Annotated in this window: 57 protein-coding genes, 1 tRNA gene and 1 pseudogene (2 of these 59 only partly in view); 45 read left to right on the forward strand and 14 right to left on the reverse strand. The window is 64.5% G+C overall.

The window, feature by feature from the left end; all coding sequences use genetic code 11:
- The 5 genes and pseudogenes from MJO54_RS09910 to MJO54_RS09930 form a co-directional block, all read left to right on the forward strand.
- On the forward strand, window positions 1-178 hold the final stretch of the coding sequence (locus MJO54_RS09910; protein ID WP_008256180.1) for a TetR/AcrR family transcriptional regulator. 347 nt of this gene lie to the left of the window's left edge; 178 of the gene's 525 nt are visible here — the last part of the coding sequence; its start codon lies beyond the left edge, outside the window; it ends in the stop codon at window positions 176-178.
- A 53-nt stretch (window positions 179-231) separates the two neighbouring features.
- Window positions 232-669, forward strand: coding sequence for a PaaI family thioesterase (locus MJO54_RS09915; protein WP_046286743.1), 438 nt, complete (start codon window positions 232-234; stop codon window positions 667-669).
- Window positions 669-1,580 (forward strand): alpha/beta fold hydrolase, encoded by a 912-nt coding sequence (locus MJO54_RS09920; RefSeq protein WP_046286740.1) that lies wholly within the window; start codon window positions 669-671, stop codon window positions 1,578-1,580. The genes MJO54_RS09915 and MJO54_RS09920 overlap by 1 nt, the downstream gene beginning before the upstream one ends.
- A 92-nt stretch (window positions 1,581-1,672) precedes the next feature.
- Window positions 1,673-2,251 (forward strand): TetR/AcrR family transcriptional regulator, encoded by a 579-nt coding sequence (locus MJO54_RS09925; protein WP_174682934.1) that lies wholly within the window; start codon window positions 1,673-1,675, stop codon window positions 2,249-2,251.
- 147 nt (window positions 2,252-2,398) lie between these two features.
- A pseudogene (locus MJO54_RS09930) lies at window positions 2,399-2,823 on the forward strand (IS1380 family transposase); the annotation flags it as partial.
- 68 nt (window positions 2,824-2,891) lie between these two features.
- On the opposite strand, the gene MJO54_RS09935 reads toward MJO54_RS09930, so the two are convergent.
- Complete coding sequence (locus MJO54_RS09935; protein ID WP_059087303.1) at window positions 2,892-3,857, reverse strand: helix-turn-helix transcriptional regulator; 966 nt, start codon at window positions 3,855-3,857, stop codon at window positions 2,892-2,894.
- Window positions 3,858-4,019: 162 nt separating this feature from the next.
- Here MJO54_RS09935 and MJO54_RS09940 point away from each other — a divergent pair, with 162 nt between their 5' ends.
- The 7 genes from MJO54_RS09940 to MJO54_RS09970 all read left to right on the forward strand — a co-directional run bounded on the left by MJO54_RS09940 (window position 4,020) and on the right by MJO54_RS09970 (window position 11,819).
- Entirely contained in the window at window positions 4,020-4,340 is a 321-nt protein-coding gene (locus MJO54_RS09940) for a 2Fe-2S iron-sulfur cluster-binding protein (RefSeq protein WP_012394830.1), read from the forward strand.
- A 71-nt stretch (window positions 4,341-4,411) separates the two neighbouring features.
- Window positions 4,412-5,752 (forward strand): cytochrome P450, encoded by a 1,341-nt coding sequence (locus MJO54_RS09945; protein ID WP_046285458.1) that lies wholly within the window; start codon window positions 4,412-4,414, stop codon window positions 5,750-5,752.
- On the forward strand, window positions 5,749-6,951 hold the full coding sequence (locus MJO54_RS09950) for an NAD(P)/FAD-dependent oxidoreductase (protein ID WP_046285459.1): 1,203 nt from the start codon (window positions 5,749-5,751) through the stop codon (window positions 6,949-6,951). Before MJO54_RS09945 ends, MJO54_RS09950 begins: the two co-directional genes overlap by 4 nt.
- 261 nt (window positions 6,952-7,212) lie before the next feature.
- Complete coding sequence (locus tag MJO54_RS09955; RefSeq protein ID WP_016889191.1) at window positions 7,213-7,623, forward strand: SCP2 sterol-binding domain-containing protein; 411 nt, start codon at window positions 7,213-7,215, stop codon at window positions 7,621-7,623.
- A 48-nt stretch (window positions 7,624-7,671) separates the two neighbouring features.
- A complete protein-coding gene (locus MJO54_RS09960) occupies window positions 7,672-9,288 on the forward strand; it encodes a fatty acid--CoA ligase (protein ID WP_081288818.1) in 1,617 nt (538 codons plus the stop codon).
- A 46-nt stretch (window positions 9,289-9,334) separates the two neighbouring features.
- Entirely contained in the window at window positions 9,335-10,441 is a 1,107-nt protein-coding gene (locus tag MJO54_RS09965) for an NDMA-dependent alcohol dehydrogenase (RefSeq protein ID WP_046188899.1), read from the forward strand.
- A 277-nt stretch (window positions 10,442-10,718) separates the two neighbouring features.
- A complete protein-coding gene (locus MJO54_RS09970; RefSeq protein ID WP_046285460.1) occupies window positions 10,719-11,819 on the forward strand; it encodes a BtrH N-terminal domain-containing protein in 1,101 nt (366 codons plus the stop codon).
- A 335-nt stretch (window positions 11,820-12,154) separates the two neighbouring features.
- On the opposite strand, the gene MJO54_RS23760 is transcribed toward MJO54_RS09970, so the two are convergent.
- Window positions 12,155-12,436: a hypothetical protein gene (locus MJO54_RS23760; protein ID WP_163648679.1), complete on the reverse strand. Its 282-nt coding sequence runs from the start codon at window positions 12,434-12,436 to the stop codon at window positions 12,155-12,157.
- On the opposite strand from MJO54_RS23760, the gene MJO54_RS09975 reads away from it, so the two are divergent.
- A complete protein-coding gene (locus tag MJO54_RS09975) occupies window positions 12,404-12,781 on the forward strand; it encodes a PaaI family thioesterase (protein WP_073916453.1) in 378 nt (125 codons plus the stop codon). The genes MJO54_RS23760 and MJO54_RS09975 overlap by 33 nt on opposite strands.
- A 165-nt stretch (window positions 12,782-12,946) precedes the next feature.
- On the opposite strand, the gene MJO54_RS09980 is transcribed toward MJO54_RS09975, so the two are convergent.
- Complete coding sequence (locus MJO54_RS09980; protein WP_046285463.1) at window positions 12,947-13,633, reverse strand: TetR/AcrR family transcriptional regulator; 687 nt, start codon at window positions 13,631-13,633, stop codon at window positions 12,947-12,949.
- A gap of 73 nt (window positions 13,634-13,706) precedes the next feature.
- On the opposite strand from MJO54_RS09980, the gene MJO54_RS09985 reads away from it, so the two are divergent.
- Window positions 13,707-14,576: a metal-dependent hydrolase gene (locus MJO54_RS09985; RefSeq protein WP_046285464.1), complete on the forward strand. Its 870-nt coding sequence runs from the start codon at window positions 13,707-13,709 to the stop codon at window positions 14,574-14,576.
- A gap of 166 nt (window positions 14,577-14,742) precedes the next feature.
- Here the strand turns inward: MJO54_RS09985 and MJO54_RS09990 are convergent, their stop codons facing one another.
- On the reverse strand, window positions 14,743-15,375 hold the full coding sequence (locus MJO54_RS09990; RefSeq protein WP_095562669.1) for a TetR/AcrR family transcriptional regulator: 633 nt from the start codon (window positions 15,373-15,375) through the stop codon (window positions 14,743-14,745).
- Between the two features lie 128 nt (window positions 15,376-15,503).
- Here MJO54_RS09990 and MJO54_RS09995 point away from each other — a divergent pair, with 128 nt between their 5' ends.
- The 10 genes from MJO54_RS09995 (at window position 15,504) to MJO54_RS10040 (ending at window position 27,966) form a co-directional block, all read left to right on the forward strand.
- On the forward strand, window positions 15,504-16,370 hold the full coding sequence (locus tag MJO54_RS09995) for an SDR family NAD(P)-dependent oxidoreductase (RefSeq protein WP_046285465.1): 867 nt from the start codon (window positions 15,504-15,506) through the stop codon (window positions 16,368-16,370).
- Window position 16,371: 1 nt separating this feature from the next.
- On the forward strand, window positions 16,372-17,295 hold the full coding sequence (locus tag MJO54_RS10000) for a hypothetical protein (RefSeq protein ID WP_046285466.1): 924 nt from the start codon (window positions 16,372-16,374) through the stop codon (window positions 17,293-17,295).
- Entirely contained in the window at window positions 17,292-18,791 is a 1,500-nt protein-coding gene (locus MJO54_RS10005) for a flavin-containing monooxygenase (RefSeq protein WP_046285467.1), read from the forward strand. Before MJO54_RS10000 ends, MJO54_RS10005 begins: the two co-directional genes overlap by 4 nt.
- Before the next feature lie 47 nt (window positions 18,792-18,838).
- Window positions 18,839-20,356 (forward strand): flavin-containing monooxygenase, encoded by a 1,518-nt coding sequence (locus MJO54_RS10010; RefSeq protein ID WP_046285468.1) that lies wholly within the window; start codon window positions 18,839-18,841, stop codon window positions 20,354-20,356.
- The gene (locus MJO54_RS10015; protein WP_046285469.1) at window positions 20,353-21,318 is read left to right on the forward strand and encodes an alpha/beta hydrolase; all 966 of its coding nucleotides are present in this window, start codon (window positions 20,353-20,355) and stop codon (window positions 21,316-21,318) included. Before MJO54_RS10010 ends, MJO54_RS10015 begins: the two co-directional genes overlap by 4 nt.
- A 61-nt stretch (window positions 21,319-21,379) precedes the next feature.
- Window positions 21,380-22,915: a flavin-containing monooxygenase gene (locus MJO54_RS10020; RefSeq protein WP_046285470.1), complete on the forward strand. Its 1,536-nt coding sequence runs from the start codon at window positions 21,380-21,382 to the stop codon at window positions 22,913-22,915.
- A 115-nt stretch (window positions 22,916-23,030) separates the two neighbouring features.
- Window positions 23,031-24,488 (forward strand): cytochrome P450, encoded by a 1,458-nt coding sequence (locus MJO54_RS10025; protein ID WP_047037865.1) that lies wholly within the window; start codon window positions 23,031-23,033, stop codon window positions 24,486-24,488.
- Window positions 24,485-25,138, forward strand: a complete 654-nt coding sequence (locus MJO54_RS10030) for a transglutaminase-like domain-containing protein (RefSeq protein ID WP_012394811.1) — start codon at window positions 24,485-24,487, stop codon at window positions 25,136-25,138. Before MJO54_RS10025 ends, MJO54_RS10030 begins: the two co-directional genes overlap by 4 nt.
- Window positions 25,139-25,152: 14 nt before the next feature.
- Window positions 25,153-26,778, forward strand: a complete 1,626-nt coding sequence (locus tag MJO54_RS10035; RefSeq protein ID WP_046286959.1) for a fatty acid--CoA ligase — start codon at window positions 25,153-25,155, stop codon at window positions 26,776-26,778.
- Window positions 26,779-26,844: 66 nt separating this feature from the next.
- The gene (locus MJO54_RS10040; protein WP_016889182.1) at window positions 26,845-27,966 is read left to right on the forward strand and encodes an acyl-CoA dehydrogenase family protein; all 1,122 of its coding nucleotides are present in this window, start codon (window positions 26,845-26,847) and stop codon (window positions 27,964-27,966) included.
- 135 nt (window positions 27,967-28,101) lie between these two features.
- Here MJO54_RS10040 and MJO54_RS10045 read toward each other — a convergent pair whose 3' ends face one another.
- Complete coding sequence (locus MJO54_RS10045; protein WP_081288816.1) at window positions 28,102-28,581, reverse strand: transposase; 480 nt, start codon at window positions 28,579-28,581, stop codon at window positions 28,102-28,104.
- 356 nt (window positions 28,582-28,937) lie between these two features.
- On the opposite strand from MJO54_RS10045, the gene MJO54_RS10050 reads away from it, so the two are divergent.
- Window positions 28,938-29,474 (forward strand): HD domain-containing protein, encoded by a 537-nt coding sequence (locus MJO54_RS10050; RefSeq protein WP_012394808.1) that lies wholly within the window; start codon window positions 28,938-28,940, stop codon window positions 29,472-29,474.
- A 10-nt stretch (window positions 29,475-29,484) separates the two neighbouring features.
- Here MJO54_RS10050 and MJO54_RS10055 read toward each other — a convergent pair whose 3' ends face one another.
- Both MJO54_RS10055 and MJO54_RS10060 read right to left on the reverse strand, forming a co-directional pair.
- The gene (locus tag MJO54_RS10055; protein WP_012394807.1) at window positions 29,485-29,952 is read right to left on the reverse strand and encodes an NUDIX hydrolase; all 468 of its coding nucleotides are present in this window, start codon (window positions 29,950-29,952) and stop codon (window positions 29,485-29,487) included.
- A 5-nt stretch (window positions 29,953-29,957) separates the two neighbouring features.
- Window positions 29,958-30,776: a hypothetical protein gene (locus tag MJO54_RS10060; RefSeq protein ID WP_012394806.1), complete on the reverse strand. Its 819-nt coding sequence runs from the start codon at window positions 30,774-30,776 to the stop codon at window positions 29,958-29,960.
- 240 nt (window positions 30,777-31,016) lie between these two features.
- Here MJO54_RS10060 and MJO54_RS10065 point away from each other — a divergent pair, with 240 nt between their 5' ends.
- From MJO54_RS10065 to MJO54_RS10080, 4 genes are all read left to right on the forward strand, one after another.
- Entirely contained in the window at window positions 31,017-31,361 is a 345-nt protein-coding gene (locus MJO54_RS10065) for an SCO3933 family regulatory protein (RefSeq protein WP_011893911.1), read from the forward strand.
- Between the two features lie 89 nt (window positions 31,362-31,450).
- Window positions 31,451-32,884 carry an FtsK/SpoIIIE domain-containing protein gene (locus tag MJO54_RS10070; RefSeq protein WP_046284113.1) on the forward strand — a complete coding sequence of 478 codons (1,434 nt, stop codon included), beginning with the start codon at window positions 31,451-31,453 and terminating at the stop codon, window positions 32,882-32,884.
- Complete coding sequence (locus MJO54_RS10075; RefSeq protein ID WP_095562670.1) at window positions 32,881-34,410, forward strand: replication initiator; 1,530 nt, start codon at window positions 32,881-32,883, stop codon at window positions 34,408-34,410. Before MJO54_RS10070 ends, MJO54_RS10075 begins: the two co-directional genes overlap by 4 nt.
- 186 nt (window positions 34,411-34,596) lie before the next feature.
- Window positions 34,597-36,243, forward strand: coding sequence for a recombinase family protein (locus MJO54_RS10080; protein ID WP_012394803.1), 1,647 nt, complete (start codon window positions 34,597-34,599; stop codon window positions 36,241-36,243).
- Here MJO54_RS10080 and MJO54_RS10085 read toward each other — a convergent pair.
- Window positions 36,225-36,310, reverse strand: a tRNA-Leu gene (locus MJO54_RS10085). The two genes, MJO54_RS10080 and MJO54_RS10085, sit on opposite strands and share 19 nt — an antisense overlap.
- A gap of 108 nt (window positions 36,311-36,418) precedes the next feature.
- On the opposite strand from MJO54_RS10085, the gene MJO54_RS10090 reads away from it, so the two are divergent.
- Both MJO54_RS10090 and MJO54_RS10095 read left to right on the forward strand, forming a co-directional pair.
- Window positions 36,419-37,765 (forward strand): M20/M25/M40 family metallo-hydrolase, encoded by a 1,347-nt coding sequence (locus MJO54_RS10090; RefSeq protein ID WP_046284111.1) that lies wholly within the window; start codon window positions 36,419-36,421, stop codon window positions 37,763-37,765.
- A 38-nt stretch (window positions 37,766-37,803) separates the two neighbouring features.
- Complete coding sequence (locus MJO54_RS10095; RefSeq protein ID WP_046284110.1) at window positions 37,804-38,334, forward strand: YbhB/YbcL family Raf kinase inhibitor-like protein; 531 nt, start codon at window positions 37,804-37,806, stop codon at window positions 38,332-38,334.
- Window positions 38,335-38,418: 84 nt separating this feature from the next.
- Here MJO54_RS10095 and MJO54_RS10100 read toward each other — a convergent pair whose 3' ends face one another.
- The 3 genes from MJO54_RS10100 to MJO54_RS10110 are packed head-to-tail and all read right to left on the reverse strand — an operon-like array spanning window position 38,419 to window position 40,794.
- Window positions 38,419-39,486, reverse strand: coding sequence for a quinone-dependent dihydroorotate dehydrogenase (locus tag MJO54_RS10100; protein ID WP_105295809.1), 1,068 nt, complete (start codon window positions 39,484-39,486; stop codon window positions 38,419-38,421).
- Window positions 39,487-39,490: 4 nt separating this feature from the next.
- Complete coding sequence (locus MJO54_RS10105; protein ID WP_046284108.1) at window positions 39,491-39,757, reverse strand: DUF5703 family protein; 267 nt, start codon at window positions 39,755-39,757, stop codon at window positions 39,491-39,493.
- On the reverse strand, window positions 39,754-40,794 hold the full coding sequence (locus MJO54_RS10110) for a YncE family protein (RefSeq protein WP_109469916.1): 1,041 nt from the start codon (window positions 40,792-40,794) through the stop codon (window positions 39,754-39,756). Before MJO54_RS10110 ends, MJO54_RS10105 begins: the two co-directional genes overlap by 4 nt.
- A 124-nt stretch (window positions 40,795-40,918) precedes the next feature.
- Here MJO54_RS10110 and MJO54_RS10115 point away from each other — a divergent pair, with 124 nt between their 5' ends.
- From MJO54_RS10115 to MJO54_RS10150, 8 genes are all read left to right on the forward strand, one after another.
- Window positions 40,919-41,212 carry a hypothetical protein gene (locus MJO54_RS10115; protein WP_024440462.1) on the forward strand — a complete coding sequence of 98 codons (294 nt, stop codon included), beginning with the start codon at window positions 40,919-40,921 and terminating at the stop codon, window positions 41,210-41,212.
- Between the two features lie 60 nt (window positions 41,213-41,272).
- A complete protein-coding gene (locus MJO54_RS10120) occupies window positions 41,273-42,127 on the forward strand; it encodes an undecaprenyl-diphosphate phosphatase (RefSeq protein WP_065152610.1) in 855 nt (284 codons plus the stop codon).
- Window positions 42,124-42,810, forward strand: a complete 687-nt coding sequence (locus MJO54_RS10125; RefSeq protein ID WP_105295358.1) for a histidine phosphatase family protein — start codon at window positions 42,124-42,126, stop codon at window positions 42,808-42,810. Before MJO54_RS10120 ends, MJO54_RS10125 begins: the two co-directional genes overlap by 4 nt.
- A 61-nt stretch (window positions 42,811-42,871) precedes the next feature.
- Entirely contained in the window at window positions 42,872-43,465 is a 594-nt protein-coding gene (locus tag MJO54_RS10130) for an Rv2134c family protein (protein WP_047321343.1), read from the forward strand.
- Entirely contained in the window at window positions 43,449-44,276 is an 828-nt protein-coding gene (locus MJO54_RS10135; protein ID WP_105295359.1) for an Rv2133c family protein, read from the forward strand. The genes MJO54_RS10130 and MJO54_RS10135 overlap by 17 nt, the downstream gene beginning before the upstream one ends.
- Before the next feature lie 24 nt (window positions 44,277-44,300).
- Window positions 44,301-45,086 (forward strand): 3'(2'),5'-bisphosphate nucleotidase CysQ, encoded by a 786-nt coding sequence (locus MJO54_RS10140; RefSeq protein ID WP_105295369.1) that lies wholly within the window; start codon window positions 44,301-44,303, stop codon window positions 45,084-45,086.
- A gap of 24 nt (window positions 45,087-45,110) precedes the next feature.
- On the forward strand, window positions 45,111-46,346 hold the full coding sequence (mshC, locus tag MJO54_RS10145; RefSeq protein WP_105295370.1) for a cysteine--1-D-myo-inosityl 2-amino-2-deoxy-alpha-D-glucopyranoside ligase: 1,236 nt from the start codon (window positions 45,111-45,113) through the stop codon (window positions 46,344-46,346).
- A gap of 29 nt (window positions 46,347-46,375) precedes the next feature.
- Complete coding sequence (locus MJO54_RS10150) at window positions 46,376-47,254, forward strand: SDR family oxidoreductase (protein ID WP_105295360.1); 879 nt, start codon at window positions 46,376-46,378, stop codon at window positions 47,252-47,254.
- A gap of 19 nt (window positions 47,255-47,273) precedes the next feature.
- On the opposite strand, the gene MJO54_RS10155 is transcribed toward MJO54_RS10150, so the two are convergent.
- Entirely contained in the window at window positions 47,274-48,140 is an 867-nt protein-coding gene (locus tag MJO54_RS10155; RefSeq protein WP_046284102.1) for a PAC2 family protein, read from the reverse strand.
- Between the two features lie 202 nt (window positions 48,141-48,342).
- On the opposite strand from MJO54_RS10155, the gene metH reads away from it, so the two are divergent.
- From metH to MJO54_RS10180, 5 genes are all read left to right on the forward strand, one after another.
- Window positions 48,343-52,089 carry a methionine synthase gene (metH, locus tag MJO54_RS10160; protein WP_240175864.1) on the forward strand — a complete coding sequence of 1,249 codons (3,747 nt, stop codon included), beginning with the start codon at window positions 48,343-48,345 and terminating at the stop codon, window positions 52,087-52,089.
- A gap of 9 nt (window positions 52,090-52,098) precedes the next feature.
- Window positions 52,099-52,800, forward strand: coding sequence for an HAD family hydrolase (locus MJO54_RS10165; protein WP_240175962.1), 702 nt, complete (start codon window positions 52,099-52,101; stop codon window positions 52,798-52,800).
- Window positions 52,801-52,806: 6 nt separating this feature from the next.
- Complete coding sequence (locus tag MJO54_RS10170) at window positions 52,807-53,088, forward strand: phosphoribosyl-ATP diphosphatase (RefSeq protein ID WP_046284100.1); 282 nt, start codon at window positions 52,807-52,809, stop codon at window positions 53,086-53,088.
- A gap of 2 nt (window positions 53,089-53,090) precedes the next feature.
- Window positions 53,091-53,951 (forward strand): ATP phosphoribosyltransferase, encoded by an 861-nt coding sequence (gene hisG, locus MJO54_RS10175; RefSeq protein WP_240175865.1) that lies wholly within the window; start codon window positions 53,091-53,093, stop codon window positions 53,949-53,951.
- Window positions 53,952-54,021: 70 nt separating this feature from the next.
- Window positions 54,022-54,504 carry a DUF4126 family protein gene (locus MJO54_RS10180; RefSeq protein ID WP_046284117.1) on the forward strand — a complete coding sequence of 161 codons (483 nt, stop codon included), beginning with the start codon at window positions 54,022-54,024 and terminating at the stop codon, window positions 54,502-54,504.
- 94 nt (window positions 54,505-54,598) lie between these two features.
- Here MJO54_RS10180 and MJO54_RS10185 read toward each other — a convergent pair whose 3' ends face one another.
- Window positions 54,599-55,387 carry a thioesterase family protein gene (locus tag MJO54_RS10185; protein WP_105295362.1) on the reverse strand — a complete coding sequence of 263 codons (789 nt, stop codon included), beginning with the start codon at window positions 55,385-55,387 and terminating at the stop codon, window positions 54,599-54,601.
- Window positions 55,384-56,217 (reverse strand): RecB family exonuclease, encoded by an 834-nt coding sequence (locus MJO54_RS10190; RefSeq protein ID WP_240175866.1) that lies wholly within the window; start codon window positions 56,215-56,217, stop codon window positions 55,384-55,386. The genes MJO54_RS10185 and MJO54_RS10190 overlap by 4 nt, the downstream gene beginning before the upstream one ends.
- A 44-nt stretch (window positions 56,218-56,261) precedes the next feature.
- Here MJO54_RS10190 and MJO54_RS10195 point away from each other — a divergent pair, with 44 nt between their 5' ends.
- Window positions 56,262-56,915, forward strand: partial view of a tRNA (adenine-N1)-methyltransferase gene (locus MJO54_RS10195; RefSeq protein WP_064889998.1) — the 5' portion only. It continues 183 nt past the right edge of the window; 654 of the gene's 837 nt are visible here — the first part of the coding sequence; its start codon is at window positions 56,262-56,264; its stop codon lies off the right edge, out of view.

Consider the following 56,915-nt stretch of genomic DNA (forward strand, 5'->3'; position numbering starts at 1 on the left):
GAGTTACGTAGAACCGGGCGTCTCCGTCGACGACGCCGCCGAGTGGGTTCTCCGCACGATACTGAGCCTGCTGACTGTTCGAGGACCGCGGGAGCGCAGTCGTGACGGGCTCCGGACATTTCTTTCAAGGTTTCTCCTTCCCGCAATCCTGGCGAGCGACCATTGTCGACCGATGTGACAGACAAGGCGTAATGTCTCAACCACAGCTGAGGTAGGAGGCCGGACATGTCTGTGCAGTTCACCACGTTCAACCAGCAGGTCGCTGAACAACTGCAGAGCGCAGCAGAAACCACGGGCGGGTTGGCCGGTTACCTCGGCTTCCGGCACACTGACTTCACTGCTGGACGGCTCGTCGCGGAGATGGACGCACGCGACGACCTGAAGACGCCTTTCGGCAACTTGCATGGCGGCTGCTTGTCGGCCATGGTCGACCATTGCCTTGGAGTGGTGTTTTATCCCGTGATTCCGATGGGATCCTGGGTCGCGACGACGGAGTTCAAACTGAATTTGCTTCGTCCAGTTTCCAGCGGAACCTGTGTAGCCACGGCTGAGATCATCTCGCTGGGCAGAACCAGCGGTGTGGCACGTATCGACATCTGCAACGACGGCAGAGCGGTGTGTGCGGCGCAGGGCACCGTCACCGTCGTCGCACCGAAGGCCATCTCTTGATGTCTGCAAACAGAGCACATGATTTGTCCGCTCCTGTCGTCGAGCGCGTGCCCACGGTGGATGGGCTCTCGCTGGCGGTCGACTTCTACCGCTGTGACGGACCGCGGGCGGTCGTGTTGCTCCTTCACGGCGGTGGTCAGAGCCGGCACGCCTGGGATGTCACCGCCCAACGATTGCATCAGCGGGGCTACACCGTTGCCGCCTACGACGCAAGGGGACATGGTGACAGCGACTGGGATCCAGACGGACGCTATGACATCGAACGGCTGGGGTCCGACCTGTTGGCCGTGCGCGCGTACGCCGGCTCCGCCCGCCCAGTTGCCGCGATCGGGGCATCGTTGGGCGGTTTGACCATCCTCGGCACGCACTTGCTCGCCCCATCGGAGCTATGGCAGGCCGTCGTCCTGGTTGACATCACTCCGCGAATGCAGATGCACGGCGCCCGCCGAGTCCTATCGTTCATGTCGGCCCATCCCGAAGGTTTCGACAGCCTAGAGTCGGCCGCTGACGTGATCGCCGCCTACAACCCGCACCGCCCTCGCCCCGAAAACGTCGACGGCCTTCAAAAAGTCCTCCGCCGACGTGGAGACGGTCGCTGGGCCTGGCGATGGGATCCGGCGTTTGCGACGTCGAATTTTCAGTTCCTGCAGAGTGATTCAGACGACGGCGCAGAGGAGTTCGAGATGATGAGCGCATTCCTTGTCGATGGCGCGCGACAGGTGTCCGCGCCGGCGCTGCTGGTCCGCGGCCTGCTGTCGGACATAGTCTCCGAAGAGACAGTGAAGGATTTCCTCACCTTGGTTCCCCACGCGCAAACCGTTGACGTGTCAGGCGCGGGCCACATGGTTGCTGGCGACAACAACGACGCATTCTCGACGGCGGTCGTCGACTTTCTCGACCGTACCGTTTGACGCCAGTCGTCGGGCTGCGCGGGAGATCCCAGTTCGCCACCTATTCTGCTCGTATGCCAACTGATTCGGCGCGGATGTCGTTTCGCCGACATATCCGCGAGCAGGTCTTGAGGGCGACACGGGAACTCACCATTGAGAAGGGCTGGGAACAAGTCCGAGTGAGTGAGGTCGCCGAACTTGTCGGCGTCTCCCGACCGACGCTATACAAGGAGTTCGGCGATAAGCAGGGACTTGGTGACGCGCTCGTGGTGGCCGAGGGTCAGCGCTTCCTGGAGGGTATCCACGCCATTCTCGCCGAACACACCGGCGACGTTCAGGGCGGCATCACCGCAGCGGTGCGGTTCACCCTGCGTGAAGCAGAAGCCAGTCCGCTCCTGAAGTCGGTGCTGACGTCCAACCACTCAGGGGATGATCGCGCCGGTGCGCCGACGACGGGCGTTCTTCCTCTCCTGCCGACATCGGCGTCCCTGCTCCAGCTCTCCTCCGCGGCTTTGGTCGCGTGGTTTCACGACCACTTCGCCGATCTCGACTCCGAAGACGTCGAGGAGGTCGCAGACGTTCTGGTGCGGCTCACCGTGAGTCACGTCGTTCTTCCCTCCGCGGACATCGCCACCACGGGTGCGCGGATCTCGCGGGTGGCGCTCCGCTACCTCGGCGTTGGCTATAGATAGCTGTGACTTGAGCGGTCTTGGCCTCGATCCACTGACAATGGACTGTTTGTCGGGGTGTCGGGATAAGGAAAGTGCGTTCTGAGCTGGGAAGATTGATATTGTTCAGGCAACAATCGGTCCAGTTCGAGAACGGCACTTCCGGCGCGAGTGTCCCACACGTTCACCCCGCGGTCCGATGTGTTCGATGAGGATATCTGGTGTCGTGCGCGGGCCTGGTGCCGGTGATGGCGCTGGCTGAGCAGGCAGGCCTATCGGAGTTGTTGGCCAACAAGATTCACATCGCAGCTCCCAGGGTCAAGTCGAGGTCGGCCAATCCGGCTCCGAAACTGGCCACCCTGATCGCGAGCATGTAAGCGGGCGCGGATTACATCGATGATGTCGACCTGGTCCGCGCTGGCGGCATAAATCCCTTTTTCCGCCGGGTGTATCCCCCGTCAACGATGGGAACGCTGTTGCGGGAGTTCACTTTCGGTCATGCCCGCCAATTGGATTCGGTGCTGGCCGAGCATCTGGCCGGCTTGTGTGACCGGGTGAATCTGCTGCCCGGCGCGCAGGCTCGGGCCTCCATCGAACACCCGGGGAGAGGCGACGCTGCAGAAAGACGCCGCAAAGGTCGGATCTCCGGACCCGCCGGGACAGCTCAATGTGGTGAGAGCCGGAACTCGCTCGGAGAGCGGCCGGTCCATCGCTTGAAGGCGTGTGAGAAGTTGGCGAGGTCGCTGTATCCGAGATCCGTGGCTATCTCACTCACCGATAGGGATCGGTCGAGTAGCTGCAGCATCGCGCGCTCGCGCAGGAATGCTTGGCGCAACTCGCGAAAGGTGGTCTCCTCTTCGGAGAGGCGCCGCTTGAGTGTGCTGGTGGACATTGACAGCTCATGTGCGAACCAATGTTTACTTCGGCGTCCGGGCTCCTTCTGCAGCAGCCGTCTCACCTTCTCCGAGAACGACGTGGTTTCGCTCCGCTGGTCGAGAGTTCGCTGCAGATCGACGATGGCGAGTCGGTATGCGACGGGATCGGAGAACCGGCACACCTCGTTGAGCGTGTCCGCGGGAACATGGAGGAAGGACATCGGAGCGTCGAAGAACAGGCGCCCGGCGGTAAGGTCGTCCTCGCGATCTTTCAAGGCGGCGGGCGCTGGCCAACTCAAGTGGAGTGTGAGGGTCGGCGCCGCACGGACGAGCATGTCCAGCAGTCGCAACAACGCCAACCCGGCGTACGTGACGGCGAGGCAGTCCAGGGCCCGATCGCTGGTGTGTCCCCAGAGCCCGACGGTGAGGCCTTGGTCATCTGGATGAAACTGTGCTTTGACAGCCGTCGTGATCAACGGCAGATAAGTCAGCAGCTCTACGATCTCGGCCACTGAGCCCGCGCTGACCAGCGGAACACTCAGCGGGCCGAAGGACGTCAACTGTGCCTGTTCGGCTAACGCAAATCCGAGCAGCGTTGCCTGATCGATGTCTAGACCGGGGTACGCCTCACGAAACCACCGTAACGGGGCCTGGACATCACGCTGAATCAGCGTCGCCTCGTCGGTTCCTTCGCGAGCCATGATGTTGCGAAGCCGCGCGACGGCGTCTGGGTCAAACGCCGGGCTCTCGAGCATTTGCACGAATGCGAGTGGGGGCACACCCGCGTCATTGGGGTTCACTGACCATGGCCCCTTTGAGCCGAAATCACAAGTTTCTGACTCCGGCGAACATAGCCGCAGCGCTCATCTGGCGCAAGACTTGTGTCAAGTAACTGAGGACACGCAAGGAGCCTGGCTATGGCAGTTGTCACATTTGTCTCCCACGGCGGCGAGAAGTATGAGGCGCCTCTCGAGGAAGGTCAGTCACTGATGCGGGTCGCGACCAACAATGCGGTGCCCGGCATCGACGGCGACTGCGGAGGCGAAGCCGCGTGCGGCACCTGCCATGTGATCGTCGATCCGCAATGGTCCGATCGGGTCGGCCTCTCCGGGGCCAATGAAGAGGAGATGCTCGCGATGAACCCCGAGCGTCAGCCGACCTCCCGGCTGTCCTGCCAGATGCAGGTCTCTGAGGCGTGGGACGGTTTGATCGTCCATCTGCCCGAGTTCCAACTGTGATGACGAAAGAGAGGTGAGACGTGAGCAATATTCGCGAGGCAGTCACTGCCAAGGCTCAGGCAACAATTCCGATGGACCGAATAATCCAGGGCGCCCACCTCTACGACAGAACGCGGCGCTGGGTCACCGGCACCAACGGTGAAAAAATCTTCATCGAGCGACCGATCCCGCCGGCTGACGAGGTTGAACTGACCGACATCGACCTTAGCAATCCTTTCCTCTATCGTCAGGGTCGCTGGAAGTCCTATTACGAGCGCCTACGCAACGAGGCTCCCGTGCACTATCAGGCCCACAGCGCGTTCGGCCCGTTCTGGTCGGTGACGCGGCATGCCGACATCGTGGCCGTCGACAAGAACCACGAGGTCTTCTCCTCCGAGCCGTTCATCGTCATCGGGAGCCCGCCGCGCTTCCTCGACATTGCGATGTTCATCGCGATGGACCCCCCGAAACACGACCGGCAACGGCAGGCTGTCCAGGGTGTGGTCGCACCGAAGAACCTGCGTGAGATGGAGGGCCTCATCCGCGAGCGGGTGGTAGACGTGCTCGACGCTCTGCCGCTTGGCGAACCGTTCAACTGGGTGCAGCACGTCTCGATCGAGCTAACCGCGCGCATGCTGGCCACGCTGCTGGACTTCCCGTACGAGCAGCGGCGCAAGCTCGTCCAATGGTCCGATCTCGCCACCTCCATGGAGCAAGCCAACGGTGGGCCCTCGGACAACGACGAGATATTTCGCGGCATGGTCGATATGGCTAGAGGTCTCAGCGCTCACTGGCGGGACAAGGCAGCCCGGAAAGCTGCCGGAGAGCTGCCCGGCTTCGATCTGATCACCATGTTGCAGAGCGACGAGAGCACCAAGGACCTGATCGATCGCCCGATGGAGTTCTTGGGCAACTTGGTATTGCTGATCGTGGGTGGCAACGATACGACCCGCAATTCCATGAGCGGTGGTGTTCTGGCGCTGAACGAGTTCCCTGACCAGTTTGAGAAGCTGAAGGCGAACCCCGAGCTGATCCCCAACATGGTCTCGGAGATCATCCGGTGGCAAACCCCGCTCGCGCATATGCGCCGGATCGCCAAGGCCGACACTGTGCTCAACGGGCAGTTCATCCGCAAGGGCGATAAGGTCCTGATGTGGTACGCCTCGGGCAACCGCGACGAGCGCGTGTTCGATCGGCCCGATGACCTGATTATCGACCGGGCCAACGCCCGTAACCACATCTCCTTCGGTTTCGGCGTGCACCGCTGTATGGGTAACCGGCTGGCCGAGATGCAGTTGCGGATCCTGTGGGAGGAGCTGCTTCCGCGGTTCGAGAACATCGAGGTCGTCGGTGAGCCCGAGTACGTGCAGTCCAACTTCGTGAGGGGGATCAGTAAGCTGATGGTCCGCCTCATCCCGAAAGGTGGCGCATGACCGTGCAGCGAGCGGTCATCGCGGGGGCCAGCCACGCGGGCACCCAGCTCGCCGCCAGTCTTCGCCGAGAAGGGTGGGACGGCGAGATCGTCCTCGTCGGCGATGAGTCGGCGTTGCCCTACCAGCGGCCCCCGCTGTCCAAGTCGTACCTGGCCGACAAATGCGAACTGGCCGAACTCGCGATCCGCAACTCGGATTTCTACGCCAAGCAGCGGATCCGACTCCTGGATGCGACGGTGGCGGCGATCGACCGCTCGGCTGGTCATGTCGTGCTGAGTACCGGCGACGCACTGCCCTACGACAAGCTCGCGCTGTGCACTGGCGCCCGGCCTCGTCGGCTCCCCACCCCGGGAGCGGACCTGGCCGGAGTCTTCTACCTACGCACCGCCGCGGACGGCGAGATGATCCGAGAGGCCGCCGGCCCCGGGCGTCGGGCGGTGATCGTGGGCGGCGGCTACATCGGACTGGAGACAGCCGCCTCGTTGCGTGCACTGGGTCTGGAGGTCACCCTGCTCGAGGCGACCGGGCGCGTCCTTGAACGGGTCACCGCCCCGGAGGTATCGGAGTTCTTCGACCGGATCCACCGGGAGGAGGGCGTCAACATCCGGACGGGCACGCTGGTCGAGGCTCTGTCCGGCGACGGCAGGGTCCGCGAAGTAATCCTGGCCAGTGGCGAATCAATTCCCGCCGACCTCGTCATTGTCGGCATCGGCGTGGAGCCGAACACCGAGCTCGCCGCCACCGCGGGCCTGGTCGTCGACAACGGCGTCGTGATCGACGATCGGGCCCGGACTAGCGACCCCGACATCGTGGCCGCCGGGGACTGCGCCAGCCACGACATGGCCCGTTACGGCCGTCGCATCCGCCTGGAGTCCGTGCCGAGCGCGGCCGAGCAGGCCAAGGTCGCCGCCGCGACCGTCTGTGGGAAGTCCAAGAAGATTGCGGCCCTTCCATGGTTCTGGTCAGATCAATACGACCTCAAGCTCCAGATCGCCGGTCTCAACACCGGGTACGACGAGGTCGTCCTCAGCGGCGACCCGACCCGGGACCGCGACTTCACCTGCTTCTACCTCCGTGCCGGCGAGCTCATTGCCGCCGACTGCATCAACCGTCCCCGCGACTTCATGTTCAGCAAGCGGGTCATCACGCAGCAAGTCGCCGTCGAACGGGCCGAACTGGTGCTCGCCGGCTCGGACTGAGGTGCCGGCGGTGCGTAGGCGGTGGGAACGACGACGGCGGATGCGACGCGTGTCTTGGAGAGGTACTTCAGTGACAATTGCCATCCAGCCCCGCTGGCAAAGGAACGCTAGCGGCTGCCCGGCGGTCGCCTTGGCGCAGCGCATCAGGACCTAGTGGGGTTTCCCAACGAGCATGACGATTCTTTCCGGAGGAGCAGCGTCAGAAGTCGGTGCCTGTTCTGTTCTGTTCTGTTCTGACAATGAGGTTAGTTGAGGTTGACGGTGGCGGTATTTAGGGACGAGGACGAGGTCTATGCCTTCCTGGGCGGGATCTTTCGGCGGGGTTTGGAGAAGGAAGGTCTGGCGGACAAGCTCGCGAATTCGGGTGTGGTGTTGCGGGTGCATTACACAGATCCGGATGCGGTTGTGACGGTGGACATGCCGAACAAGGTGGTGGAGACCGGAGCGGCCAGTACCGCGGTGCCCAACGTGGAGTTGTTCATGTCGGCAGACACGGGGAACAAGTTCTGGTTGGGGAAGGTGAACTTGACGATGGCGATGGCCAAGGGAACGGTACGTGCGAAAGGTCCGGTGCCGAAGTTGATCAAGTTGATCCCGCAGGCCAAGAACCTGTTCCCCGAGTACCGGTTGATGCTGGAGAGCCAGAATCGGCAGGACCTCATCGATGCGTGACCCTCGCCTCACCGCGGGCTGTAGGGCGGGTGTGCGATGAGGAGCACGATGCAGGACGTTGCGTTGACTGTGCCCGCGATCGTGGCCCATGCTTCGGCAGTTCATGGCGATCGCGAGGTGCTGACTGCGCGCGGACCCCGGCAGATCTCTGGGGTGTCCTATCGCGAGGTGGGTGAGCGTGCGGCACGGTTGGCAAATGCTCTGCGCCAGATCGGCATCCGTGGAGATGAGCGTGTCGCGACGTTACAGTGGAGCAACCAGGAGCATCTGGACTGTTACGCGGCGGTGCCGTCGATGGGCGCGGTGCTGCATACGTTGAACCTGCGGCTGCCGCCGGAACAGCTGACGTGGATCGCCAATCATGCCGAGGATCGGGTGATCATCGTCGACAGTACGGTGCTGGCCCTTTTGGCGGCGGCGTTGCCGTCGATGACCTCGGTGCGCACGGTGCTAGTGACCGGAACCGGCGATCTTGCCGCGGTCGAGGGGTGCGGAAAGGACGTCCTACGGTACGACGATGTGGTGGCCGCCCAGTCGAGTACGTTCGACTGGCCCGACGTCGACGAGCAGTCGGCCGCAGCGATGTGCTATACGAGCGGTACCACCGGGCATCCGAAAGGTGTTGTCTACAGCCATCGTTCGACGTGGTTGCACTCGCAGGCGGCGTGCACTTCGAATGCCTTGGGCATCGGTCATGACGACACGGTGTTGGCGATCGTTCCGATGTTCCACGCCAACGCGTGGGGGTTGCCGTATGCGGCGATGATGGCCGGCGCGCAGCTTCTGCTGCCTGACCGTTTCCTGCAGGCGGGGCCTCTAGTGGAGATGATCGAGGCGGTGCGACCGACGATGGCGGGGGCGGTGCCGACGATCTGGACCGATGTTCTGCACTACCTGCGCGACAATCCCGGCCATGACGTGAGTTCGCTGAAGATGGTGGCCTGCGGTGGTTCGGCGGTTCCGCGGTCGTTGATGACCGCCTATGACGAGCTGGGCATCCGCATTGTGCAGGCTTGGGGGATGACTGAGACTTCCCCGCTGGCCTCGGTCGCTCTGCCGCGGAGTTCTGATACCCCGGAGAGGTCGCTTCACCTGCGCGCAACCCAGGGCCGGGTGGTGGCCGGTGTGCAGGCCCGCATCGTCGATGACAGCGGTGCAGAACAACCGTGGGACGGAAAATCGGTGGGGGAGATTCAAGTCCGCGGCCCGTGGATCACTCAGTCGTATTACGAGAATGACAGTCCGGCGGCGTCGCCGGACGGGTGGTTGCGTACCGGGGACGTCGGGACGATCAGCGCGGACGCGTTCATCGCGCTGACCGACCGCTCCAAGGATGTCATCAAGTCCGGGGGCGAATGGATCTCCTCGGTGGAATTGGAGAACGAGTTGGCCGCTCACCCTGCGGTGCGCACCGCCACGGTGATTGGAGTGCCCGACGACAAGTGGCAGGAACGGCCGCTGGCGGTGGTCGTCCTGGCTGCCGACCGCACCGCCACCGCGGCGGAGCTGACCGAATTTCTGCGTGCGCGGGTGGCCAAGTGGTGGCTACCGGAACGGTGGGCGTTCGTCACCGACATTCCGCTGACTTCCACTGGCAAGTTCGACAAGAAGAAGCTGCGCCGCCAGTTCGGCGACGGTGACCTCATCATCGAGACGCTGGCGTGAATCATCAATCCACTGCGACCGAAACACTGACGTTAAGGAGACACATATGAAGACACGTGCTGCAGTGCTGTGGGGCCTAGGAGAAAAGTGGGAAGTCGAGGACATCGAGTTGGATCCTCCCGGCCCCGATGAAGTGCTCGTCCAGCTGACCGCGACCGGGTTGTGCCATTCCGACGAACACCTCGTGACCGGCGACCTGCCCATTCCGCTGCCCGTCGTCGGTGGCCACGAGGGTGCCGGCACCGTGGTCGAAGTGGGTGCGGGTGTCGAGAACGTCGCCGAGGGCGATTCGGTGATCCTGACGTTCCTGCCGTCGTGTGGGCACTGTTCCTATTGCGCGCGGGGGATGGGGAACATGTGCGACTTGGGTGCCGCGCTCATGATGGGACCCCAGATCGACGGCACTTACCGTTTCCATGCCCGGGGTGAGGACGTCGGCCAGATGTGCCTGCTGGGCACGTTCTCGGAATACACCGTGGTCCCCAAGGCGTCTCTGGTCAAAATCGACCAGGGGACACCGCTGGACAAGGCGGCGTTGATCGGGTGTGGTGTGACGACCGGGTACGGGTCGGCGGTGCGCACCGGTGAGGTGCGTGCCGGGGATACCGTGGTAGTGATCGGAGCCGGTGGCATCGGCATGAATGCGATTCAGGGTGCCCGCATCGCGGGCGCGTTGAACATCGTGGCTGTCGATCCGGTGGCGTTCAAGCGTGAACAAGCCGGCGGTTTCGGTGCGACGCATGCCGTTGCCACGATCGACGAGGCCTGGTCACTGATCAGTGACATCACCCGCGGCAAACTCGCCGATGTCTGCGTCTTGACCACCGATGTCGCCGAAGGGTCCTACATCGGCGAGGCGCTGTCCTTGGTCGGTAAACGCGGCCGTGTGGTCGTTACCGCGATCGGGCACCCCGAAGACACCTCGATGTCGGGTTCACTGCTGGAATTGACGCTGTATGAAAAGCAGATCCGCGGCGCTCTGTACGGTTCGTCGAACGCCGCCCACGACATCCCGCGGCTCGTCGAGCTCTACAACGCCGGACACCTCAAGCTGGATGAGCTGATCACCCGTGAGTACACCCTCGATCAGATCAACGAAGGCTACGCGGATATGCGATCGGGCCGCAACATCCGAGGACTCATCCGATTCTGATAAAGCAGCCGAAGCGCGGGAGCGCGACCACGGGAGCAAGCGAGCTGAGTACAACGGTTGAGTGCTGCGCGTCTGTGGCTCTTACCGTTGACGTGTTGATGCAGGACTAGCGATCGAAAGTCAATGTGCCCCATCGCCATAGGCGGTCGAGATGCGCGGCTGAGGTTGGCTGCGGTCACGCGTGTTGGTGTTGGCACCTACTGTCAGCCGGGAAGCCGTGATGAAACGTAGCTTTTGACGAGTCTCAACAGTGCTACTGACAAGAGAGGAAGCGGCGATGACGAGGATTCAAATTCCCTATCCCCATAGGAGGGGAGGGCACTGTGGTTCCGGTGCGCTTCGTGACCTTACTGAATGGGCCCAACTCGGATGGGGGACAGAAGCACTCAGTGAAGGATTGGTCTTCACCCTCGGCGGAGCCTTGGACTTCTCGTACGTCCGCTCTACGCAGTTGTTCCCCCAGGTGTACCTGGTAGGACGAGGAAGCGACCTGGAACAAGATTACCTCTCCCGGGTTGGCGCAAAGTTCGTCGTGCGATCGACCGATGACCCGGACGTGGGATGGGCATTTGTGACCGACGAAATCGACAAAGGTCGACCCGTCATGGTCTGGGCTGACATCGGCGAACTTCCTTACCTGCGCGTCCGATTGCACATGAGCCGTCACGACATTGTCATCACCGGATACGATGACGAACAACGGGTCGCCTATGTGGTCGATAATGACCGCGAGACAACCCAGACGGTGGCCTACGACGACCTACGCCGGGCGCGGTCCTCGGTCGGGTTTCCCACACCTACCCGGCACACCACATATCACGTCGACTGGCCAGAGCGAGTGCCAGACCTTGGGCCGATCGCGGCCGCTTCACTCGCCGCGAGCGCAGCGTTCATGCGCGGCGGTGCCGTAGGTGCGCCGCTACTGCGCATCGAGGCAGCTGAAGTCGAATCTTCCGGTTTGAAGGGTGTGCAGGACTTCGCCGATGACGTAGGGCATTGGCCAACGCTGTTCGATGACGATGCCCTGACCGCGGCATTGTTCGGGCTCGGGGCGTTCATCGAGAAAGCCGGTACCGGCGGCGGGCTCTTTCGTACGCTGCAGGCACACGGTTGCCAGAACATCGCCGATCTCCTAGATGACGCCGCCACTGCCGAAGCGGCTGCCGCGGCCCGACATGCTTCCAAAGCGTGGTCTACGCTTGCGGCCGCAGCCACGGATGCCGGCACATCGCTACGGAGTCGTAGTCTAGCTGCGGCCAAAGTCGCCGCGACGATCCCGGACGCCGAAACGCGCCTCGTCGAAGCCCTCGAAACGGCCAGTCGATCCGTTGGCACTGTCGATACCGGCATCGAAGCTCATCTGAAAGGCTATCTGTGAGTGGCACTTCAAACCAATCGAGTTTCCTGGAGACTACTGGTTTCTCGATTGGCAGCATGACGATGTTCAGCGCTTCGCCCAGAACGCGGTCGGTGACGTTCGTGACCCTTGTGCAGAAGGCGAGGTTGACCGTCACCGCTGTGGGGGACAGGATTTGGTATGACCCCTATAGCACCGACGACGACCCCGAGCATTATCGGGCGAGCTATGCGGCGACAGCGTCGAGGGCGTATTGCGGGGCAGGACCAAATGGCTGATAGTGACCGAACTGGAAGGTGTACCGCAGCGATGATCTCGGCGGGCTAACGAGTCCTTTACATACTGTCTTCCGGCGATCAGCCCAGCCGACGTCGGCGCAGTTCTTCAGTCGCATGGTGGTCCATGCACTGCGTGGTCCTATTTAGGAGGATTTCGTCATCGACGAGCAAGCAGAAGATTCGGCCATCGCGTGGTGGCATAACTTTCAGAATCGTGTTATCGCCGCCGACGGCGACTACCTCGATGCGCACCATCCGTGGTGCCTTGGTTGCGGCACAGACAATCCGCACGGTCATCGCCTGCGAGCGCGTCGGCGTGGCGACGGGGTGGGCGCCAGGCATATCTTCGACGGCCGACATCGCGGCGCACCCGGGATCGCACATGGCGGCGCAGTCATGACGGTTCTTGACGACACGGTGGGCATGCTGCTCTACGTCGTCGGTGAGATGGCCGTCACCCGTAAGCTCGACACCGAGTTCTTCGCGCCGGTATTGCTGGGGGTTCCCTACGAGGTCAGCGCGGAGCTCGTGTCCAGAACCGGCCGGAAACTCGAAGTGCGGGCAGAATTGCGCGAGGAAGCCACCGGCCAGCTGGTCGCGTCCGCGTCCGGGTTATTCGTCGTCGTCACGCTGGATCACTTCACTAGCTCCATACAGAAGGCGTCGTCAATACGCTGCACTGCGCGACCACCCTGGGAGGGATGACGCAACCCGTAAATCTGCTCATTTTTCAACCGGCGCAGGCTGCTCGGATTAAACCGGGGCCGACAGGCGGGTTTGCTAAGCAAACGCGTACTCGACCACATCGTGGTGTACCAGCCTTCGGTAGCGTGACGCCGCAGCGTGTCGGCGAAAAGACCGCCGGTCTCATCAGCTGTGGCCCGCAGGGGAGTTGATATCGACCTGGATGTGCGAAGCGGCCGGGTCAGGTTTCTGGCCGAGGGTATACAGGCCAAGACTGCCGAGAAAACCCGCACAATGCTCGATAAGCACTTCGGTCGATAGGTTTAGTTGTCCGTCTATCCAGCGACGGAGAATCTCGAACAGGCCCCCGACACCGTAGGTAGCGGCGAGATCTGCGACCTGAATCACCTCGCTGGGTATATCGAGATGCAGGCGGGCCTCTCTGAGGACGAGCTCCGCAAATTCGGACATCAGTTCGCTTCGCAGCTGCCGAAGCAGGGGTTCAGCGCCCGATTCGACAAACAATATGCGGGCCATGCTGGGATCGTTCTCGATCATCTGAACCAGGGCCTTTATCGGAGCGTAAGCGAGTTCTTGAGGAGCAACGGTGTCATCCGGTATCGCCTTGGTGATCACGGCTTGGAAGGTGGTGGAGATCTTGGTGAACATCGCACGCAGGAGCGCGTCTCTGTCGCGAAACTGCTGGTAGAAGTACCGGCTCGTCACTCCTGACTCCGTACACACAGCGGTCACGGTGCACGCGGCGGCTCCCTGCTTGCCCATGAGCGCGACCGCGGCGTCAATCAGCAGTGCGCGGCGCTGCGCATCGCGTTGAGTTGCGGACAGCCCGCCATAAACACGTGCTGGACTCATGCCCTACATTCTGGCAGTCTCATGTGACAAGGCCTAAAGTCAGATCAGACTACGGAGGAAGGACCCCGTCAAGATGCCGGAAGATCGAGCCTCGACCAAGAGCCGTGTATTGCCAAAACCCCGGCGCGTTCGTTTCCCCATGCCCACCTCCACGAAGCGGCAACACTTCGTGGATGGCGACCTGGTGATGAGCCATTTCATCTCGGTGCTTTCTGCGACCTTCCCGGAAGGGGAAGACTTCTTCATCCGCTCGGTCAAGTATTTCCAGAGTTCCATCGACGATCCCCAATTGCTGACAGCGGTCAAGGGTTTCATCGGACAAGAGGCCACACACCGACACCAGCATCGGCTCCTCAACGAACGGCTCCAGGCCATGGGTTATCCGACCGCGCGGATCGACCGCCACGTCGCACGCCTGATCAAGCTATTGGAGCGGCGCTTTTCGCCAGAAATGCGGCTGTCGATGACCTCTGCATTGGAGCACTACACCGCGACGCTCGCTGAAATCATTCTCACCAGCGATGACGCCCAGAAGCTCATCGGACAGACAGAGGTTCGACCGATTCTGCTGTGGCATGCGTTCGAGGAGTCGGAGCACAAAGCCGTCGCCTTCGACGCCTATCGGCTGATTGGAGGCACCGAGCGCACCCGCGTACGGGGCATGCGGATCGCCTCTGCAATTCTGTTCGGCGAACTCATTCTGCAGACTGCGCTTTCGATGGCCTCTGACAAGGCCTCGTATAACCCGGTCACGTTGGTGCGTAGCCTACATCGCTTCAGTCGCACCCCGATGTTCACCGCCGATGCGCTGCAGCGATTCCGTTCGTACAACCGCCCCGGCTTCCACCCTGATGATTGGGACAGTGCCGCGGTCCTGGAGCGATGGAGCAAGGAACTGTTCGACCAAGACGGCTCACAGAAGGTCATCGCTCAGCCTGGGTAGCAAAAGTGCGTGAGGAGGGCGACGCAGAAAGACACTGTTTCTGCGTCGTTCCTCCAAACAAACGACAGCGCGCCTGTCGTCACGGATTGGATGCCCGGTGGCGGGTCAAGGCGACAGTCATACAGACAAATGCAGTCGGCCTCGAAACTCACGGAAAGGTTAAGCCTCAGCCGCTGACGACGTAGCGTTGAGCCAAGGTTTCAGCCAGTCGGCTAGTGTGCGCGACCACTTCCTTTTCGGTCACCGCAAGCAAACCGGAGTGCCAGGCCGTGATGACTTCGACGAACCCCCCCACCGCAACCAAAGTGTCCATACGAAGGGCCGTCTCGTCGGCGTCTTCTCTGAGATGTGGCCGGCTTGCCTCGACGACCAACTGCGTTGCCTCCTGCAGCGCCACAGCGCGGCGATCTTGCAGCGGTGAGCTACCTACATGCTGAGCGAGGAGGATGTGCGCCCGGCCAGGATCGCGTGCGATCCGGTCAACCACGATGGCGATCGCCGCGGTGATGGTTTCGATCGGCGGCCGATCCACACGCTCGTCGAAGAGCGCGGAAACCTCGCCGAGCATGTCATTGCGAACGCCATCCCACGCTGCGACGAGAAGATCCTCGCGCGTCTTGAAGTCCTCGTAGAAGTATCGATCGTTGAGCCCTGTCCGGGCGCAAACGCCGCGCATAGTCACTGCGGCCCAACCGCTCTCACTCCAAATCTCGGTCGCAGCCTCGATCAATTGCTGCCGTCGCTCTGCTCGACGCTCAGCACCGGTCCGACCACCCCAGACCTTGCTTCTCGACCTCACCTCACCATCTTGACAAAACGTCGGGCTCACGCCCAAACTGGTGGCATGCGACCCCAATGGTGGCTGATGCCCCCAAATGAATATCCTCCCGCACCGGAAATCAGTGTCGCGATCCAAAGGGCAAGCAGATGAGGTTCTTGCCGTTCGGTAATTCACCAGGTAGAACCCACCGCGCCCACGCAGTAGTCACAGGCGCAGGGAGCGGTATCGGCCGCGCGTTCGCCGTTGAGCTTGCTCGCAGAGGTGGACGTGTTGTGTGTGCGGACAAAGACCCCATCACTGCGAAGGAGTCGGCCGAGATGGTGAGGCAGGCCGGCGGCGAGGGTTTCGACGTCGTATGCGACGTCACCGAACTTGAGCAGGTCCGTAACCTCGCTGATGCCAGTGAAGACTGGTTCGGCAAGGCGGCGAGTCTGGTGATCAACAACGCCGGAATCGGTGCCGGCGGCAATCGCATCGGCGATACGTCGGTCGAGGACTGGAACGCTGCGATTTCTGTCAACCTTTGGGGTGTTATCTACGGTTGCGAGACTTTTGTTCCTCGCCTCCGGAGCAACGGCCGGGGCGGAGTGATCAATGTGGCGTCCGCCGCAAGTTTCGGCTCGGCGCCCCGAATGGGCGCATACAACGTGAGTAAGGCCGGCGTGCTCGCTCTGTCCGAGACATTGGCGGCCGAACTCAGCGGTACCAACGTCAACGTCACAGTGCTTTGCCCCACCTTCGTCAAGACGAACATCGCCAATAATCCTCAGATTGAGGAGTCGGCGGCGAGACTCGCGACCAACCTGATGAGGTGGACCGGCATTTCGCCGGATCAAGTGGCTCGAACGACTCTGAACGCGCACGATCGCGGACAAATCTATGTCGTGCCCCAACTGGACGCGAAAATTTTGTGGCAACTGAAAAGAGCTTTACCCGGTCCGTTTACGCGCGCGTTGGGGCTGGTGGAGCGCATGGCCTCGTGGAACGATCCAGCCGACCAGAGGGAGCAGTGAAATGGCGTTCGCATATAGCGACATGCTCGAGACGATCAAGAACAAGCAATGGGCTCTCGCCGATATCGATTGGGACGCCCCTGGTGCGGAGTTGATCACCGACGAACAGCGTCCCAAACTCAAGCAATTCATGTCCGACGTGGTGTGGATTGAGCATGTCGGAGCGCGCGCCTTTGCTGCGATGGCCCCGAAGGCGCCCTTCGAAGCGCTCGGAGACATTTACCGTTACTTTCACGCCGAGGAGCAGCGTCACGCCAACGCCGAACTTGCTCTGATGCGTCGCTGGGGCATGATCGAGGAAGGCGAAAAGCCTGTACCGAATAAGAACATCCGTCTCGTGATCGAGTGGCTAGATCGGTACGCTGAGGCTCTTCCCCTGACTGTCATCGGCGCCGCGATTCCCGCACTGGAGACCGCGCTGGACGGGGCCCTGCTGAAATTTCTCCTTGATGAGGTCGACGACCCAATTTGCGGGGAAGTATTCAATAAGGTCAACAGCGACGAATCGCGGCACCTTGCAGTAGGTTTTCAAGTCCTGAATGACCTCGGCGCCAGTCCCATGCGAATCCATGCAATCCAAACGGTCGGCGCTGTGATGGACCCCCGTATTCTCACTGGCGCGTTGCTGTATATACCGCTTCTCACGCGCATGTTGATGAATCTCAACGCGATGGGGCTATCCGAAGAGAAGCTGTACAACGCGGTGACGCGATATGGCAATGTCGGGGACCGCAGTGAGCACACGCGGAGGGTGCCTGGATATCACATCTTGAAGGCCCACATGTCCTCCTCGATCAAGCGGTCCCAACCCCTTCACTTCGTTTCCCAGCGCTTAGGCAATGCGATCGACATCTTCCCCGTGCAAGTACTCGGGCGACCGCCTTCATGGACGGATGAACTGACCTATGAACCGGTCGCTAAATGACGGACACGGTAACGACTTTGATCGTCGGCGCCGGCTTCGCGGGTATCGGTACGGCGATGAGAATGCTTCAAGCGGGCATTAACGACTTTGTCATCTTGGAGCGATCACATCGCATCGGGGGCACCTGGCGTGACAACACTTACCCCGGCGCCGCCTGCGACATTCCGTCATTGCTGTACTCCTACTCGTTCGAGCCGAACCCAGGCTGGACTCGCGCATACTCGGGGAGCGCAGAGATCCTCGCCTATATCGACGCGATTGTCGCGAAATACGATCTTGGGAGGTTCATTCATTTCGGTGCGGACGTGAGTGCACTGGAATTCGACGAGGATGCCGGAGAGTGGGTTGTCGACACGACCGGCGGCAGGCGGTATAGGGGCCGTTCAGTCGTGATGGCTAGCGGACCACTTGCTGACGCCAGTTTCCCGGATATTCGTGGCATCGAGTCGTACGAGGGGAAAAAGATTCACAGTGCTCGGTGGGACCACTCCTATGACATGAGCGGTAAGAGGGTGGCGGTTATCGGGACCGGGGCGAGCGCTGTGCAGATCGTTCCCGAATTGGTCCAGTTGGCGGCGTCGGTCAAGGTGTTTCAGAGGACGCCCGGCTGGGTCCTACCGAGGGTGAATTTCCGGCATCCGGCCTGGGCGCGTTCGACTTTCAAGCGCATGCCGGCAACCGAACAGGCCCTACGAGGTGCGTGGTTCTGGGCGCATGAGGTCATGGCCGTGGGCATGGTTTGGGATACCGCTGCCACATCTGTCATCCAAGCGGCCGCGAAGGCGAATCTGCGTCGGCAGGTGAAGGATACCTGGTTGAGACGTCAGCTAACACCGCAGTTCAGACCTGGGTGCAAACGCATGCTTATGACTAACGACTATTACCCTGCTCTCCAGGCCGATAACTGCAAACTCGTCAGCTGGCCGATCGCCACACTGGCTCCGAACGGAATTCGAACCGCCGACGGCATCGAGCATGAGGTGGACTGCATAGTATTCGCGACAGGCTTCGATGTGTGTAAACGCGGTACGCCATTTCCGATCCGAGGGCGCGACGGACGAAAACTCGAAGACGCGTGGTCTGAGGGGAGATTTGCCTACAAGAGCGTGAGTGTGGCCGGCTATCCGAATTTGTTCTTCACTTTCGGGCCTAATTCCGGTCCTGGCCACAACTCTGCCCTTCTATATATGGAGGCAGCAATCGATTACATCGTAAAAGCGATCGAGCTCTTGCGCGACGAAGGTAACGGAGTCCATACCCTGGATGTGAAAGAGGGTAGCCAAAACGCGTACCACTCCAATATTCAGCGGCGGTTACGACGCACGACATGGAACTCGGGTTGCAGCAGCTGGTATTTAACGGAGGACGGCTATAACGGCACGATGTATCCGGGCTTTGCGACTCAGTTCACCAGGGAACTGTCCCGTCTGGATATGCGGGATTACGACATCACTCGGCGTGACGATGCTGACCTGAAGTTGACACAAACACGCTGAACTGCAGCAGCGGATAGGGTAAACATCAAAGCGCACGTGAGGAAGTAATGGGTTCTGAGTCTGGGCAGCACTACAAAATTGTAATAGTCGGAGCCGGGTTTTCTGGGATTGGTACAGCCATCAGCCTGTTGAAGGCCGGATTTGCGGACTTTCTTATAGTCGATGACGCCGATGGCGTCGGCGGCACATGGCACTGGAATACGTATCCGGGAATAGCGGTCGATATTCCGTCCTATAGTTACCAGTTCTCTTATGAGATGCGAACATCCTGGTCACGTACTTACGCTCACGGGGATGAGTTGAAGGCTTATGCAGAGCGGTGTGTAGAAAAATACGGACTCCAAAATTACATCCGGTTCAACACGACTGTGGACGAAGCCTGTTTCGACGAAGGCGCCGCACTATGGCGGCTGAGCTGCTCCTCTGGTCAGAATCTGACCGCGCGTTTTGTGATAAATTGCTCTGGCGTTCTCAGTCGGCCGAAGTGGCCTGATATTCCAGGAGTGCGCGACTTCGCCGGCGTGACGCTGCATACGGCCAGATGGGACCACACGAAAGATCTCACCGGTAAGCGGGTGGCGGTGATCGGGACTGGGGCATCTGCGGTGCAGCTGATTCCCGAAATCGCGAAGATCGCATCAAGTCTGACGGTCTTCCAGCGAACGCCGATTTACTGCTTGCCGAAGCCGGATTTCTCCATACCGAGCTGGGCCGCGACAGTGATGCGGTTGGTGCCAGGGGCACAACTGATGACGCGCACTGCGAGTCAGGCGTTCGTCGAGTTCACATTTCCAATCGCAGCTCATTTTCACTCGTTGATCCCTGTGTCGGACCTCATGGAAGAGGCGGCGAAACGCTATATGCGTCGGGCGGTCGACGATCCGGTGACTCGAGACCAACTCATTCCTCGCTATTCGTTGGGTTGTAAGCGACCGAGTTTCCACAATTCCTATCTCGCAACGTACAACCGTCGCAATGTTTCGCTCGAGACCAGCGGCATCACCCATGTCGACCATGCCTCGGTTCACACGGAAGATGGCAAGAGTTATCCGATCGATGTCATGGTCTTGGCCACCGGGTTCAAAGTGATGGAGTCGGGCAATATGCCGACTTATGTGCTGAAGGGACGCGGTGGAGTGGAGCAGTCTGCCTGGTGGGATGAGCACCGCCTCCAAGCCTTCGAGGGTGTGAGCGTCCCAGGGTTCCCGAATCACTTCAATATCTTCGGTCCCTATGGTTACAACGGCTCCTCCTACTTCACACTCATCGAGGCGCAAAGTCGGCATATCGTCCGCTGTCTTCGTCGTGCGCGCACGCTGAAGGCTGATTACGTAGAGGTCAGACAGCAGGCGAACGACCGCTACTTCGCTGACATGGTTAACCGCCGACATCGACAGGTTTTCTGGCAGCCGAGCTGTTCCAATGCCAACAGTTACTATTTCGACAAACACGGCGATGTTCCGTTGCGTCCGTCAACGACCCTGGAGACTTACTGGCGTAGCCGCACCTTCCGGCTCTCCGATTACCGATTTGAACGTCGCGCAGAATCCGTGGGCGCACGGTGACCGACACTGATGCGACGGACCGGCGCCCCAGTCTTGCAAGTCATTTCGTGGCAATGACTTCGCGAAACACACTGCGTCCGCTGTCGCAACTCATCCCGTCGAACGCCCACGGCCTCGCGGTGATGGATCGCGTACTCCGGATGGCGCTTGTGGGATCGCGGCCCCGCCGAAGCGTGGCGGTTCGCACAATAGATACCGAGTTCGCCGGGAATCAGATACGCGGGGATTGGATCACTTCTCCTGCAGTCGATCCACACGCGGTTCCGTTGCTCTACATTCATGGCGGCGCCTACTCCATGTGCTCACCGGCTACCCACCGCGGCCTGCTCGGTGAACTTGCCTCCGCGAGCGGTCGGCCCATCTTTGCGGTGAGGTATCGGCTAGCTCCACGCTATCCCTTTCCCGCTGCCGCCGACGATGCACTGAACGCATACCGCTGGCTCGTCACAGGGCAGCCTTCGGCTTCCGGCGAACGCGGTGTTGCGGTGGCCGGGGACTCGGCGGGCGGCCAGCTCACGATGGCCACCGCCCTTGGCGCACGTAGTGACGGACTTCCGCTGCCGGATTCGATGCTTCTCATGTCTCCGGTCCTGGATCTGACATGTGAACTCGCGAGGGCACGCGAACTTCGCCGCCGTGATCCTTTCGCCTCTGCTCGGTCCGCGGCCCGCGCTCTTGACCTGTACGTGGCTGGTGCAGATCACCGCAATGAGCGAATCAGCGTGCTCGACGCAGACCTCAGGTCCATGCCACCGATCCTGATTCAGGTAGGCGGAAGAGAAATGTTGATCGATGACTCGAGGCATCTTGCCGACCGCCTCCGATCGGCCGGATCAAGCGTTGAGATACAGGTGTACCGGGGACAGATCCACGTGTTCCAAGCCATGTTCCGAATCCTGCCCGAGGCTCGTGAGGCGATCCACCGCGCTGGAAACTTCCTGAAAGCTTCGGCCCACCGGTGAAAGTGTTGGGACCGTGGATGCTCCACTGCCACCGCGCCATCAACTGCTTCTTAGCTGTCTCATGACAGGCGGCTTTGCGAGGGATCCTCGAGGACACGATCCGTCGATAGTGATCATCGGGGCCGGCGTCGCGGGTATCGCCATGGCCCATCAGCTGAAGAGGGACGGATTCACCAACTTCACCATGGTGGAAAAGGCTGCAGACATCGGCGGCGTCTGGCGCGACAACACCTATCCAGGAGCGGCTTGCGACGTGCCGTCAGCGTTGTACTCACTCTCGGACAAGCCCAACACTCGTTGGTCGAGACGTTATGCAGAACAGCCCGAGATACTCCAATATCTTCGCCGACTCGTCCTGGCCGACGGAATGGACCTGCAGCTGCGCACGCGGACCGAAGTCGTCGAGATGACCTTCGATGAACAGGCCGGCCGTTGGCGTTTGGTGACCGAATCCAGCGAGACGATCTGGTGCGATGTCGTGATTTCGGCCGTGGGGCAGCTCTCGCGACCTCATACGCCGAATATTGCCGGCGAAGACACCTTCGAGGGGCCGCGTTTTCATTCGGCGCGTTGGGACCATTCGGTATCGCTGCGCGGCAAGGAAGTAGCCGTCATCGGGACAGGCGCAAGCGCGATACAGTTTGTGCCATGGATCGCACACGAGGCACAGCGCGTAACGCTGTATCAGCGCACGGCGCCTTGGATTTTGCCGAAGTGGGACAGCAGGTACGGACGTCTTCACCAACAGCTGATTAAGGTTCTGCCGCTGTGGCCGCGTCTTGAGCGTTTCGCGGTATGGCTGATTTTTGAAGTGCTCGCAGTGACGTTGGTCGACGCGAAGCCCTTGTCACGCATTCTCGGCGCGGTCGCCCGCTACCACCTCCATCGGCAGGTTGCCGATCCAATGCTGCGCCGGCAACTCACGCCATCAGATGCGCCGGGGTGCAAGCGGGTGTTGTTCTCGAATGATTACTACCCCGCGATTGCCAACGGTGAAGTCTCGTTGGTGACCAACGCGGTTGCGAAGCTTTGCGACAAGGGAGTCGTGACCGACGATGGCGTACTCCACCACGCGGACGTCGTCATTTACGGAACAGGTTTCCGCGCTACCGACTTCCTCGCCCCGATGCGTGTTCGCGGCTGGGGCGGAGTGACTCTGGACGAGGTGTGGGGGACGCAGGCGCACGCATACCTGGGCATTACAGTCCCGATGTTCCCGAATCTCTTTCTCCTCTATGGCCCGAACACGAACGTCGGTTCCGGGTCGATCATTTACATGATCGAGTCTCAGGTCCGCTATGTCGGTGCCCTCATCAAGATTTTGGCGAGTGCCCCAGGGCGTACGGTCGACGTCAGGCCAGACATCGAGCAAAGCTACAACACACGATTGGGCCGGCGGCTGCGAAGGTCGGTGTGGGCGCTTTGCGCGAGCTGGTACACGACCTCGAGTGGCGCGATCCCGACGAACTGGCCTGGGCCTACATTTGCCTACCGGATCCTCACCCGCAAACCACGCAATCACGATTATCTATTCAGGCACGTTGAACGCCTTCAGTTAGACGGCCCGAGTGAGAACGGCGCGAGGCTGCGCAGATGATCCGGGTCGCAGGCGGTGTCTAACATTTCACTGTTCATTGTTCGAATATTGACATTCAGCACATCTATGTAAACTGTTACCAGATACCCGTGCAGCAGAGCGCCCAGGAGGCATCGTGGCTAATCAGCTTCTCGCACTCACGCGTCACCCCAAGGAGCGGTTGACGTCTGTCCTGTTGGCGCCCGCCCCCCGCGTCGTCGATGACAAATGGCGACAGTGGAGTCGGGACTGGAGAGTCCGGGAACTTGCGCTGGCCCCCGCCGGATCTGGGCTGAGAGCCGTCCTAGGGGACGCTGGACTCCCGTTGCTGGGGCACACTGTCGACTACATCCGATTTGGTTCAGAATTCAGTCGGGAGCGTTACGAACGTTTGGGCTCGGTGTCGTGGATGGGCGCATTCGGTACCAAAATGGTGGTCATCGCCGGTCCAGACGCAACGCGTGAGGCGTTCACAAGCGAAGCCAAGGCCTTTTCTCAGGATGGCTGGTCCTTCTTGATCGATGCTTTCTTCCATCGCGGGTTGATGCTCATGAGCTTCGACGAACATTTGATGCACCGGCGCATCATGCAGGAGGCGTTCACGCGTCCTCGCCTGACCGGATATGTCGGGCAGGTGGCCCCGTGCGTTCGCGCAGCCGTGCCCGCGTGGCCGACCGGTCCGTCGGTCCGGATCTACCCGTTGTTGAAGAATCTCACCCTCGATATTGCCACGGATGTCTTCATGGGTGGCCGCGGCAAGGACGAGAGCGCTGCTGTCAACGAGGCGTTCATTTCCACTGTTCGCGCGGCGAGTTCCTTTGTGCGAGTTCCACTCCCGGGCACCAGGTTCCGCGCCGGCGTGCATGGGCGGCGCGTGTTGGAGGACTACTTCTCCCGACACCTGCCGGCCGCGCGTGCAGGCGAGACCGACGATCTATTCGCCGCCCTATGCCAGGCGACCACGGAAGACGGTGAACGATTCTCCGACGAGGATGTGATCAACCACATGATCTTTCTCATGATGGCCGCCCATGATACCTCCACGATCACCACCACTGCTGTGACCTACTTCCTCGCTAAACATCCTGAGTGGCAGGAGAAGGCAGCGGCGGAGGCGCGGTCCTTCGGTGACGATTCGCCAGATATCGACGAACTGGAGCAGATGACGGTCCTCGATCTGATCCTCAAAGAAGCTCTGCGTCTGCTGGCGCCCGTTCCGCTGGTGATGCGCAAGACCGTCCGCGATGTCGCCATCGACGGCTATCACATCCCCCGTGAAACCTTGTGCGCAATCACACCCGCCGTAAATCACTTCGACCGCAGAATATGGAGCGACCCGGACCGTTTCGATCCGTCGCGCTTCGATGAGCCCCGGCGCGAGGACCAACAGCACCGATTCGCCTGGGTGCCGTTCGGCGGGGGGGCGCACAAATGCATTGGGATGCAGTTCGGCACACTCGAGGTGAAGGCAATCCTGCACCAGATGTTGCGTACCTACACTTGGACGGTCCCAAACGACTATCACGTGCGTTGGGACAACACCTCGCTGCCCATTCCCGTGGACGGACTGCCTGTGACGTTGCGGCACCGATGAGCGGTGAGAACTCGCCTTACCTGGAGCCCACGGAGTTCCTCGATTGGCAACATGAATCGGTACGCGACTTCGTTGCATCGGCGACCCGCGGCGCGGTCGACGACACCACGAAGGCCATAGCCATCTTCACTGCGGTCCGCGACTCGATTTGGTATGACCCCTACACCGTGACCGATGACCCGCATGCGTATCGCGCCAGCACCATCGCAACTGCAGACCGCGCTTACTGCGTCCCGAAGGCGGTGCTCTTGACGGCGGCCTGCCGAGCAGCAGGCATCCCAGCGCGGCTGGGGTTCGCCGATGTCCGAAACCACCTTCAGACCGAGACATTGCGTGAGCGGATGGGCGGTACCGACGTATTCGTCTACCACGGATACAGCCTCATGCATCTCTGCGGTGTCTGGGTCAAGGCAACTCCGGCGTTCAATCGCGAGCTATGCGCACGGTTCGGCGTCCCGCCAATTGATTTCGACGGGCGCACAGACGCCCTGCTGCACGGGTTCGCCGGTGACGGCACACAACACATGGAATATCTGAGGGATCGAGGCGCCTTCGACGATCTACCGCTGGCAGAGATCCTGCAAGCGCTCAGAACCCACTACGGGACGCTCATAGGCGATGCGAGTCGCCATCCAGACCTGTTCGCCTGAAGGGCCGATGCGAAATGCACAGCACGATGCAAGACGTCCAGCTCACAATCTCGGCAATTGTCCGCCATGCCGCCTCCATTCACGGAAACAGCGAGGTGATCACCCCCGACGGAACTGGATGCCGAAGTATGTCCTACCGTAGCGTCCTGGGGCGAGCGGGCCGACTTGCCAATGCGTTGCGCGGGCTGGGAATAACGGCAGATCAACGGGTGGCCACTTTTCAGTGGAGTAACCAAGAGCATCTCGAGGCCTACTGCGCGGTTCCCTCCATGGGCGCGGTGCTGCACACCCTCAACATTCGTTTGGCTCCAGAGCAACTCGCGTACATCGCCAACCATGCCAGCGATCAGATCATCCTGGTGGATGCGTCGGTTGCGCCATTGTTGGCTAGTGCGCTACCAGCGATGGAGTCGGTGCATACGGTCATCGCCACCGGGGGCGGCGACCTCGCTCCGCTGCAGCGATGCGGGAAGACGGTGTTGCGTTACGAGGAGATCCTGGCGCAGCAACCGGAGACTTTCGATTGGCCCGAGATCGATGAGCGTTCCGCCGCGGCCATGTGCTACACCAGCGGGACTACTGGAAATCCCAAAGGTGTTGTCTACAGCCACCGTTCGACCTACCTACATGCACTGACCGCCTGCACGTCGAACGCCCTGGCAGTGAGCGAGGCCGACCGTATCCTGGCCATTGTCCCGATGTTTCACGCCAATGCGTGGGGACTGATCTACGCGGCGTTGATGTCTGGTGCGGACTTGGTATTACCCGATCGCCATCTGCAGGCCGCGCCGCTGGTGTCGATCATCGAAGAGACTCAGCCGACTATCGCCGGTGCAGTGCCGACGATCTGGAACGATGTCGATCGATACCTGGAATCGAATCCCGCCCGGGATATCTCCTCACTTCGGCTGGTTGCCTGCGGGGGATCGGCAGTCCCCGTCTCGCTGATGCGGGCATTCGAAGACAAGTACAACGTGCCTATCGTGCAGGCATGGGGCATGACCGAAACCTCGCCGCTGGCTACCGTCGCACGCGCAGCGCACGGAGTAGGCGAGACCCGTGCGTGGGAGATGCGCGAAAGCCAGGGTCGGCCGATGTGCGGTGTCGAGATCCGGTTGCGTGACGACCATAAGAAGACCGTGCCGTGGGACGGTCGATCAGTGGGTGAAATACAGGCGCGGGGCCCGTGGATCACCGGCGCCTACTTCGGCGAAAATGATCCGGACAAGTTCGACGGAGGGTGGCTGCGCACCGGCGACGTCGGCCGGATCGACCCAGACGGGTATCTCACGCTGACCGATCGTGCGAAGGACGTCATCAAGTCAGGTGGAGAATGGATCTCCTCAGTCGAGCTGGAAAACACGCTGATTGGTCACCCGGCGATCTACGAGGCTGCGGTGGTGGCAGTTCCCGACGACAAATGGCAGGAAAGACCGCTCGCCCTGGTCGTGGTTCACCGTGGAGCCGAGGTCGACATCGACCGACTGCGCGCGTTTCTGTTGGACAAGGTCGCCAAGTGGTGGATCCCGGAGCGGTGGAGCTTCGTGTCTGAGATTCCCCGAACAAGCGTCGGAAAATACGACAAGAAGGCCATACGCGCGCGTCACTCCGCCGGCGAGTATCAGATCGAAACGTCCTAAGAAATCAAACCCATTGATATTGAACAGCCGAGAGGGAATCCTGTGACAGCATCAATTTCTCCCTGGATGAGCGCCGAATTGCTCGAGCTTCGTGACCTTGCCGCGAAGTTCTTCTCGACCGAATTGGCACCACATGCGCAACGTTTCGCAGACCAGCACCAAGTTGACCGAGAATTGTGGCACAAAGCCGGCGAACTAGGCCTGCTCTGCATGTCCATACCCGAAGAATACGGCGGGGGAGGCGGCACATTCGCGCACGAAGCCGTCGTACTCGAAGAGCAAGCCCGAGTCGGGGACAGCTCATGGGGCGCAGGGCTGCACAGCGGAATCGTCGCGCACTACATCCTCCAGTATGCGGCCGAAGAACTACGGAGGCAGTGGCTGCCCAAGATGGCCTCAGGCGAAATGATCGGTGCTATCGCCATGACGGAGCCAGGGACCGGTTCTGATCTGCAGAGTGTCAAGACCAAAGCAATTCTTGACGGTGACGAGTACGTGATCACCGGCGCAAAGACCTTCATCACCAACGGTCAGCAAGCCGACCTGATCATCGTCGTCGCCAAGACAGATCCAAGTCAGGGCGCCGCCGGCATCTCGCTGATCGTCGCCGAAGCCGATCGACCCGGATTCCGGCGCGGCAAGGTCCTCGACAAAATCGGCCAACGCGGACAAGACACCTCCGAGTTGTTCTTCGACGACGTAAGAGTTCCCCGCTCGCACCTCCTGGGCGAGACCGAGGGTCAGGGTTTCATTCAGCTGATGACGCAGCTACCTCAAGAGCGGCTCATCGTCGCGGTTGGGGCGGTCGCGGCGATGGAACTTGCCGTGGAGCAGACACTCAAATACACCCGTGAGCGGGAAGCGTTCGGACGGCCCGTCTTCGGCTTCCAGAACACGAAATTCATCTTGGCCGAAGCTGCAACCGAAACGCGCATCGCACGAGTATTTTTGGACTACTGCATCGACCTACACCTCGCGGGCCAACTCGACGTCCAGACCGTCGCCATGGCGAAATGGTGGACCACTGAGCGAGCGATGAAGGTGCTCGATGACTGTTTGCAGCTCCACGGCGGATATGGGTACATGACCGAGTATCCCATCTCGAGATTGTGGGTGGACCAGCGCGTGCAGAAAATCTACGCCGGCACAAATGAGGTGATGAAGGAAATCATCTCGCGTTCCCTATGACCCTGAACGATTTGCCACCTGCACATTACTCACCTGTGAGGGTGATGGCATCGACAGTGGTGCCGTATCGCCACGAAATGGGTGGACATTGCGGATCGGGTGCCCTTCGGGAGTTGATACCAGATGCTCCTATCTTCAGGCAATGAGTTCTTCAGGCAATGAGTTCGTTGGTTCTTCTGCTGGGTTGGCGGAGGGCGTGGTAGATCTCGCGGGCGATGTACGCTTGATGCAGCGCATGATCTCGTTCTTGGTTTTGCCTTCGGCCAGGCGGTGAACGAAGTAGTCGCGGGTGGGCTGGTGACGGTGCATGCGCACCACCAGGATGACGTGCAGGGCACGGTTGGCGTCGCGATTGCCTCCCCAATTGAGCCGGTGGCGGATCGTTTTGCCGCTGGAGGCTTCCAGTGGGCTGACCCCGCAGAGTTTGGCGAAAGCGGCGTCGCTGCCGATCCGAGCGGGGTTGTCGCCGAGGGCGGTCAGCAGGGTGGCAGCGGTGTCGGGCCCGACGCTGTAGCTCGGGTGCGGCGGTGGCGGTGATGGTGTCGACGTGGCGTTCGAGTCGGGCGGCTGCGGTGTCGAGCTGGTGGCAACGTGCCGCCATCGACTTGATAGCAGTAAAGAAAGTTCTCACATCGCAGGCCAGCGGCGGTCAGGCGGGCGTTGGTCGCGCCTGCTGCCCGCGCCGTCTCGATGCGGCGAGGAGCGAGGACAGTCCTGGCTTGTCGTGGTGCCAGGATGCCGTGGCCGTTGAGATGTACAGCGCTCGTCGTCGTGTGCAAGCTTGTGTGGCGGCGGACGGAGGGCGAAGCGTAGCGAGCGGCGCGGACGGGAGCGCCAGCGGACGGGAGCAGAGGGAGCGTAGCGAAGCCCGCAGGTAGCCGCCGGTTCCTCGCGGGCTATGGCGGCCCGGGCTCCGCTGAGCATCAGTTGCGGGTCTGCGCCATGGCGATGGGACTCGTAGGATGGCGGTTGTGAGCGGGATGCTGGCGCAGCGTGCACGGCGAGAGGCCGAGACGCGACTGGTGGGGCAGCTGCGGCGGTTGGCGCATGTGCGGGGTGTCGCGACGACTGCCGAGCGGCTGAGTCGGCGGTTCGATGCCCAGACAGCGGACTCTTTGGTGGCAGCGGCGTGGCTGCACGATATCGGCTACGCACCGTCGTTGCGCCGGACCGGGTTTCATCCGCTCGATGGCGCAGAGTTTGCCCGGGCGGCGGGTTTTCGGGAGCTGGTCGCCTCCCTGGTGGCGTTCCATACTGGGGCGCACGCGGAAGCTGCCGAGCGCGGCTTGTCAGGTTTAGCGGCGTTCAGCGATCCGCCCAGCGATGTTCTGGATGTGTTGACCTTTTGCGATCTGACGACCGGGCCGGACGGGGCGCCGGTATCACCGCGAGATCGATTGATCGAGGTGTTGGGCCGCTATGGACCCGAGGACCCGGTGCACCGCGCGGTCGACGCGGGGCGCGACGAACTGTTGGCGGCGGTCCGACGGGTACGCGATTGGCTGTAAACCCAGCCGGTTAGCCGAGGTAGGGGCTGTCGCGGTGTTGCAGGTAGTGCTCGATGCGCAGTCGCATCGACGGGTGCATGTCCAGATTGGGGATGTCGTCGGGATCGGTCCAGGCGATGTCGGTGCTTTCGTGATCGATGGCCAGGGTACCGCCGAGCACCTTGGTGGTGAAGGACAGAGAGAACTGTTGGCGGACTTCGCCATCGGTGAACGCGACGACATGCTGCGGGTTGGTGTAGACACCGACAAGGCCGGTGACTTCAATGTCGAGCCCGGTTTCCTCTTTGACTTCCCGGACGGCGGTGTCGGCAATCGTTTCGCCGATGTCGTGTCCGCCGCCGGGTAGCGCCCACAGGGTGTTGTCGCGGCGTTTGATCAGCAGGATACGACCCTGTTCGTCGGTGACGATGGCCGAGGCTGACGGAACGACGCTGTTGGGCAGCGGGGCGTTGGGGTCGTTGTAGTAGTCGGTTCGCATAGGGTTCAGCCTTTCGCGCTGAGCGGTCTGGCGCGATCCCAGACCTGGGTGAAAGCGTCTTCGAGGGTGGCCCAGAGCCGTGGTTCGTGGTGGCGCGACAGCACAAGCACGGGGTTGTTGCGCCCGGGTGAGCCGTAGATGTGGAAGTTGACGATCATGGCGTCGTCGACCCGGAAGATCGACGTGTAGAGCGTGGTGTCGTGGGTGCGGATATCCAGCCCCGGGGTATCGGCATGCGGGGCGAGCAACTCCACGGACGTGCGGCAGCGGGCGATGACGGCCTCGCCGATGCCTTCCTCCTTGCCGCGCAGGATCGTGGTGGCAGTGTCAGGATCCCCGACGAGAAACCGCACCGCCACACCGCGGGCGGCGGCGTCGAGCAGAATGTCGAGGAAGCCGTCGAGGGTGTCAAACAGGAACGTGGCCGCCAGGACGAGGATGTCGATGCCGGTGGTGGCGTCGCCGAAATGCTGCTGCCACGTCGTGATCGGCAGCTGGGTGCGGCTGGCATACAGCGTCGCGGTGAACGGACCACCCAGCGACGTCGTCGCCAGCGCGCTCGCGGTAGGGGCAGGATACTGGTTGGGCCACAGGTTGTGCGGTGTGCAGCCAAGCAGCTTAGCGGCGCGGCGGGCGTTGTCCTCGCGGACGTTGTAGTCGATGTTGGCCAGCCAGCGGCGCACCGTCTTGATATCCACGCCCACCGCAGTGGCGAACCTCTGTGGGGAGAGTCCCTTGGCGTGCAGCCGTTGGGTGAGGCGATCGTTGGGGATCGTGGCGGCCTCGGCGTCGCCGTCCTGATCGCCCGTCGTCTCAGCGCACATCTTTCCGTGTCATCCCTGTCCATCCTCAGCGCGTGGTTCCTAGTTTGCCATGCGACTGCCGCCGCCCCGCGGCGGTGATGCCCGTCCGATGCCCACGGGCATGTCCCTGTCGTGTCCGAAATGTCTGCGGCAGTGTCGGCAATGCCTGCCAACGTCCCTCGCTACGTCCGCGATGTCCACGTGAACTGAGCCCAGCGCCGCAACGGGGCGCAAACAGATCACGAAAGGAACAGCGGGACAATGCGTTTAAGAATCGACACATCAGGCACACGGTTCATCGTCACCCGAGCGGCCGAGCCGCGGCTGAACTTCGAGACCGGCAGCCCAAAAGTGGACACCGCCACCGGCGTGCCACTGTATGCCGCGCAGCTGTTGGCGTTGGATGACACCGGTGGTGAAGTGCTCAACGTCACCGTCGCCGGGGATCCGAAAGTGACAGTCACCCAACCTGTTTCAGTCGCGGGTCTGGTTGCTATCCCTTGGGCTCAAGGTGATCGCAGCGGCGTGGCGTTCCGTGCCGACGCCATCACCCCCACCAACCCCGCGGCTGCGCCGAGCGATCAAGCGTCCCGCGCGCAGAAATAACCCCATTTGCTGGGGCGCGGCGCTCGTGGGTGTCGCGCCCCAGCACGTGAGCTGCTATCGACCATTCACTCACCAGAGGGACGCTTGTCATGGCATCAAACTACAAAAACAGCAAGAACTCTCAATCCAACGACGACGACTGGATCACCGACCTCATCCTCTCACTGTTCAAAGCGGCCGGGTATCTGCTGTGGTGGGCGGTCCTGTTCCCGGCCATCAGCATCCCGATCATCGCCAGCGTGGCGATGGCCATTACCCATGGCTCACGCGCGGGTCTGATCATCGGTATTGCTTTCGCTGCCGCGTATGCGGGCTGGGCGTGGCTGGACCCGCGATCGTTTCACGGATGGGTCACCGAGCCGGTGCGGCGGCGCTGGTTGACCTGGTCGCGCTACACCCGCACCTGGCAATCGGTGTGCACCCTGCACGGCCTGACCGCCACACTTGGCGAACGCACCTTGGTGCCGACCTTGCAGTCGGTGCGCATCGGCAAGACGACCGACGTCCTGGCGCTGCGAGTGGTCACCGGCCACTCCCTGGCTGATTGGCACAAGCAATCCGAGGCGCTAGCCGCCGCCTGGCGTGCCGACCGGATCGCCATCCGCGCGACCGCGCCCGGAGAGCTACGCATCACCCTGATGCGCGGCGACGTGCTGGCCGACCCGATTGCCCTGCCCATGCCCACGACGGCGACTGCGGTGGATGTGGGGTCGCTGCGGGTCGGGATCACCGAAACCCGCCACTGGTGGCACCTACCTCTGCTTGGCCACCACCTGCTCGTGGCTGGCGCGACCGGCGCGGGGAAAGGTTCAGTGTTGTGGTCACTGATCGCTGGCCTCGCCCCCGCCGTGAAAACCGGACAAGTGCGGCTCTGCGTCATCGACCCGAAAGGCGGCATGGAACTGGGCGCCGGAGCACCCATGTTCACGGTGTTCACCCACGACGCCACTGGCACCACCCTGTACCTGCTGCGGCAACTAGTGGAGGTGATGCACGCCCGCGCCAATCGGTTACGGGGCAAGACGCGCATGCACACCCCGACTCCGACTGAGCCGTTATTCGTGGTGGTGATCGATGAGATCGCCGCGCTGACTGCGTATGTGACCGACCGCAAGGTGCGCAGCGAAATTGAACAGCTGTTGGGCCTGCTGCTCTCCCAAGGCCGGGCCGTCGGCATTTCGGTGGTGGCAGCGGTGCAAGATCCGGCCAAAGACACCCTGCCGATGCGGCAGCTGTTTACCGTGCGAATCGGGTTGCGGTTGACCGAAGCCACCCAAACCACCATGGTTTTGGGCCAGGGCGCCCGCGACGCGGGGGCCGACTGCGATCACATCCCCGACACCACTCCCGGTGTGGGCTACATGATGATCGATGGCACGGCCCAACCGGTGCGGGTACGGGCATTTCACGTCGCCGACCACGACATCGCCACTCTGGCAGCACGATTCCGGCCACCTCGTGCCGCGACCCGAACCAACCAGTCCAACAGCGGGCGCACCGACACCGCCCGGGGTCAACGGTGACTACTGCAACGACAGCCCCCACGCTGGTGTTGCCCGGGGTTCCCGGCTCGATCGACACCAATGCGGTGGTGGATCAGATGGTGCGCCGCGCGTCCTCGACGGGGTTCGAATCGTGGTGGCGGCGCGCGGAATCTGTTGGCTTCTGCGCCCACCCCATCCAACTCAGAGGTACCGACGAGATAGGCCGCGATCGGGTGGTGTGGACACGGTGCAACAACCGCCGCGCACAGGTATGCCCATCGTGCTCAGACCTGTACGCCCGCGACACGTGGCAGCTCGTGCACGCTGGCACCGCCGGCGGCCACCACAACATCCCCGCAGCAGTGGCCGATCGTCCGCAGGTGTTCGTCACCCTCACCGCACCTAGCTACGGGCCTGTTCACGCCGCCGCGCGTGCAGGCGACAAGAAGCAGCGTGTGTGTCGCGACCACCACCACACTGGCGGCTACCGCCGATGCCCGCATGGGAAACCACTGTGGTGCAGCACAACCCACGGCGAAGGTGATATCTATGCGGGACAGCCGATCTGCGCGGACTGCTACGACTACACCGGGCATGTCCTGTTCACATGGCACCTGCCCGAACTGTGGCGACGCTTCACCATCACCCTGCGACGCACACTGCGCCGAGAGCTACGTGCTTCGGGCGCCGACCCGGATGCGGTGCAGGTCAGCTTCATCAAAGTCGTCGAACTGCAAGCCCGGCTCATCCCGCACATTCATGCCCTGATCCGCCTCGACCCGCCCGACAGCGATGACTCTGGCGGTCATGACTGGCATGCGCCCCTTGCGGCAACCGAACTGGCCACCATCATCCAACAGGCCGTTCGAACCGTGGCCGTGACGGTCACCGACTCATCCTCAAATACAGCGACACGCTCATCCTCAAATACAGCGACACGGGTGATCAGGTTCGGCACACAAGTCGACACCCAACCCATCGACAACCGGCACGCCGGCACGGACGGCTCTGCTGTGCAGGAGGATTCACCACACGGCGGGGTTCTTCCAGGCCGCCGCGTAGCTCGCTACCTCGCGAAATACGTCACCAAATCCTTAGCTGACGTCGGGATCAGCGCGCGACGCATCTCCACCGAGGCCATCGCTGACCTCGATGTCTGCGACCACGTTCGGGCGATCCTGACCGCCATCAGCCAACTCGCCGATAAGGGACTGGCCGGTGTCGGTCGGTGGCTGCACACCCTGGGCTACCGGGGCCACATCACCAGCAAATCCCGCCGCTATTCCACCACGATGACCGCGCTGCGCGAACGTCGCGCGGCCTGGACCCGTGAACAACGTTTAAAAAGCACTGCGCACCAACATGATCTCGGCCTCGACTCCACCGATGGCGATGATCTGGTGGCATGGGAATTCGATCGTGCCGGCCCCACCAGCCTCGGCGACCGGACCCTCATCTACTCCGCGGCCGTCCAACACATCCACACCCGCCGCATCGGACTGATCGAAGTCCGTGGCCAAGCCCGCAATCAACAATGGGATCCGCCAGGGGGAAGCGATGGCTGACAGGTCCCGAGCAGCACGTGCTCGCTCCGGGTGTGACGCTCGTCCCGATGCGCCGACGGTGTCAGAGGGGGGTGTTGAAATTGTTGTGCCCAACCAATATCGACTTCCGTCCGAGGCCAACCGCGCGCTGGTACACGTGATAATGGCTGTGCGGGACCGGATGCTTGGATCAGGGAGGGGAGTGGCGTGAGCCTGAGGTTCGCCTTCTATGGCCGAGTGAGCACGGAGGACGCTCAAGACCCGGAGGCGAGCCGCAGCTGGCAGAAGCGGCGTGCCATGGACCTGATCACTCCGCACGGCGGATTCATCGCCGCCGACTACTTCGATGTGGGACAGAGCCGTTCACTGCCGTGGAAGCGCAGGCCAGAGGCGTCACGTCTGCTTGCTGATGTCGCTTGTCGGGACCGTAGCTTTGATGCCGTAGTGATTGGGGAACCCGCCCGTGCGTTCTACGGGCCGCAGTTCGCGCTCACCTTCCCTGTCCTCACGCACTACGGAGTTGGCCTGTGGGTACCCGAGGTCGGCGGAGCGGTCGATCCCGGCTCCGAGGCACACGACCTGGTGATGACTCTGTTCGGCGGCATGAGCAAGGGAGAGCGCGCTCGAATCCAGATGCGCGTCCGTACGGCGATGTCAGCACTCGCGCACGACACCGCCAGATATCTCGGTGGTCGACCACCCTACGGTTACCGGCTCGTCGATGCCGGCCCGCATCCAAACCCTGCCAAGGCCAATCTTGGGCAGCGGCTTCACCGCCTCGAACCCGACCCCGCGACATCTTCGGTCGTCGAGCGGATCTACCGCATGTACGCCGACGGAGCGGGCCTGCGCTATATCGCGCAACGGCTCACCGACGATGGTGTACCGTCACCGAGCCAGTACGACCCGGCACGGAATCGGCATCGTGACCCACGAGGATGGTCCCATTCGGCGATCCGCGCGATACTCGACAACCCGGCGTACCGCGGTATCCGTGTTTGGGGCAAGCAGGAGAAATACGAGGTTCTGGTCAACCCCGATGATGTCGCTGCGGGGTATGAGACTCGTATGCGGTGGCGTGATGAGGCCGACTGGATCGCACCAGAACGCCGCACGCATGAAGCGCTGATCCGTGACGAACTAGCGCAGGCTGTTCGTCTTCGGATGCAGGCGCGGCGGGGTCCCGGTCTTGTTTGCAGCAGAGAGTCAACAGTGCCATATGCACTGCGTGGGCTGCTGTTCTGTGCCGCATGTGGACGGCGGATGCAGGGCGCTGCCCGCGCCGGGAAGCGAACAACACGCATCCTCTACCGTTGTGAGCTCGGTAAGTCGCGTTCGGTACCCGCGGACCTGAGTGATCACCCGCGCACCGTCTACCTCCGTGAAGATGAGGTGACTGCGCGACTTGACGAATGGATCGCCACCCTGGCCGATCCGGCCGACTTGGCACGCGGGCAAGACGCGGACCCGGTAGCAGGGGCTGGCTACGCGGCCTTGCGGCGCCAGCTCAGCGAGGCGAATGCGAAGGTTGCTGCTCTGGTTACCGCCGTGGAGTCTGGTGTGGCCGTTGAGGATTTGACTGTTGCATTGCGCCGCCGCACCGCCGAGCGCGACGAGCTGAAGGTCCGTCTTGAGCAAGCGGAGCGACCTCGCGTCATGACTGCCGCACAAATCAGCGAGTTGGTTGAGGAATTGGGCGGGCTGTCAGCAGTGCTTGGTGAGGCAACCGGGGCGGAACGCGCTCAGGTATACGCAAGCCTGGGCCTGCGCCTCGACTACGACCCGCATCTTCAGCGAGTCACGGCGACTGCCGACTTAAGTCGTGTCGCCGGACGTGTCCGAGGGGGGACTTGAACCCCCACGCCCGTTAATAGGGCACTAGCACCTCAAGCTAGCGCGTCTGCCATTCCGCCACTCGGACCAACCCGGCCGTGCCGGGCAGCTAAGGCTAACGGATGCCCTTCGCTGGACCCAAACCCAGCCCTCGCAACGCGATCCGCAGGGGCGTGAAGTGGTAGTAAAGGTAGCTGTGACCGATTTCCCCGATCCTGCCGGTGACGCAGTGGACGAGGTGGTCGAACTCGTCAGCACGCTCATCCGTTTCGACACTTCCAACACCGGAGAGCCGGCCACCACCAAAGGTGAGGCCGACTGCGCACGCTGGGTGGCCGCCCAACTCGAGGAAGTGGGCTATGAGACCGAATACCTCGAATCCGGTGCGCCAGGGCGGGGGAACGTGTTCGCTCGGCTCAAGGGCAGCGATCCAAGCCGCGGGGCACTGCTGATTCACGGGCACCTCGACGTGGTGCCCGCCGAGGCCAGCGACTGGAGCGTGCACCCGTTCTCCGGCGCGATCGAAGACGGCTATGTCTGGGGCCGCGGCGCGGTCGACATGAAGGACATGGTCGGCATGATGATCGCGGTCGCACGCCACCTGGCCCGAGCCGGCATCACCCCGCCGCGCGACCTGGTGTTCGCGTTCGTCGCCGACGAGGAGGCCGGCGGCAAGTACGGGGCGCAGTGGCTCGTCGAGCACCGCCCCGACCTGTTCGCCGGGGTCACCGAGGCGATCGGGGAGGTCGGCGGCTTCTCGCTGACCGTGCCGCGGCGCGACGGCGGGGAGCGCCGACTGTACCTGATCGAGACCGCGGAGAAGGGGCTGTCCTGGATGCGGCTGCGGGCCCACGGCCGGGCCGGGCACGGGTCGATGATCAACGACGACAACGCCGTCACCACCCTGGCCGAGGCGGTGGCCCGGCTGGGCCGACACCGGTTCCCGCTGGTGCTCTCCGATGCAGTGGTGGAGTTCCTGGCCGCGGTCAGCGAGGAGACCGGGCACACCATCGACGTCGGCTCCCCGGACCTGGAAGGGATGATCGAGAAGCTGGGACCGATCTCCCGCATCGTCAACGCCACCCTGCGCGATACCGCCACGCCGACGATGCTGCAGGCCGGCTACAAGGCCAACGTGATCCCGGCGACGGCCGAGGCGGTGCTGGACTGCCGGGTGCTGCCCGGGCGCCAGGCGGCGTTCGAGGCCGAGGTCGACGCACTGATCGGCCCCGACGTGACCCGGGAGTGGGTCGCCCACCAGCCGCCGGTGGAGACGACCTTCGACGGTGACCTGGTCGAGGCGATGAATGCGGCGCTACTGGCCTGTGACCCCGACGCCCGAACCGTGCCCTACATGCTGTCTGGCGGAACGGATGCAAAAGCGTTCGCCAAGTTGGGTATTCGGTGCTTCGGATTCGCTCCGCTGCGGCTGCCGCCCGACCTCGATTTCTCCGCGCTGTTCCACGGAGTCGACGAACGCGTTCCGGTTGACGCGCTGGAGTTTGGTACCCGCGTACTGCACCACTTCCTGACACACTGCTGACCAAACGACGAAGTTGATCCACTACGAGAGGACCAGTCATGACCACAGCACCCGACCCGTATGCCGCGCTGCCCAAGCTGCCGACGTTCACGCTCACCTCCACCTCGCTGACCGACGGCCAGTCGCTGGGCAAAGCCCAGGTCAGCGGAATCATGGGTGCCGGCGGTGAGGACGCCAGCCCGCAGCTGAGCTGGTCGGGCTTTCCCGAGGAGACCCGCAGCTTCGCGGTCACCGTCTACGACCCGGACGCGCCCACCGCGTCGGGCTTCTGGCACTGGGCGGTGGCCAACCTGCCGGCCACCTGCACCGAGCTGCCCGAGGGCGTCGGGGACGGCAGCCTGCTGCCCGGCGACGCGCTGACCCTGGTCAACGACGCCGGGATGCGCCGCTACGTGGGTGCCGCGCCGCCGGCCGGTCACGGGGCGCACCGCTACTACGTCGCGGTGCACGCCGTCGACGTCGAGAAGCTGGAGCTGGCTGAAGACGCCAGCCCCGCCTACCTGGGCTTCAACCTGTTCATGCACGCGATCGCGCGCGCGGTGATCGTCGGCACCTACGAACAGGAGTAGTGCAGAACTAGCTACACCTCCCGGCGAGCAGACACCAAAGCCCCCATTTCGGCCGCGATTTGGGGGCTTTGGTGTCTGCTCGCGCTAGCGGGCGGCGGACCCGACCGCCTCGGCCAGCGACGCGAACCCGCCGTCGCGCAGCCGCTGCGCCAGACCGTCATGGATGTTGCGGGCCCACAGGCCGCCGCCATAGATGAAGCCGGTGTAGCCCTGCAGCAGTGAAGCGCCTGCGGTGATGCGCTCCCAGGCGTCGTCGGCGGTCTCGATCCCGCCGACACTGATCAGGACCAGCCGGTCGCCCACTCGGGCATACAGCCGCCGCAGCACCTCCAGCGCTCGGCGGGCCACCGGCGGACCGGAGATGCCGCCGGGCCCCAATTCGGCCACCCCGGGGGTCGCCAGGCCGTCGCGCGACACCGTGGTGTTGGTCGCCACGATGCCGGCCAGGCCCAACTCCACACACAGGTCGGCGATGGCATCCAGATCGGTGTCGGCCAGATCCGGGGCGATTTTCACCAGCACCGGTTTGGTGGTCTCGGCACGGACCGCGGCCAGGATGGGCCGTAGCGACTCGACGGCCTGCAGGTCGCGCAGTCCCGGCGTGTTCGGCGAGCTGACGTTGACCACCAGGTAGGCGGCCAGCGGGGCCAGCAGCCGGGCGCTGGTGCGATAGTCCTCGACCGCGCCCTCGGGCGGAGTGACCTTGGTCTTGCCGATGTTCACTCCGATCGGTACGTCGGACCGGTGCCGCGCCAACCGCGCGGCCAGGGCAGCCGCCCCGTGATTGTTGAAGCCCATCCGGTTGAGCAGCGCACGGTCGTCGGGCAGCCGGAACAGGCGCGGTGCGGGATTGCCCGGTTGTGCCGCCGCCGTCACGGTGCCCACTTCGGCGTAGCCGAAACCCAGTGCGCCCCAAGCGTTCAGCCCATGGCCGTCCTTGTCGAACCCGGCGGCCAGCCCGAGCGGCCCGGGGAACCGCATCCCGAACACGGTGCTGGCCAGCAGCGGGTCGTGCGGCGCGAGCCGGCGTTGTAGGGCTCGGCGTGCCGGCGGCGTCGCGGCGGCGCCGCGCAATCCTGCGAACACGAGGGTGTGGATGCGCTCCGGCGGCACCAGAAACATGGCCCGGCGCACTGCGCCGTAGAGACCCATCGGTCTACAGTCCCGGCTGGTCGACGCAGCGGCTGCCGCTGATCGTGTTCGCGGCAGACTTCTTGCGGCGCAGCAACACCCGCCTGCTCCCGTCGGTGTACAACCGCACGCGGGTCAGCTCCCAACCTCGGTATTCGGCTTCGATGGACAACCGGGTGGACGCCCCGATCCGGGTGACCTCCGGGGGAAGTCGCAGCGGAATCCATTCGTAGTCATCGGACAATTCGGTGTCCCAGCCGACCGGCATCCGGCGGGGGCGCAGCGCGGTCACCGTGGCCTCGCGGCGTGCTCGATCACCTGGACCCCAGCGCCGGAGCCCGACACCACGTACAAGGTGTCCGACTTCTCGTCCAAGGCCAGGGTGTTGGGTTGCTGCACGGTCGGATAGCGAACCTTCTCCACGGGAATTCCGGTGGTCAAATCGTAGCCGACCACGGTGTTCGTCCCGGTTTGCGACACCCAGGCAAACCCGCCCGCCCCAGCCAGCCCGTAAGGGGCATGCGGCACCGGATAGTCCTGGTGCAGCATCAGCGGATCCACGCCGTAGACCAGCAGCCGGCCACTGCGGGGGTCGGCGGCCAGCACCGGCCCGTGCGACGCGGCGGCCAGGGTGGTCGCGCCCTGGCCCGCCCGCAGCGCGTACTGAGGCTTGCCGTCGGTGCCGATGGTCGTCACTGAGGTCTGGCCGCGATCCAGCACCACCGCGATATCGCCCTGAGTCACGATCTGGTCGACCCGGGCGAAGATCTTGGCCCGCTCGGAGACCCGAGCGCCGTCCTGCGCCAGCGTGTAGACGGCGCCGTCGGCACTGCCCAACACCATGATTCCGTCGGCGCGGCGGCCGATCGCGGTGAACTCGACACCGGCGGCGTCGGCGACGTCGACGCGTTTGATGCTGCGAGCGGCCAGGTCGACGATGTAGTAGCCGCCATGGCCGGACAGGTACGCCGTGCCGTTGCCGTCGCCGGCCAGTGCGCTCGCCGGGCCCGGCAGCGCCACCGCGGCGGGCGGCTGGCTCGAGTCGTCCACCAGGCCGAGCGTGGCGGCGGCCTGCGGGTCCGGGCCGGGGGACAGCACCGCCAGCAGTTTGGTCGCTGTGTCGAAGACCGCGCCGGTGGCGTGGCCGGCCAGCGGCCGTACCGTGCCGGCCGGGCGCACCGCGGCGACCGGGGAAACGGCGGGCTCGGCCGGCGCGATCGTGGGCGGCGGCGCGGTGATGGGATTGGATGAGCACGCTGTGAGCAGCAGCAGCGGCAGCAACAGGCCTTGCAGGGACCGGCGTGGCCGGCGGGTGGCGCGCTTGGGCACAGGGCAGCTCTTCCAGCTCGTCATGGTCGCGGGTCGGTGCAGATATCGATTCTAAGGAAGGCGGCGAGGTGAAGCTCGCATGTCCGGCCGAACAATAAGTTCGCTTAGGTGTAACCTCTCGGCCATGACTGTGGTCGATGACTGGCAGCTGGCATGTTCGGAGTTCCGCATCGAGGAGATCTGGACCGGGGCCTTCGCCAGTGGTTTCGGCGAGGTCGGCGACGGCCGCAGTTTCTCCTTCCACACCGAGCAGCAGAAGCTCGTGGTGGACATCTACCGGCCCCGACTGGCCGGCCCGGTCCCGCACGACGAGGACGTGGTCGCCACCGCAAGCCGGCACCTGTTCGAGATCGATGTCACCGACGAGCGCAGCCTGGCCGCCGCGGTGCGCGACGTGGTATCCGGTCTGACCCGCTGACACCAGCCCGGTACGGTCATCGTCGTGACTGAGGTCGTATCGGTAGTCGAGACGGCTGTGATGTCGTGGCCGCAAGTAGTCGTCCTGGCGATTGTCCAGGGCCTCACCGAGTTTCTGCCGGTCTCCTCCTCGGGGCACTTGGCCTTGGTCTCCCGGTTGTTCTTTGCCGGTGACGCGGGCGCTTCCTTCACCGCGGTGACCCAAATCGGCACCGAGATCGCCGTGCTGGTCTATTTCGCCAAGGACATCGCGCGCATCGCCACGGCCTGGCTGTCCGGCGTGGCCTCGGCGCTGGCCAAGACACCGCTGCCCGCTGAACGCAAGACCGACTATCGGATGGGTTGGTACGTCATCGTCGGCAGCATCCCGATCGTGATCGTCGGCGTGCTGTTCCAGCACTTCATCCGCGGCGACGTACGCAACCTCTGGGTGATCGCCTCCGCGATGGTCGGGTTTTCGCTGGTGATCGCCGCTGCCGAGTACGTCGGCCGCCAGCAACGGCATGCCGAACAGTTGACCGTCAGGGACGGTTTCCTGGTCGGCGCCGCGCAGTGTCTGGCACTGATCCCCGGTGTCTCGCGCTCCGGGGCGACCATCAGCGCCGGCCTGTTCCTGGGAATGGACCGGGCCCTGGCCGCCCGGTTCGGCTTCCTGCTGGGCATCCCGGCGGTATTCGCCTCGGGCCTGCACGAACTGCCCAACGCCTTCAATCCGGTCACCGAAGGAATGAGCGCCACCGGGCTGCAGCTGCTGGTCTCGGTGGTGATCACCTTCGTCGTCGGCTACGCGGCGATCAGTTGGCTGCTGCGGTTCGTCAGCAGTCACACCATGTACTGGTTTGTCGGGTACCGAGTCATCGCCGGGACGACGATCCTGATCCTGCTGGCCACCGGGGTGCTGGCGGCCTCGTCATGACCGTCATCCTGCTGCGCCACGGCCGGTCCACCTCGAACACCTCCGGCGTGCTGGCCGGGCGCACCGAAGGCGTCGAACTCGACGACCTGGGCCGCGAGCAGGCCGCACAGCTCGTCGGCCGGCTCGACGGCCTGCCGATCAAGGCGGTGGTGCGCTCACCGCTGCTGCGCTGCCGCCGCACCGTCGAACCGCTGGCCGCCGCCTTCGGGCTGGAGCCCCTCGTCGACGACCGGCTCGCCGAGGTCGACTATGGGGCCTGGACCGGCCGCAAGATCAGCGAGCTGACCGCCGAGCCGCTGTGGCGGGTGGTGCAGGCGCAGCCCAGCGCGGCGATCTTCCCCGAGGGCGAAGGCCTGGCGCAGGTGCAGGCCCGGGCCGTCACCGCGGTCCGTGATCACGACCGGCAGCTGGCCGAGCAGCATGGCGCCGACGTGCTGTGGGTGGCGTGCACCCACGGCGACGTCATCAAGGCCGTCATCGCCGACGCGCTCGGTGTGCATCTGGACGGCTTTCAGCGGATCACCGCCGACCCGGCATCGGCGAGCGTGATCCGCTACACGCCGTTGCGCCCGTTCGTAATCCACCTCAATCACACCGGAGCGTCGTTGGCCGCCGCGGTGCAGAGTTCGCCGGCCGGCCCGGTCGGTGAAAGCGACGCGGTGGTCGGCGGGTCCACCACCTAGGTCCACCTCGCCGAAGACAGATGCCGTCGGCCGCCTCAACTGCCGGTATTTTGGAGATGCCATGTCCCGAGCAATTCACGTCTTCCGTACCCCCGACCGTTTCGTGGCCGGGACCGTCGGCCAGCCCGGCAACCGCACCTTCTACCTGCAGGCCGTCCACGACGAGCGGGTGGTCTCGGTGGTGCTGGAAAAGCAGCAGGTCGCGGTGCTGTCCGAACGGATCGGTGCGCTGCTGCTGGAGGTCAACCGTCGATTCGGCACCCCGGTGCCGCCCGAACCCACCGAGATCGACGACCTGGACCCGCTGGTCACACCGGTGGACGCCGAATTCCGGGTCGGCACCATGGGGTTGGGTTGGGATTCCGAGGCGCAGACGGTGGTGGTCGAGTTGCTCGCGGTCAGTGACGCCGAATTCGACGCCTCGGTGGTGCTCGACGACACCGACGAGGGACCGGACGCGGTGCGGGTGTTCCTCACCCCGGAGTCCGCGCGCCAGTTCGCCACCCGCTCCAACCGGGTCATCTCGGCCGGCCGCCCGCCGTGTCCGCTGTGCGACGAGCCGCTGGACCCCGCCGGTCACATGTGCGTGCGCACCAACGGCTATCGACGGGGTGCTTTCGGGCCCGACGATGAGCCCGATGACGCAGACATCTGACGACCGGGAGGCGTTGCACTCCGGGGAACTGGAGATCCTGGGCCGCATCCGCTCGGCGAGCAACGCCACCTTCCTGTGCCAGGCCACGCTGGGGGAGCACCGCGTCCACTGCGTCTACAAGCCGGTCGCCGGCGAGCAGCCGCTCTGGGATTTCCCCGACGGCACCCTGGCCGGCCGCGAACTCGGCGCACACCTGATCTCGGTCGAGTTGGGCTGGAACCTGGTGCCCTACACCATCATTCGAGACGGTCCGGCGGGTCCGGGCATGGTGCAGCGCTGGGTGGATCAACCCGAAGACGAGGACGAAGCGCAGGACGGTTCGTCGGCGCCCGGCCTGGTCGACGTGGTTCCCGGCGACCACGTTCCGGCGGGCTACCTGCCGGTGCTGCAGGCCTACGGCCACGACGGCGGCCCGGTCACGCTGGTGCACGCCGACGACATCCGGTTGCGCCGCCTCGCCGTCTTCGACGTGGTGATCAACAACGCCGACCGCAAGGGCGGACACGTGCTGTGCGGCACCGACGGCCGCGTCTACGGCGTTGACCACGGCGTGAGCCTGCACACCCAGGACAAGTTGCGCACCGTGCTGTGGGGCTGGGCGGGCAAGTCGGTGGCCGACCTGGACGACGAGGCGTTGCCGGCCCTGTCGCGGCTGCTGGTGGCGCTGGACGGCCCGCTGGCGGCAGCGCTGCAACCGCACCTGACCGCCGACGAGATCGCGGCACTGCGCTGCCGCGTCGCCGACCTGCTGGACCACCCGGTGATGCCCGGCCCGAACCGTCATCGCCCGATCCCTTGGCCGGCGTTCTAGCTCGTGTCGGGGATACTGCCAAACGTGACGCTGACCGACGCGGCGCTGGCCGCCGAACTGGCAGTCGAGGCCGGAAAGCTCTTGCTGGCGGTGCGTGACGAGGTGGGCTTCGCACAACCGTGGCACCTCGGCGACACCGGCGACGGCCGGGCCAACCAGCTGATCATCCGCAGGCTGCGTGACGCGCGCCCCGGCGACGCGGTGCTCAGCGAGGAATCGCCGGACAACCTGGCCCGGCTGCGGTCGGACCGGGTCTGGATCGTCGATCCACTCGACGGCACCCGCGAATTCACCACACCCGGACGCGACGACTGGGCGGTGCACATCGCGCTGTGGCAGCGTGGCGGCCCCGATGGCTTCGGCACCATCACCGACGCCGCGGTGTCACTGCCGGCCTACGACAATCGAAGCAACGTGGTCTTCCGCACCGACACGGTCGCCCGGCCCGCCACGCCTGCCGGTCCGCCGAACCCCATTCGGGTCGCGGTCAGCGCCTCCCGGATGCCGGCGGTGGTCCGGCTCATTCGCGAGGTGTTGCCGGTGGAACCGGTGCTGATGGGTTCGGCGGGCGCCAAGGCGATGGCTGTGGTGCGCGGCGACGTGGACGCTTACCTGCACGCCGGCGGGCAGTGGGAATGGGATTCGGCGGCCCCGGCCGGTGTGGTGCTGGCGGCGGGCCTGCACGCGTCCCGCATCGACGGTTCGCCGTTGCGCTACAACCGCCCCGACCCCTACCTGCCCGACCTGCTGATGTGCCGGCCCGATGTGGCGCCGATTCTGCTGGACGCGATGCGGCGGACGGTCCTGTAGAGGAGGGGCCTTAAAGTCGTGGGCATGCAATCGTGGTCCGCGCCGGCCGTTCCGGTCCTGCCCGGGCGCGGCCCGGCGCTGCGCCTCTATGACACCGCCGACCGCCAGGTGCGCCCGGTGTCGCCGGGCCCGACGGCCACCATGTACGTCTGCGGCATCACGCCCTATGACGCCACGCACCTCGGCCACGCCGCCACCTATCTGGTGTTCGACCTGATTCACCGGCTCTGGCTCGACGCCGGCCACCAGGTGAACTACGTGCAGAACGTCACCGACGTCGACGACCCGCTGCTCGAGCGTGCCGAGCGCGACGGAGTGCAGTGGGAGGAGCTGGCGGCCAGCCAGGTCGAGTTGTTCGGCACCGACATGACCGCCTTGCGGGTGCTGCCGCCCCACGACTACGTGGCGGCTACCGAGGCCATCCAAGAAGTGGTCGAACTCGTCGAAAAGATGCTCGCCGCTGGATCGGCCTACATCGTCGACGGCGACTACCCCGACATCTACTTCCGCGCCGACGCCACCGAGCAGTTCGGCTACGAATCCGGATTCGATCGCGCCACCATGTTGGAGCTGTTCGCCGAGCGCGGCGGCGACCCGGATCGGGCCGGCAAGGCCGATCCGCTCGACGCCCTGTTGTGGCGCGCCGCCCGCCCGGGTGAGCCCAGGTGGTCCGCGCCGTTCGGGGCCGGCCGGCCGGGTTGGCATGTCGAGTGTGCGGCGATCGCGTTGAGCCGTATCGGCTCCAGTCTCGACATCCAGGGCGGGGGCTCCGATCTGGTCTTCCCCCACCACGAGTTCTCCGCCGCGCATGCCGAATCCCTCACCGGGGAGCGCCGTTTCGCCCGGCACTACGTGCACGCCGGAATGATCGGCTGGGACGGGCACAAGATGTCCAAGAGTCGCGGCAACCTGGTGCTGGTTTCCAAGCTGCGCGCTCAGGGGACCGATCCGGCCGCGATCCGGCTGGGCCTGTTGGCCGGGCACTACCGCAGCGACCGGTTCTGGGACGACGCGACCCTGGCTGCGGCCGAGGCGAGGCTGGACCGTTGGCGGGCCGCGACGACGCTGCCGGCCGGACCGGCTGCCGACGACGTCATCGGCCGGGTGCGTCGCTATCTGGCCGATGACCTGGACACCGTCAAGGCGTTGGCCGCGTTGGACGGCTGGGCGACCGATGCGCGCGAGTACGGCGGACACGACGCCGCCGCACCCCGGCTGGTGGCCACGGCGGTCGATGCGCTGCTGGGAGTGGCGCTGTAGGCCGCCCGCCGCGGGGGTAGGTTGAGCCCATGTCTTCGATTCACTCCCAAGTCATTTTCATCACCGGTGGCGCGCACGGTATCGGCGAGCAGCTGGCCCGCCGACTGCACTCCCAGGGCGCCTCTGTGGTGGTGACGGACCTGGACGAGGCCGCCCTGGGCAAGCTGGCTGATGACCTCGGTGACCGGGTGCTGACCGCCGTCGCCGACGTGCGGGATCTGTCCGAAATGCAGGCGGTGGCCGCGCAGGCCGTGCAGCGTTTCGGCGGCATCGACACCGTCGTCGCCAACGCCGGCATCGCCAGCTACGGCTCGGTGCTGAATGTGGATCCCGAGACGTTCAAGCGGGTCATCGACATCGACGTGGTCGGGGTGTTCAACACCGTACGCGCGGCACTGCCGTCGATCATCGAGCGTCGCGGCTATGTACTGGTCGTGTCCTCGCTGGCAGCGTTCACTCCGCTGGCCGGGATGGCGTCCTACGACGCGGCCAAGGCCGGCGTCGAGCACTTCGCCAGCGCGCTGCGCCAGGAGGTCGCCTACCAGGGCGTGGAGGTCGGGTCGGCGCACATGGGCTGGATCGACACCCCCTTGGTTCGCGACACCAAGGCCGACCTGGGGGCCTTCGACGAGATGCTGGCCAAACTGCCGTGGCCGCTGAACCAGACCACCACCGTGGACAAGTGTGTCGACGCCTTCGTCGCGGGTATCGAGGGCCGTCGGCGCCGCGTCTACTGCCCGGGCTGGGTGGGGGTGTTGCGTTGGCTCAAGCCGGTGCTGACGCTGCGGCAGGTGGAAGCCCCCTTCATCAAGGGAGCCGCCACCATCGTGCCGCGGATGGACGCCGAAGTCGCGGCGCTGGGCCGCTCCACCAGTGCCTACAACGAGGCCCGGGAAAAGGAGAAGTAGCCCGCATGGGCCGGCCGGCTCAGCGCCGCCGGCGCCGCAGGTAGCGCTCGAACTCGGCGGCCAACGCGTCGCCGTCGATCTTGTTCAGCGCTTCGGTCATGTCGACCTCGGCGTCGCCGCGTTCCTCCAAAGAGGCCACGTAGTCGGCGATCTCGTCGTCCTCGCTGGCCATCTCGCTGACCGCCAGCTCCCACTCCTCGGCCTGCGCCGGTAGGTCACCCAACGGAACCTCAATGTCCAGGGCGTCCTCGACGCGGCGCAGCAGGGCGACCGTGGCCTTGGGGTTGGGTGGCTGTGAGACGTAGTGCGGCACCGCCGCCCAGAAGGTGACCGCCGGAATCCCGGCCGCCACACAGGCGTCCTGGAACACCCCGGTGATCCCGGTCGGCCCCTCGTAGCGGGTCTCGGTCAACCCGAAGCGGGTGGCCGACTCCGCCGAGTACGCGGCCCCCGACACCGGCACCGGGCGGGTGTGCGGGGTGTCGGCCAGCAGCGCGCCCAGGATCACCACGGTGTCGACGTCGAGTTCTTCGATCACCGCCAGCAGCTCGGCGCAGAACGACCGCCAACGCATGTTCGGTTCCACGCCGTGCATCAATACGATGTCGCGATCGCTGCCCGGTGGCCGGCAGTGCGAAATGCGCATCGACGGCCAGACCAGCTCCCGGGTGACGCCGTCGAGCTGGCGAATCACCGGCCGATTCACCTGGTAGTCGTAGTAGGCCTCGTCGTCGATCTCGACGATCAGCCGGGCCTCCCAGATGCTGTTGAGATGCTGCACCGCATCGCTGGCGGCGTCGCCGGCGTCATTCCAGCCCTCGAACGCAGCCACGACGATGGTGTCGTGCAGTTCGGGAAGGGCAGCGCCGTCATCCGGTCGGGTCACAAGGCCAGGGTAAGGCCTGCGCAAAGATCACGGGCCGCACCGGACCGGGGGAGTCGGCTTGTTCGTCGGGGCATTCGTCTCGACGCTGGGTGACCACGTAGACTTTTCCCGTCGAGAGGCGTTGCAACGGTTCGCCGGTCTGTGCCGGTGGCCGCCACGCTCGACAGAGTTAAGGACGCCTTCCGCCACGGAAGGAGCCCGCATGACCGTCCCCGAGGCCGAAATCTTCGCGCCCAACATCCGGCCTGACTGCACCGACGAGCTGAAGGCTGCTTTGAGCCAGCGGATCATGGTGATCGACGGCGCGATGGGCACGGCGATTCAGCGGGACCGTCCGGACGAGGCCGGTTACCGCGGCGACCGCTTCACCGAGTGGCCGACCGCGCTGCAGGGCAACAATGACCTGCTCACCCTGACGCAACCGCAGATCATCGAGGGCATCCACCGCGAATACCTCGAGGCGGGCGCCGACATCCTGGAGACCAACACGTTCAACGCGAACGCGGTCTCGCTGGCCGACTACGACATGGTCGACCTGAGCTACGAGCTGAATTACGCCGGCGCCGCCCTGGCCCGCAAGGCGGCCGACGAGTTCAGCACCCCGGACAAGCCGCGCTATGTGGCCGGCGCGCTCGGGCCGACGACCCGCACCGCGTCGATCTCGCCGGACGTCAACGACCCCGGCGCCCGCAACGTCTCCTACGACCAGCTGGTCGCCGCCTACCTGGAAGCGGCCAACGGCCTGGTCGACGGTGGCGCCGACATCCTGCTCATCGAGACCATTTTCGACTCGCTGAACTCCAAGGCGGCGGTGTTCGCCGTCGAGACGCTGTTCGAGGACCGCGGCCGCCGCTGGCCGGTGATCATCTCCGGCACCATCACCGATGCTTCCGGGCGCACGCTGTCGGGGCAGGTCACCGAGGCGTTCTGGAACTCGATCCGGCACTCGAAGCCGATCGCGGTGGGCCTCAACTGCGCCCTGGGCGCGCCCGAGATGCGGCCCTACATCGCCGAGATGGCGCGGATCGCTGACACTTACGTCTCCTGCTACCCGAACGCGGGCCTGCCCAACGCCTTTGGCGAATACGACGAGTCCCCGGAGCGGCAGGCCGGCTACATCGCCGACTTCGCCGACGCCGGGCTGGTCAACATCGTCGGGGGCTGCTGCGGGACGGCGCCGCCGCACATCGCCGAGATCGCCAAGGTCGTCGAGGGCAAGCCGCCGCGCGCGCTGCCCGAGATCGAGGTGGCCACCCGGCTTTCGGGCCTGGAACCGCTCAACATCACCGACGGCTCGCTGTTCGTCAACATCGGTGAACGCACCAACATCACCGGCTCCGCCCGGTTCCGCAACCTGATCAAGGCCGAGGACTACGACACCGCGCTGTCGGTCGCGCTGCAGCAGGTCGAGGTCGGTGCGCAGGTCATCGACATCAACATGGACGAAGGCATGATCGACGGCGTCGCCGCGATGGACCGGTTCACCAAACTGATCGCGACCGAACCGGACATCAGCCGCGTCCCGGTGATGATCGACTCCTCCAAGTGGGAGGTCATCGAGGCGGGCCTGAAGAACGTCCAGGGCAAGCCGATCGTCAACTCGATCTCCATGAAGGAGGGCGAGGAGAAGTTCATCCGCGAGGCCCGGCTGTGCCGCAAGTACGGTGCCGCCGTGGTCGTGATGGCCTTCGATGAGCAGGGGCAGGCCGACAACCTGGAGCGCCGCAAGGAGATCTGCGGGCGCGCCTACCGGATCCTGACCGAAGAGGTCGGTTTCCCGGCCGAGGACATCATCTTCGACCCCAACTGCTTCGCGCTGGCGACCGGCATCGAAGAGCACGCCACCTACGGCATCGACTTCATCGAGGCCTGCGCCTGGATCAAGGAGAACCTGCCCGGGGTGCACATCTCCGGCGGCATCTCGAACGTGTCGTTCTCGTTCCGGGGCAACAACCCGGTCCGTGAGGCGATCCACGCGGTGTTCCTGTTCCACGCCATCAAGGCCGGCCTGGACATGGGCATCGTCAACGCCGGTGCCCTGGTGCCCTACGACTCGATCGACCTCGAACTGCGCGACCGCATCGAGGACGTGGTGCTCAACCGTCGTCCCGACGCCGCCGAGCGGCTGCTGGAGATCGCCGAACGGTTCAATACCTCCGAGAAGGCTGAAGACCCAGCGGCCGCCGAGTGGCGATCTCTCCCGGTCCGCGAGCGGATCACGCACGCCCTGGTCAAGGGCATCGACGCCCACGTCGACGCCGACACCGAGGAACTGCGGGCCGAGATCGCCGCCGCGGGTGGTCGCCCGATCGAGGTGATCGAGGGCCCGCTGATGGACGGCATGAACGTCGTCGGCGATCTCTTCGGCGCGGGCAAGATGTTCCTGCCCCAGGTCGTGAAATCGGCCCGGGTGATGAAGAAGGCGGTGGCCTACCTGCTGCCGTACATCGAGGCGGAGAAGCAGCCCGGGGAAGCCGACAACACCAACGGCACGATCGTGATGGCGACGGTGAAGGGCGACGTCCACGACATCGGCAAGAACATCGTCGGTGTTGTGCTGCAGTGCAACAACTACACCGTGGTCGACCTCGGTGTGATGGTGCCGGCCGAGAAGATCCTGACCGCGGCCAAGGAGCACGACGCCGACATCATCGGCCTGTCCGGGCTGATCACCCCGTCGTTGGACGAGATGGTCAACTTCGCCGTCGAGATGGAACGCGAAGGCCTTCAGATCCCGCTGCTGATCGGTGGCGCGACCACCTCGCGGGCCCACACGGCGGTGAAGATCTCGCCGCGCCGCAGCGGTCCGGTGGTCTGGGTCAAGGATGCGTCTCGCTCGGTGCCGGTCGCGGCCGCGCTGCTCGACGACAAGCAGCGCCCGGCGCTGCTGGAGTCCACCGAGGCCGACTACGCCGCCCTGCGGGAGCGGCATGCCCAGAAGAACGAGCGGCCGATGGTGCCGTTGGAGAAGGCGCGCGCGAACCGGACGCCGATCGAGTGGGACGGCTACACGCCGCCGGTGCCCGCCCAGGGCCTCGGGGTGCGCGAGTTCCTCGATTACGACCTCGCCGAGTTGCGCGAGTTCATCGACTGGCAGCCGTTCTTCAACGCCTGGGAGATGAAGGGGCGCTTCCCCGACATCCTCAACAACCCGGTGTCGGGCGAGGCCGCGCGCAAGCTTTATGACGACGCCCAGGCGATGCTGGACACCCTGATCAAGGAGAAGTGGCTGCGGGCCAACGGGGTCATCGGCTTCTTCCCGGCCAACGCCGTTCCCGGCGGTGACGACGTCGAGATCTACACCGACGAGACCCGTACCGAGGTGCGGGCCACGTTGCACAACCTGCGCCAGCAGGGCGAGCACCGGGCCGGCATCCCGAACCGGTCGCTGGGTGACTACATCGCGCCTAAGGACACCGGTCTGGCTGACTATGTCGGCGCCTTCGCCGTCACCGCGGGGCTGGGCAGCGGCGAGAAGATCGCGGAGTTCAAGGAGGCTCTCGACGACTACAGCGCGATCCTGCTGGAGTCCGTCGCCGACCGGTTGGCGGAGGCCTTCGCCGAACGGATGCACCAGCGGGTTCGCAAGGAGTTCTGGGGATTCCAGCCCGACGAGCAGTTGGACAACGAGGCACTGATCGCCGAGAAGTACCAGGGCATTCGCCCCGCTCCGGGCTACCCGGCCTGCCCGGAACACACCGAGAAGGCGACGCTGTGGGAGTTGATGGACGTCCACACCCGCACCGGCATCGAGCTGACCGAGTCGATGGCGATGTGGCCCGGCGCCGCCGTCAGCGGCTGGTACTACTCGCACCCGCAGTCGCAGTACTTCGTGGTGGGCCGGATGGCCCAGGACCAGGTTGCCGACTACTCCAAGCGCAAGGGCTGGACCCTGCGGGAAGGTGAGCGCTGGCTGTCCTCCAACCTCGCCTACAACCCGGAGGACTGAGCCCTGGCGCTGCGGGCGGTGCTGTGCGACATGGACGGCACCCTGGTCGATTCCGAGAAGCTGTGGGACGTCGCGATGGACGCGCTCTACGACCGCCTCGGCGGGGTGCTGACCCCGGAAGTCCGGGCGTCCACGGTCGGCGGGTGTGCCGAGGACACCATGCGGATCGTCTACGACGATCTGGGGCTGCCACTCGATCCGGCGGCCATGGCGGACTCGGCGCGCTGGTTGCACGACTACACCGGTGAGCTGTTCGACGCGGGCCTGCCCTGGTGCGACGGCGCCCGCGAGTTGCTCGAGGAGCTGGCCGGCGCGGGGATGCCGACGGCTTTGGTGACCAACACCCCGCGAATGCTGGCCGAGCGGGCGCTGGGCAGCATCGGCCGACACTATTTCGCGGCGGTGGTCTGCGGTGACGAGGTGCCCGCGGGCAAACCGGCACCGGATCCCTACCTGCGTGCCGCCCAGCTGCTGGACGCCGACCCGCGCTGGTGTCTGGCCGTGGAGGACTCGCCGACGGGTGCCGCCGCGGCCGAGGCGGCCGGGTGTGCGGTGCTGGTCGTGCCCAACGCGCTGCCGGTGCCGGACGGCGCTCGGCGCCATCAGGTGGCGTCCCTGACCGGGCTCGGGTTGGCGGACCTGCACGAAATCTGCGCCCAGCTGGCCGACTCGCAACCGGCCGCCGCCGGAAACCGACGTGACCCGTCCTGATGCCGCATGAAACAATCCCTGCTCGTGAAGACCTTCGAGGAGCTGTTCGCCGAGCTCGGTGAGCGAGCCGCGACCCGGCCGGCCGGCAGCGGCACCGTGGCGGCGCTGGACGCCGGTGTACACACGATCGGCAAGAAGATCCTGGAGGAGGCCGGCGAGGTGTGGCTGGCCGCCGAGCACCAGTCCGATGAAGACCTGGCCGAGGAGATCAGCCAGCTGATGTATTGGACCCAGGTGCTGATGATCTCGCGCGGGCTGACGCTGTCCGACGTCTACGGGAAGCTGTGAGCATGTTGCGTGTTGCGGTCCCCAACAAGGGGGCGCTCAGTGAGGCTGCCGCGGCAATGCTGTCGGAGGCCGGCTATCGCAGCCGCACCGACGCCAAGGATCTGACGGTCATCGATCCGGCCAACAAGGTCGAGTTCTTCTTCCTGCGGCCCAAGGACATTGCCATCTACGTCGGGTCCGGCGAACTCGACTTCGGGATCACCGGGCGGGATCTGGCCGCCGAGTCCGGGGCGCCGGTGGCCGAGCGGTTGGCGCTGGGTTTCGGATCTTCGCGATTCCGTTACGCCGCTCCGGCCGGGCGGGACTGGGTTGCCGCGGACCTGGCCGGCAAGCGCATCGCCACCGCTTACCCGAACCTGGTCCGCAAGGATCTGGCCGGCAAGGGCATCGAGGCCACCGTCATCAGGCTCGACGGGGCGGTGGAGATCTCCATCCAGCTGGGAGTGGCCGACGCGATCGCCGACGTGGTGGGCTCCGGGCGCACCCTGCGCCAGCACGGTCTGGTGGCTTTCGGTGAGTCGCTGTGCGATTCCGAAGCGGTATTGATCGAGGGCGCCGCGTCCAATGGCCGCAGCGCCGAGACCGCTTCCGCTCGTGACCAACTCGCCGCCCGGGTGCAGGGCGTGGTGTTCGGTCAGCAGTATCTGATGCTCGACTACGACTGTCCGCGTGGCGTGCTCGAGCAGGCCGTCGCGATCACCCCGGGCCTGGAGTCGCCGACCATCGCGCCGCTGGCCGACCCGGAGTGGGCGGCGGTGCGCGCGCTGGTACCACGTCGCGACGTCAACGCGATCATGGACGAGTTGGCCGCGATCGGCGCGAAGGCCATCCTCGCCTCGGACATCAGATTCTGCCGATTTTGAGCAGTCCCGGTAGCTGAGCCTTTGCCGTGTTAGCGTCCGGTGGTCGGCTCGACTGGCCCGGGAGGTAGTGGTGACGCATTTCATCGTGCTGGTGCTCGCGCTGTTCATCGGTGCAGTTGCCGGGCTGCGCGCGTTCACCGCGCCGGCCGTGATGGCCTGGGCCGCCGTCCTGCAGTGGATCAACTTGAACGGGACGTGGGTCGAGTGGCTGACCCATCCGGCGACCGTCACCGTCTTGACGTTGCTGGCGATCGGTGAATTCATCACCGACCAATTGCCCAGCACGCCGGCGCGCACCGTGCCCATGCAGTTCGGCGCGCGGATCGTGCTGGGCGGGTTCGCCGGTGCGGTGCTCGGCACTGCCTGGAACTACCCCTGGACGGCACTCGGCGCGGGCATCATCGGCGCGGTGATCGGCACCCTGGTCGGTTTCGCCGTGCGTCAGCGCCTGGTCGCCGCCAACGGCGGCCACGACCTGCCGATCGCGCTGGTGGAGGACGTCATCGCGGTGCTGGGTGGTCTGGCGATCGCCGCGTTGACCGCGGTGGTCTGAGCTGACGGCGGCGACCCGCCGCGCCCGGTCCCCCGCAAGCGGGAGGTGCCCCCACCGCAGGCTCCGCCGCGCTTGCGATCCCCGCTGAACCTTCTCAGCGCCGCTGCACCAGCAGCGCCTGCGCTGACGTCCCGAAGAATCCGTCGTCGTCGAACAACTCGGCGGTGGTGGCGCCCACCCCGTCGGGTCCGATGGAGGCGCGCGCTCGCAGCCCGAAATCCGCTCCGATCGGCAGCCGGTGCAGGTGTACGACGGTGTCGGTGTTCATGAACACGTATTCGTTGACATCCAGTGCGGCGCCGACGCCGTTCGCGGAGTCGACCACCATGGCCAGCCGCTGCAGGGCGGTGGTGGGTTCACTGTCCACCAGATGCACCTGCGGACTCAGCCAGGCGACCGCGGTGCCGTCGGGCGCGTCCGGCTGGACCCGCCAGCGCACCGAATGGGCGTAACCGCTGGCCTGGGCGAACCACTCCGGCGGCGGTAGCGACGGCCCGCTGATCAGTGGCGCGTGCCGGTCGGAGGACACCGCGGCGGTGTCGGAGGTGGCCAGCGCCCAGGCGCTCAGCCGCGCCACCGGCCGGTCGTCGTCACAGGTGAACATCTCGGCTTCCAGCAGAGCGATCCGCCGGCCGGGCCGCTGCACCCGGGCCGCAACCCGCACCGGGGCCACCGGTATCGCCCCCAGGATGTCCAGGCTCAGTCGGGCGATCCGCTGGCCCGATCCGTCGACCAGCCGTTCGATCTCACGGGTGAGCAGTGCCAGCGGAGGAGACCCGTGCTGTATCTGGCCCCAGTTGCTGCGGGTCAGATCGGTGGATTCATAGATCACGTCGCCGGTGCCGCCGGAACCCTCCGCGCGCCGGTAGTAGCTGCCGGTCATGCCGCACTGTCGGCCGGCCAGCCGGGGTAGGGCGGCGGGGTCCCCCCGAACGCCGGACACAGCGTGCGGTGCGCGCACCAGTCGCACAGGCGTGACGGCTGGGGCCGGAAATCGCCTGTGGCACCGGCGGTTTGAATCGCCTGCCAGATCGCGATCAGAGTCTTCTCGAAACGCAGCAACTCAGCTTGCTCGGGGGAGTAGTCCAGCAGCTGCCCGTCGGCCAGATAGATCAGCCGCAACCTGGCGGGCATCACGCCGCGGGACCGTAGCAGGGCCACCGCATAGAACTTCATCTGGAACAGTGCCTTCGACTCGGCGGCCTCGGACAGCCGCCCGGTCGCCGACGGCGCCCGGCCGGTCTTGTAGTCGACCACCCGCAGCTCGCCGGTCGCGGAGACGTCGATGCGGTCGACGAAACCGCGCAGCAGGGTGCCGTCGGCCAGCTCGACCTCGACCCGCTGCTCGCAGCTCTGCGGGTCGAAACGGCGGGGATCCTCCAGCCGGTAGTAACCGGCCAGCAGCTTGCGTGCTTCGGCCATGAGCCGCTCGGCATCCAGGCCCGAGCCCACGTCCGGGGAGGTGCTGACCAGGTGCTCCCAGGCCGCGACCACCAGTTCCCGGGCGGTCTCGGGGTCACGCTGGGGTGCGGGCAGCGCATAGAGCCGCTCCAGTGCGCCGTGGACCACCGAGCCGCGCAGTTGCGCTGCTGACGGTGGTTCCGGGAGCCGGTCGATGGCCCGGAATCGGTACAGCAGCGGACACTGTTTGAAATCGGCCGCCCGCGACGGGGATAACGCAGGCTTGCTCATACTGGGGAACCCTACGGGCATGCACTGACAACCCCGCTCGCACACGCTGCGTAGGGTGGACGGCTGTGTCCGAATCCGGGATTTTTCAGGCGGGCGATCGGGCCCAGTTCACCGACGCCAAGGGGCGTCGCTACACCACGGTGCTGGTCCCCGGCGGTGACTTCCACACCCACCGCGGGGCAATTCCGCACGACGAGGTGATCGGGCTGCCCGACGGCAGCGTGGTCAAGTCCGCCAATGGTGACCCGTTCCTGGTGCTGCGGCCGCTGCTGGTCGACTACGTGATGTCGATGCCGCGCGGTGCCCAGGTGATCTATCCCAAGGACTCCGCGCAGATCATCCACGAGGGCGACATCTTCCCCGGGGCGCGGGTGCTCGAGGCCGGCGCCGGATCGGGAGCCCTGACCCTGTCGCTGCTGCGGGCGGTGGGGCCCGAAGGCAAGGTGATCTCCTACGAGCTGCGCGACGACCATGCCGTGCACGCCCGCGCCAACGTCGAGACCTTCCTCGGGCACCAGCCCGACAACTGGCAGCTGGTGATGGGCGATGTGGCCGACTGCGACCTGCCCGACGGGTCGTTCGATCGGGTGGTGCTGGACATGCTGGCGCCGTGGGATGTGCTGGGCACCGTGTCGCGGGTCCTGGTTCCCGGCGGCGTGCTGGTGATTTACGTCGCCACGGTCACCCAGTTGTCGCAGGTGAACGAGGCGCTGCGGGAG

This window comes from Mycolicibacter virginiensis (assembly GCF_022374935.2).
In the GTDB taxonomy this organism is placed as follows: domain Bacteria; phylum Actinomycetota; class Actinomycetes; order Mycobacteriales; family Mycobacteriaceae; genus Mycobacterium; species Mycobacterium virginiense.

Coding starts and splice junctions, on each gene's coding strand:
- MJO54_RS10115 (WP_024440462.1), top strand. CDS start 40,919: ATGACTGTGGTCGATGACTGGCAGCTGGCATGTTCGGAGTTCCGCATC.
- MJO54_RS09985 (WP_046285464.1), top strand. CDS start 13,707: ATGCCGGAAGATCGAGCCTCGACCAAGAGCCGTGTATTGCCAAAACCC.
- MJO54_RS10135 (WP_105295359.1), top strand. CDS start 43,449: ATGACGCAGACATCTGACGACCGGGAGGCGTTGCACTCCGGGGAACTG.
- hisG (WP_240175865.1), top strand. CDS start 53,091: ATGTTGCGTGTTGCGGTCCCCAACAAGGGGGCGCTCAGTGAGGCTGCC.
- MJO54_RS10100 (WP_105295809.1), bottom strand. CDS start 39,486: ATGGGTCTCTACGGCGCAGTGCGCCGGGCCATGTTTCTGGTGCCGCCG.
- MJO54_RS09965 (WP_046188899.1), top strand. CDS start 9,335: ATGAAGACACGTGCTGCAGTGCTGTGGGGCCTAGGAGAAAAGTGGGAA.
- MJO54_RS10170 (WP_046284100.1), top strand. CDS start 52,807: ATGAAACAATCCCTGCTCGTGAAGACCTTCGAGGAGCTGTTCGCCGAG.
- MJO54_RS10065 (WP_011893911.1), top strand. CDS start 31,017: ATGCGTTTAAGAATCGACACATCAGGCACACGGTTCATCGTCACCCGA.
- MJO54_RS09945 (WP_046285458.1), top strand. CDS start 4,412: ATGGACCGAATAATCCAGGGCGCCCACCTCTACGACAGAACGCGGCGC.
- MJO54_RS09995 (WP_046285465.1), top strand. CDS start 15,504: ATGAGGTTCTTGCCGTTCGGTAATTCACCAGGTAGAACCCACCGCGCC.
- MJO54_RS10130 (WP_047321343.1), top strand. CDS start 42,872: ATGTCCCGAGCAATTCACGTCTTCCGTACCCCCGACCGTTTCGTGGCC.
- MJO54_RS09935 (WP_059087303.1), bottom strand. CDS start 3,857: ATGCTCGAGAGCCCGGCGTTTGACCCAGACGCCGTCGCGCGGCTTCGC.
- MJO54_RS23760 (WP_163648679.1), bottom strand. CDS start 12,436: ATGTCGGCCGTCGAAGATATGCCTGGCGCCCACCCCGTCGCCACGCCG.
- MJO54_RS10035 (WP_046286959.1), top strand. CDS start 25,153: ATGCACAGCACGATGCAAGACGTCCAGCTCACAATCTCGGCAATTGTC.
- MJO54_RS10005 (WP_046285467.1), top strand. CDS start 17,292: ATGACGGACACGGTAACGACTTTGATCGTCGGCGCCGGCTTCGCGGGT.
- MJO54_RS10020 (WP_046285470.1), top strand. CDS start 21,380: ATGACAGGCGGCTTTGCGAGGGATCCTCGAGGACACGATCCGTCGATA.
- MJO54_RS10120 (WP_065152610.1), top strand. CDS start 41,273: ATGTCGTGGCCGCAAGTAGTCGTCCTGGCGATTGTCCAGGGCCTCACC.
- MJO54_RS10000 (WP_046285466.1), top strand. CDS start 16,372: ATGGCGTTCGCATATAGCGACATGCTCGAGACGATCAAGAACAAGCAA.
- MJO54_RS09980 (WP_046285463.1), bottom strand. CDS start 13,633: ATGAGTCCAGCACGTGTTTATGGCGGGCTGTCCGCAACTCAACGCGAT.
- MJO54_RS10030 (WP_012394811.1), top strand. CDS start 24,485: ATGAGCGGTGAGAACTCGCCTTACCTGGAGCCCACGGAGTTCCTCGAT.
- MJO54_RS09960 (WP_081288818.1), top strand. CDS start 7,672: ATGCAGGACGTTGCGTTGACTGTGCCCGCGATCGTGGCCCATGCTTCG.
- MJO54_RS10070 (WP_046284113.1), top strand. CDS start 31,451: ATGGCATCAAACTACAAAAACAGCAAGAACTCTCAATCCAACGACGAC.
- MJO54_RS09940 (WP_012394830.1), top strand. CDS start 4,020: ATGGCAGTTGTCACATTTGTCTCCCACGGCGGCGAGAAGTATGAGGCG.
- MJO54_RS10185 (WP_105295362.1), bottom strand. CDS start 55,387: ATGACCGGCAGCTACTACCGGCGCGCGGAGGGTTCCGGCGGCACCGGC.
- MJO54_RS10055 (WP_012394807.1), bottom strand. CDS start 29,952: ATGCGAACCGACTACTACAACGACCCCAACGCCCCGCTGCCCAACAGC.
- MJO54_RS10125 (WP_105295358.1), top strand. CDS start 42,124: ATGACCGTCATCCTGCTGCGCCACGGCCGGTCCACCTCGAACACCTCC.
- MJO54_RS10060 (WP_012394806.1), bottom strand. CDS start 30,776: ATGTGCGCTGAGACGACGGGCGATCAGGACGGCGACGCCGAGGCCGCC.
- MJO54_RS09920 (WP_046286740.1), top strand. CDS start 669: ATGTCTGCAAACAGAGCACATGATTTGTCCGCTCCTGTCGTCGAGCGC.
- MJO54_RS09950 (WP_046285459.1), top strand. CDS start 5,749: ATGACCGTGCAGCGAGCGGTCATCGCGGGGGCCAGCCACGCGGGCACC.
- metH (WP_240175864.1), top strand. CDS start 48,343: ATGACCGTCCCCGAGGCCGAAATCTTCGCGCCCAACATCCGGCCTGAC.
- MJO54_RS10190 (WP_240175866.1), bottom strand. CDS start 56,217: ATGCCCGTAGGGTTCCCCAGTATGAGCAAGCCTGCGTTATCCCCGTCG.
- MJO54_RS10010 (WP_046285468.1), top strand. CDS start 18,839: ATGGGTTCTGAGTCTGGGCAGCACTACAAAATTGTAATAGTCGGAGCC.
- MJO54_RS09970 (WP_046285460.1), top strand. CDS start 10,719: ATGACGAGGATTCAAATTCCCTATCCCCATAGGAGGGGAGGGCACTGT.
- mshC (WP_105295370.1), top strand. CDS start 45,111: ATGCAATCGTGGTCCGCGCCGGCCGTTCCGGTCCTGCCCGGGCGCGGC.
- MJO54_RS10040 (WP_016889182.1), top strand. CDS start 26,845: ATGAGCGCCGAATTGCTCGAGCTTCGTGACCTTGCCGCGAAGTTCTTC.
- MJO54_RS10150 (WP_105295360.1), top strand. CDS start 46,376: ATGTCTTCGATTCACTCCCAAGTCATTTTCATCACCGGTGGCGCGCAC.
- MJO54_RS10095 (WP_046284110.1), top strand. CDS start 37,804: ATGACCACAGCACCCGACCCGTATGCCGCGCTGCCCAAGCTGCCGACG.